The organism is Streptomyces sp. ID05-39B (assembly GCF_033794725.1).
Taxonomy (GTDB): Bacteria; Actinomycetota; Actinomycetes; order Streptomycetales; family Streptomycetaceae; genus Streptomyces; species Streptomyces bobili.
In genome coordinates this window covers 1-41546 of record NZ_JARGEF010000045.1, presented here as the reverse complement: position 1 = coordinate 41546, position 41546 = coordinate 1, and the positions used below count along the sequence as shown (strand labels likewise).

Here is a 41546-nt window from a genome sequence, read left to right as displayed (position 1 = left end):
GGGTTGATGTGGGGTGTGACCGTGTCGGGGGGATCGCGTGGTGCCCGAAACATAGAATTGACGCGCACATGACAATCGCGGCAACAAAGAAGCGCCCGTTTGCTGGCATGAGCAAGTCAAATCTGTTGCTGGATTATGAGAACGCCGCAAGCCTTCGCACAAGGGGTGCGATCCGGCCACGCCGACGCCCACGCCGACGGTCCGGGCCGGACGCGAGGGGCTCTAGGACGGAAACCGGCCTATACGGCTCCTACCCTGTCCCCATGACCGAGCCCGCCACCCCCCTCGCGTTCCCCGACGCCGGCGCTCTCGACGCCTGGCTCACCGCGCATCCGGCGCCTCACCCGGGCCTGTGGGTCCAGGTCGCCAAGAAGGGTTCCGGGGTCGGGTCCGTCACCGCCGCCGAGGTCAACGACGTGGCTCTGTGCCACGGCTGGATCACCGGACAGCGCAAGGGCCTCGACCAGGCGTCGTTCCTTCAGCGGATCACCCCGCGCAGGCCCGGAAGCCTCTGGTCGGCCGTCAACGTGCGCAGGGTGGACGAGCTGACCGCGGCCGGCCGCATGCGGCCCGCCGGTCTTGCCGAGGTGGCGGCGGCGCGGGCCGACGGGCGGTGGGCGGCGGCGTACGCCTCGCAGCAGGACGCCACCGTCCCCGCGGAACTCGCGACCGCCCTGGAGCGCAGTCCGCGGGCCCGCGTGGCCTTCGGCCGTCTGGGCCGCACCGACCGCTACCTCGCCATGCTCGGCGTACTCCGCGCCCGGTCTGCGCAGCAGCGGTCGGCTCAAGTCGCCGCGGCGATCGCAAAGTTGGAGGATGCGGCCGGCACCGCCGACGAGGGGTGACGGATCAGCCCCGCACCGCCGCCTTCGCCAGGCGGATCAGCTCGTCGAAGTCGACGGCTCCCGGGTCCCCGTGGTCGTTCTCCGGCACGTGCATGTGCCCGCACACGCCCTTGAAGTCGTTCCACCGCGCCCCGCTCATCCGCTGCCCGGCCCCGTTCCCGTAGGACCTCGGGTACGCCGGCCACAGCGCCGGGCCGCGCAGCGGTACGTCGTGCTGCTCGTGCGCCCACGCCAGGAAGCGGGCGACGCCGAGGAGCGCCCAGGCCGGTGCCTTCGGCCAGTAGACGTGGGCCTTGCCGCTCGTCTGCCACTTGGTGTGCAGCTCGGGGTCGCAGGTGCCGACCAGCTCCACCTGGCAGACGTTCAGCGTGTTGGTCTGCACCCCGCCGGGCCTGTTGCGCAGGGCGCGGGAGGAGATGTCGATGTCGAAGTGCTGGTACCAGGTCAGTTTCCCGGCCGCGAGATCCGGCACCGCCGTGAGGTTGGGCGCGGAGGCGCCGCCCTGGTAGCCGGGCAGCGAGCGGCCCTCGGTGGTGTGCAGGACGACGACGTTGACCTCCATCCGGTCACCGCCGAAGTCGTCCTGGTACCAGTGGTCGCGGCGTGCGCCGGGGTAGTGCTGCGGTCCGGTCCTGGTCATGGCGCCTCTCCTCGGTCGGGGTCCCCGGCCACATAGGCGGGGCGCCCTGAAGAACGACCGAGCCCCCACGCCCGTCGCGCATCCGACGGCCCCGCACCTGTGTCCGGACCGGTCCCTACGCCCCACGCCGCACCGGCGGGCCGATCCCTGCCCGCGACGCCGGCCTGTGCCGGACCGGACCAGCGCACCGATCCCCGACCGTCGCGCTCCAGCCTCGATCCCTGCGGCGAACCGGGCCCTCGACCTCCGTGGCGATCCGGCCCCGCCCCCCACCCACCCCCGGACATGCCGAGCGCCCGCCCTCCCCTACGGGGGGAGTGGAGGGCGGGCGCGCTCAGGGGCGTGGCGTCGGTCGACGCGTCACGCGTTCTTGATGGCCGAGATGTCGAAGTTCAGCTTGATCTTGTCGGAGACCAGGACGCCGCCGGTCTCGAGCGCCGCGTTCCAGGTCAGGCCCCACTCGGAGCGCAGGATCTCCGCCTTGCCCTCGAAGCCGACGCGCTCGTTGCCGAACGGGTCCGTCGCGGCGCCGTTGAACTCCAGGTCGATGGTGAGCGGCTTGGTGACGCCGAGGATGCTGAGGTCGCCGGTGATGCGGTAGTCGTCGCCGCCCAGGGCCTCGGCGGTGGTGGAGCGGAAGGTCATCGCCGGGAACTCGTCGGTCCTGAAGAAGTCCGAACCCTTGAGGTGGCCGTCGCGGTCGGCGGACCCGGTGTCGATGCTGTCCATCGTCACGTCGATGGTGGCGGTGGACCTGGCCGGGTCGGCGCCGTCGAGGTGCAGCGAGCCGGTGAAGTCGTTGAAGTGGCCCTTGACGTTGGTGACCATGGCGTGGCGGGCGACGAAACCGATGGTCGAGTGCGCCGGGTCGATCGTGTAGTCGCCGGTCAGGGCGGCGAGGTCCGGGTTCACGGCGCCGGCCGTGGTCGCGGTGGCCTCGGTGGTGTTCTTGCGGCCGAAGATACCCATGACGTGCTCCTTGGGGACGGGATCGATGCACGCATCGCGGAAACGAAGCAATGATGTTGAATGTTCAACGAGCGGTTCAACAAGGCAGACCGTAGACCTATTCCGTTCAACTTTCAACTTCATCGGCCGCGTGTTCGCGACACTGCCACTCGCCCCGCGGAGCCGCCTACCCGCCGGTCCGGGCCCGATCTGTCACTCCACTGGGCGGCATGCGTCGGAGGGGAGTGTGAAGTTGCTCTCACTGGCCGGCTTTGTCCGACCCCGACAAGCGGAACGGGCTCTGAGCAGTCGGAACGCCTGCATCCCGGCACGGTTCTGTTCAGTGGTACCAGGAAAACGTGCCGGAGACTGTACGGAGTCGACGTCTCACTTTCCTAGGTCGGCTTCGTAAGGTCACTACATGACCGTTTTGGAAGAGACGACGGGTGAGCCGACCGCCGAGCCCACGGACGCGCGCGGGCGCGTCGCCGAGCTGCACGAGATCCGTGCGCAGGCGCTGGCCGGGCCGAGCGAGAAGGCGACCCAGGCGCAGCACGCGAAGGGCAAGCTGACCGCCCGTGAGCGCATCGAGCTGCTCCTGGACCCGGGTTCCTTCCAGGAGGTCGAACAGCTGCGCCGGCACCGGGCGACCGGATTCGGCCTGGAGGCCAAGAAGCCGTACACCGACGGTGTCATCACCGGCTGGGGCACGGTGGAGGGCCGCACGGTCTTCGTCTACGCCCATGACTTCCGCATCTTCGGCGGTGCGCTGGGCGAGGCTCACGCCACGAAGATCCACAAGATCATGGACATGGCCATCGCGGCCGGCGCTCCGCTGGTGTCGCTGAACGACGGCGCCGGCGCCCGCATCCAGGAGGGCGTCAGCGCGCTCGCCGGATACGGCGGCATCTTCCAGCGCAACACCAAGGCCTCCGGCGTCATCCCGCAGATCAGCGTGATGCTCGGCCCGTGCGCGGGCGGCGCGGCCTACAGCCCCGCCCTCACCGACTTCGTCTTCATGGTCCGCGAGACCTCGCAGATGTTCATCACCGGGCCGGACGTGGTCAAGGCCGTCACCGGCGAGGAGATCACCCAGAACGGTCTGGGCGGCGCCGACGTGCACGCCGAGACCTCCGGCGTCTGCCACTTCGCCTACGACGACGAAGAGACCTGCATCGCCGAGGTCCGCTACCTCGTCTCCCTCCTCCCGCAGAACAACCGGGAGAACCCGCCGCGCGTCGAGTGCAGCGACCCGGCCGACCGCCGCGGTGACGTCCTGCTCGACCTGGTGCCGGCCGACGGCAACCGGCCGTACGACATGACCAAGGTCATCGAGGAACTCGTCGACGACGGCGAGTACCTGGAGGTCCACGAGCGCTGGGCGCGCAACATCATCTGCGCGCTGGCCCGGCTGGACGGCCAGGTCGTCGGCATCGTCGCCAACCAGCCGCAGTCCCTCGCCGGTGTCCTCGACATCGAGGCCAGCGAGAAGGCCGCCCGCTTCGTGCAGATGTGCGACGCCTTCAACATCCCGATCATCACTCTTCTGGACGTACCCGGCTTCCTGCCCGGCGTGGATCAGGAGCACGGTGGGATCATCCGCCACGGCGCCAAGCTCCTCTACGCCTACTGCAACGCGACCGTGCCCCGGATCTCCCTCATCCTGCGCAAGGCGTACGGAGGTGCCTACATCGTCATGGACAGCCAGTCCATCGGTGCGGACCTCACCTTCGCCTGGCCGACCAACGAGATCGCCGTGATGGGTGCCGAAGGTGCCGCCAACGTCATCTTCCGTCGCCAGATCGCCGAGGCCGAGGACTCCGAGGCCATGCGGGCCCGCATGGTCAAGGAGTACAAGTCCGAGCTGATGCACCCGTACTACGCGGCCGAGCGCGGACTCGTCGACGACGTCATCGACCCCGCCGAGACCCGCGAGATCCTCATCAGGTCCCTGGCGATGCTGCACACCAAGCACGCCGACCTGCCCTCGCGCAAGCACGGCAACCCCCCGCAGTAACCCAGCGGACTTTCCGCGCCACCCCTGCGGAAACCTCATCCACGGAGACTGACTTCTATGAGCAACGCTGACATCCGCGTCGAGAAGGGCCACGCAGGGCCCGAGGAAGTCGCCGCCATCACGGCGATCCTGCTGGCCCGCGCCGCCCGTTCCTCCGAGCCCACCCCGGCCCACCGCGGCCGCCTCAAGGCCGGCTGGCGCCGCCTGGAGCGCGAGGGCGGCTTCCGCGCCCCGCACAGCTGGCGCTGACCGCACGACGCACCACGAGCACCGCGAAGGCCCCGACCGCCCCCAGGGCGGCCGGGGCCTTCGCCCGTACGGGAGCGCACAACCGGGCCCGCGCGAGGCGCCGGTGACGTGAAACGGCCCCTGTGCCTCCCCGAGGAGGGGCACAGGGGCCGTTTCACGTCAGCCGGAAGTCCGGAGGCCGTGCGTACGGTCGGTGCGTACCGAGGGCGCTAGCGCAGACGCGCCATCAGCGCGTGCTCCACGAGCGTGATCAGTGCCGACTTGGCGTCCGCGCGGTGGCGGGCGTCCGTCGTGATGATCGGGGTGTCGGGGCCGATCTGAAGGGCCTCGCGCACCTCGTCCGGCTGGTACGGCTGGCTGCCGTCGAAGCCGTTGAGGGCGATCACGAAGGGGAGACCCGAGTTCTCGAAGTAATCGACCGCGGGGAAGCAGTCGGCGAGCCGGCGGGTGTCCACCAGGACGATCGCGCCGATGGCGCCGCGCACCAGGTCGTCCCACATGAACCAGAAGCGGTCCTGGCCGGGCGTACCGAAGAGGTACAGGATCAGGTCCTGGTCCAGCGTGATACGGCCGAAGTCCATGGCGACCGTGGTGGTCGTCTTGTCTCCGGTGTGGGTGAGGTCGTCGATGCCCGCCGAAGCAGACGTCATGACGGCCTCGGTACGCAGCGGGTTGATCTCCGAGACGGCCCCGACGAACGTGGTCTTACCCACGCCGAAGCCACCCGCCACCACGATCTTCGCTGAGGTGGTGGAGCGGGAAGGACCGCCGCTAGAGCTTGCGAAGTCCACTGAGCACCCTTTCGAGCAGTGTCACGGCTGGCTGGCCGCCGGCGGACTCGTCGCCGCCGGGCTGATGGATCGCGACCAGTCCCGCCTCCGCCAAGTCGGCGACGAGGATCCTGGCCACGCCGAGAGGGATCGTCAGGAGGGCCGAGACCTCGGCCACCGACTTGATCTCCCGGCAGAGGTTGCAGATCCGCTGATGCTCGGGCAGCTGCCCCTGCATCTGGTGCGGAGCCGCGGTGGTGTGCACCAGCGCCTCGATGGCGAGCTGGTACCGCGGGCGGGTCCGGCCGCCGGTCATGGCGTACGGACGCACCAAGGGGTTGTTCGACGCCCCGGCGGGCGCCGGCTCGGGGGCGCGGCGATGCGGCTGCACGGGCTGGATGCGCGGCGCGTGCGGCTGGTCGTACGGCGACGGTCCAGGACCCTGCGGTCCCTGGGGCGCGTACGGCTGACGCTGGCTCGGCGCGGAGGGGAAGTTGTAGCGGTTCGGGTTCTGAGAACCGTCGCCCTGGCCCTGGGCAGGGCCGTACGACCAGTTACCCGAATTCGAACCGCCTGGGGGTGTTGCCACTTTCTCTCCTCCTCCGACTGTGCCTGGCACCCATCACGTGGAAGCCGCGTCCCGAAACCCTACGGCCTCGAGAGGCCAAAACGCACCGTCCGTCTGTTAGTTGAGAAGGCTCCCTTGGAGCTCCGCACGAAGGTCGGGCGTCAGGACCGTACCCGCACGGTCCACCAGAAGGGCCATCTCGTACCCAATGAGACCGATGTCCGCCTCCGGGTGAGCGAGGACCGCGAGCGAGGAACCGTCGGAAACGGACATGATGAACAGGAATCCCCGCTCCATCTCCACAACCGTCTGGTTCACCGCACCTCCTTCGAAGATCCGGGAGGCGCCTGCCGTCAGCGACGTCAGACCGGAGGCGACGGCCGCGAGCTGGTCGGCACGGTCGCGGGGGAAGCCTTCGGACATCGCCAGAAGGAGTCCGTCGGCGGAGACCACCACCGTGTGGGACACCCCCGGGGTGTTGTCCACGAAGTTGGTGATCAACCAGTTCAGGTTCTGTGCCGCCTGGCTCATCGGGCTCACACTAACGCTCCTGGTTGTAGGTGCTGTCAGGACCACTGTGCTGATTCCTGGCCTGACTGTTCGGTTCACTTCCTGCGTTGCGTCCGCGCTGAACGCCTTGACGCAGGTTGCTCAACCTGCCTCGGACGTCCTCCGGGGCGCGGGAGACCTGGGGGCCTCCCTGGGGGGTGCTCTCGGCGGCGCCCTCGACCAGATTGGCCTTGGGCACCCGTCGCGGCAGACCGGAGGAGGTGACTCCGCCGGCCTTCGGCTTCTTCAGCGAGGAGGCCTGCTGCCAGCGGTCGTCGTTCGCCGAACGCCAGTCGGTCGGGCCGTCCGCGGCGGGAGCCGGCGCCTCCTGGTCCGCGGGCCGCGAACCGTTCGAACCGCTCGCCCCCTGGGATCCGCGGCGAGGCAGTCCGGCATCGGTGAGCGCGTGGGCGGCCGAGGCGGCCGAGGCTGCCGGTCCGGGACGCTCAAAGCCTACGCTGTCCTGCTTACCGGCGTCAGCGGCCCGTACGGATTCCGCTTGCGGAGCGTACTGGTCCGGGTAGCCGTTCTGGTAGCTGTTCTGCTGCGGCCAGTCGTCCTGGTAGGGCTGCTCCTCGTACGGCGGGAAGCTCTCCGCAGCGGCCTGCCGTTCCGGCGCCCGTTCCTCCTGCGGAGCTTCCGCATACGCGGGGTCGGGGTAGCCGCCACCCTGCCCGAAGGCACCGTTCTGCGGCACCGAACCGTTCGCCGGGAAGGCATCGCCGCGCGGCGCCCCGCCGTTGGACGCGCCGTAGGGGTCCTCGTACGCCGTGTGCTGCTGCTCCTCGTACGACGTCTGCTGGTCGTACGCCGCCGGCTGCTCGGCATAACCGGTCGCACCGGCGTCGTAGCCGTTCTGCGGCGCGGCGAAGCCGTTGGGGGAGGCGTCGTACGCGGGCTGCTGCTGCGTCTGGTCGAAGCCGTCGCCGTACGCGGGCGCCGTGCCGGCCTGCTGCTGACCCCCGGGCTGACCGGGCTGACCCGGCTGGCCGGGTGCCGGGGACTCCAGGGCCGCCCGGCGCTCGTCGCGCAGCAGGGAGCGGCCGACCGGGTCCAGGTCACGCAGGTCGTCGGGGACCTCCGCGTACTGGCTGTCGTCGAAGCCCAGCTCGGCCGCCGTGCGCATCGGCTGGTGGTTGAAGTCCTCACCCTGGAAGCGCTGGTCCGGGATGATCTGCGAGACGGTGAAGTCGTCGCGCTCGGGCTGGTGCTCACCACCGCCACCGTGGGTGATCGCGTCGGGCAGCATGACCAGCGAGGTGGTGCCGGCCTGCTCGCCCGAGGGGCGCAGCTGGACCCGGATGCCGTGCCGGTCGGACAGCCGGCCGACCACGAACAGGCCCATGCGCTGCGAGATCGCGGCGTCCACGGTCGGCGGGTTGGCCAGCTTGTGGTTGATGTCCGCGAAGTCCTCGGCGGTGAGGCCGATGCCCTTGTCGTGGATCTCGATCATCACGCGGCCGTCGGGGAGACGGGTCGCGGTGACGCGGACCTTGGTCTGCGGGGAGGAGAACGTGGTGGCGTTCTCCAGCAGCTCGGCCAGCAGGTGCACGAGGTCGGTCACGGCGCGGCCGTGGATCTCGGCCTCCGGTACGCCCGACAGCTCGATGCGCTCGTACTGCTCCACCTCGGAGGAGGCGGCGCGCAGCACGTCGACCATCGGGACCGGCTGGTCCCAGCGGCGGCCCGGCTCCTCGCCGGCGAGGACCAGGAGGTTCTCGCCGTTGCGGCGCATACGGGTCGCGAGGTGGTCCAGGCGGAAGAGGCTCTCCAACTGGTCCGGGTCGGCCTCGTTGTTCTCCAGCTCGGTGATGAGGGTCAGCTGGCCCTCGATCAGGGACTGGTTGCGGCGCGACAGGTTGGTGAAGATCGCGTTGATGTTGCCCCGCAGCAGGGCCTGCTCGGCGGCGAGCCGGACGGCCTCACGGTGGACCTGGTCGAAGGCGCGGGCGACCTCGCCGATCTCGTCCGTGGTGTTGATCGGGATCGGCGTGACCCGGGTGTCGACCCGGCCGGGGTCGGTCCGCGAGAGCTGGTCGACCAGCATCGGCAGCCGCTGCTCGGCGATGCCGAAGGCGGCGTTGCGCAGCTGGCGCATGGACTGGCTCATCTGGCGGGCCATGAGACTGGCGATGATGAACGCGGTCAGCAGGGCGATGATGACGATCGCGCCGTTGACGATGGCGTCCCGCTGGGCGTCGGAGGCGATCTGCCCGGCCTCGGTCACCGCCCTGTTGATGAGTTCGTTCTCGACCTCGCTGTAGCCCTCGAACTTCAGGGTCGCGGCCGCCATCCAGGCCTGGGCGGTGACGCCCTGCTCGGCGAGGTCGGCGGTGCTCCGCCCGCTGGCGATCGCCTGGATCATCTTGTCCATGGCGGGCGGGGCGACGAAGTCCTGGTCCGCGGCCTCGGCCTTCTCCTGCGCCTCGGCGGACCGCTTCTTGCCCTCCGCTGTCTTCTCGCCCATGACCTGCTGGAGGCGCGCCGCGTCCTGCGTGGTGCCACCGGAGACGAACTCCTGCAGAGCCACCCGCTCCAGGTAGGCGTACGAGGTGAAGGAGACGAGCTGCTGGCGCTTGACCGCCTCGTCGGGGCTGGGCCGGACGAGGAGGTGCATGCCGATCGAACGCTGCAGGGACTCGGCGCCCTTGGCGAGGGCGATCGCGTAGACCGTGCGGCCGTACGCCGTGATGTTGCCGGTGCCGAGGCCGAGTTCGTTGGAGAACTCCATCAGCAGGTGCTCGACCTCGACGTAACCCTCTTCGGTCTTCACCGGGTCCAGCGCCTTGGTGTAGGCGGCCGCGCGGAGCTTGGTGAGAGCCGGCTCCGCATCGGTCACCAGGCCGAGGCGGCGTTTGAGGCCTGCCTTGTCCGGCATGCCGACCGTCTCGCTGTGGAAGGCGGCGGCCTTCTGGTCGGTCAGGGCGCGGGCGTCCTTGACGACCTCGCTGTCCTTCTTGTTCTGCAGCAGGGGTTCGGCGGAGACGTCACGCTCGTTCAGCAGGGCCTCGGCGTACTCGCCGGCGGCGGCCACGACCTTCGCGACCTTCTCGGCGTCGCGGGCCTCCTGCCAGGTGTCGATCGAGCCCTTCACCTGGAAGCCGCCCATGACGAGGCCGACCAGCACGGGTATGAGCAGGATCGCGTTCAGCCTGGTCGGCACCCGCCAGTTGCGCGGGGAGAGACGACCGCCGCTTTTCGTGGGCGCGGCCATCGGCTCCGAACGGGGCACAGGGACGGGCGCCGCTCCGCGCGGCGGCGGGGTGAAGTTGCCCCGGGCCGCCGGCTCGGGACTTTTCTTGCTTCGCCTCACTCGACCAACAACCTCTCGGCGGTCGGCACCTTCGTCGTGCCGCAGTGTCTCAGAGCCCGGTCAGCCATCGACCATCAGTACGTCATTGACTATTGGGCAGTTCAGGCATTCCAGCACGACGAACAGCGCAGTTCCAAACATGGAGAAGTGCCGGTTCGAAGTGATGTAAGCCCCAGATAAAACGGTCAAACAGAACGAGCCCCGTCAAATGACGGGGCCTTCGTGCGCGCAGCGACACCAAGCGACCGCGACGCGTGGCGGCACCACCCGATTCCTCTGCCGAAACGTTATGAACACCGGAGCCGGCCGTGTCAAAGGCCACAGCCGGCTCCGGGACGCCTACGACACCTGATGTACAGCAGTGCAGGTGTCGGTCCCGCCTACCGCAGACGAGCCATGAGCGCGTGCTCCACCAGCGTGATCAGCGCACTCTTGGCGTCCGAGCGGTGCCGGGCGTCCGTCGTGATGATCGGGGTGTCCGGCCCGATCTGGAGAGCCTCGCGGACCTCCTCCGGCTGGTACGGCTGCTGGCCGTCGAACCCGTTGAGGGCGACGACGAACGGCAGACCCGAGTTCTCGAAGTAGTCCACCGCGGGGAAGCAGTCCGCCAGCCGGCGGGTGTCCACCAGCACCACGGCGCCGATGGCACCGCGCACCAGGTCGTCCCACATGAACCAGAAGCGGTCCTGACCCGGCGTACCGAACAGGTAGAGGATCAGGTCCTGGTCGAGCGTGATACGGCCGAAGTCCATGGCCACCGTGGTGGTGGTCTTGTCCCCGGTGTGGGTGAGGTCGTCGATGCCCGCGCTCGCGGACGTCATCACGGCCTCCGTGCGCAGCGGGTTGATCTCGGAGACGGCGCCCACGAACGTGGTCTTGCCCACGCCGAAGCCACCCGCCACCACGATCTTCGCGGAGGTGGTGGCCCGCCCCCCGTCAGAGCTTGCGAAGTCCACTGAGCACCCTTTCGAGCAGCGTCACGTCAGGTGCGCCACCGTTGTTCTCGTCGCCGCCCGGCTGGTGAATGGCCACCAGTCCGGCTTCGGCGAGGTCCGCCACGAGGATCCTCGCCACACCCAGGGGCATGGCGAGGAGGGCCGAGACCTCCGCGACCGACTTCACCTCACGGCAGAGGTGGCAGATGCGCTGGTGCTCGGGGAGCAGCCCCATGAGCGCTGCCGGGTCGGCCGTGGTGCTGATCAGCGCCTCGATGGCGAGCTGGTAGCGCGGCCGGGTCCGGCCGCCGGTCATCGCATACGGACGGACCAGCGGCTGGTCGCCCTCGTCCTCGTACGGCTCCGCGTACGGATCATGAGAGGCGGTGGGCGGGGTCATGAATCCTCCGGGCGGGACAGCAAGTCTCGGTCAGTCGTGCCGTCCGTCGAGCCGGTGGGGGGATTGTGTCGGCCGGACGGTGATTTCGTGAGGCGGGTGGTACCTGGGCGGGTCAGTGGAGCAGACTGCCCTGTAGTTCGGCGCGCAGGTCGGGCGTGAGCACCGCGCCCGCGCGGTCGACCAGGAGTGCCATCTCGTAGCCGACAAGGCCGATGTCACATTCGGGGTGGGCGAGAACGGCGAGGGACGAGCCGTCAGAGACGGACATGAGGAAGAGGAAACCTCGCTCCATCTCGACGACCGTCTGGGCCACGCTGCCGCCCTCGAAGATCCGGGAAGCCCCGGCCGTCAGCGAGGTGAGACCCGACGCGACGGCCGCGAGCTGGTCGGCACGGTCGCGCGGGAAGCCCTCGGACATGGCGAGCAGGAGCCCGTCGGCGGACACGACAACGGTGTGGGACACCCCGGGGGTGTTGTCCACGAAGTTGGTGATCAACCAGTTCAGATTCTGTGCCGCCTGGCTCATCTGGCTCAACTAACGCTCCTGCTGGTGAGTGGGGCTCGGGAAACTGCCGGTCGAGCCGTTGCCGGCCTGACGACCCTGCGCGATGCCCCGACGGAGATTGGTCAGCCGGCCGCGTACGTCGTCAGGCGCACGCGAGACCTGCGGACCGGTTTGGTGCTCTTGCTGCTGAGCCGTGCCCGGGACGAGGTTCGCCCTGGGCACCCGGCGCGGCAGGCCGGAAGTGGTGACGCCGCCCGCGGCGGGCTGCCGGACTCGCTCGGCCTGACGGACGAGTTCGTCGTTCGGCGAGGTGCGCCAGGAGGCGCCCGTCGCCGCGGGACGCTGGGGAGCAGCCGGAGCCTGCGGCTGCTGTTGCTGCGGCGTGGGGGCCGAGCCGTTGCCGTTTCCGTCGGCCTGCTGTCCGTGGAACCAGTTGGTCTCCAGGTTGTCGAACAGCGGGGTACGGCCGTCACCCGGACCGGCCGGCGGCAGGGCCTCCGGCTCGGGACGGGGGGCGGGGCGGGGCGGTACGGGCTGCTGCTGCGGTGAGCCGTAGCCGTAGCCGTTGCCGCCGTTGACGTTCTGGGGCCGGTCGAACTGGCCCGTGGACGAGGGGTCCTGGCGGCCGGGCAGCGCGTGCTGGCCGGTGCTGGAGCCGTTGTGGCCGGGGCTGTTCTGTCCGGGGTTGGGAAACTGACCGGTGGAACCGTTGTCGTAGGACTGCGGAGCGGCGTACCGGTTGGGGGCCGCCGGGGGGTTCTGGGCGCCCGGGGTGCCGAAGACGTCGTTGCGGACGTAGCCGTCCTGCCGTCCGTTGGCACCCGGAGCCGGGAACTGGCCCGTGTCCTGGGCGCCGTTCAGGCCGGAGAACTGGCCCATGTCCTGGAACTGACCGGTGTGCTGCGGGCCGCCCGCGCCGGGGCGCGCGAAGTCCGCGGGGCCGGCCGGGCCCTGGCGCTCGTCGATCCTCGGTATCTCGGCGGTGCCGCCGGGACCCTGGCGGTCGTCGATGCGCGGCATCCGCGAGGTCTGCGCGGCATCCGGCTCGTCGTGGCCGCGCGGGGCGTCCAGCGGCGGGCGCGCAACCGGCGGCTGGGCGTTCTCGTCGGCCCAGCTGGTGCCGAGGGGCTGCGGGTTGCCGCCCGGCAGCTCGGCACGCGGGCCACCGCCGCGCGGCGGCAGCTGCGGCTGACGGCCACGGCCGCGACCGCCCTGCTCGCCACGGTTGTCGTTCTGGCGCGGCGCGGGCGGACGCCCGGCGCCGAACATGTCCTGGCTCTGGCCCGGCGTACCGGTGCCGGCCGACTGGAGGCCCTGCGAGGCACCCTGGGCCTGACCGCCGAAGCCGGAACCGGCCGGAGCCGGACGGCCCTGCGGGGGTGAGGCCGGACCCTGCGGCCCGCGCGGCGTACCGGGACGGCCACCGCCGTCACGGCCGGGCAGCGCGGCCCGGGGACCCTGGCCGGCGCCGAGCAGGCCACCCGTGCCGGAACCGGCGCCGAGGGCACCGCCCTGACCGCCCTGACGGCGGGCGGCGGCGACACCGGCGGCGGCCTGCGCGGCGGCGGGACCGCCGGACACGCTGCCCTGACCGGGCTTGGGCTGGGGCTTCTTGCCACCCTGGGCGACGTCCACGGGAAGCATGACCAGCGCGGTCGTACCACCGGAGTCGGACGGGCGGAGCTGGATGCGGATGCCGTGACGCTGCGACAGTCGGCCGACCACGAACAGACCCATGCGGCGGGAGACCGACACGTCCACGGTGGGCGGCGACGCGAGCCGCTCGTTGATCGCGGCGAGGTCCTCGGGGGAGAGGCCGATGCCGGTGTCGTGGATCTCGATCAGGACGCGGCCGTCGGGCAGCGCGTGACCGGTGACCTTGACCTTGGTCTGCGGGGAGGAGAACGAGGTCGCGTTCTCGAGCAGCTCGGCGAGGAGGTGCACGAGGTCGTTGACGACCCGGCCGGCCACTTCGGTGGTGGGCACGGAGGACAGCTCGATGCGCTCGTACTGCTCCACCTCGGAGGCGGCGGCGCGGAGCACGTCGACCAGCGGGACCGGACGGGTCCAGCGGCGGCCGGGCTCCTCACCGGCGAGGACGAGGAGGTTCTCGCCGTTACGGCGCATGCGGGTCGCGAGGTGGTCGAGCTTGAACAGCGAGGACAGCTGGTCCGGGTCGGCCTCGCGCGACTCCAGTTCGGAGATGAGCGACAGCTGGCGCTGGATGAGGCCCTGGGAGCGGCGCGAGAGGTTGGTGAACATCGCGTTGACGTTGCCCCGCAGAAGGGCCTGCTCGGCGGCGAGGCGGACGGCCTCGCGGTGCACGTCGTCGAAGGCCGCGGCCACCTGGCCGATCTCGTCCCGGGAGTGCACACCGACCGACTCCACGGACGTGTCGACGTCCTGCGGGTCGGACTCGGACAGCTGCTTGACCAGCTCGGGCAGCCGGTCCTGGGCGACCTTGGTGGCCGTCTCCTGGAGCCGGCGCAGCGAGCGGATCATGGACCGGGCGACGACGAACGCGCCGACCAGCGACACACCGAGGACGAGCAGGATCAGCGCACCGGAGATGATCGCCTCGCGCTCGGACTCGGCGCGCAGCTCACGGGCCTTCTGCTCCATGTCCTCGAGCAGCGTGGTCTCGATGTTCTTCATCTGGCGGATCTTGGTGGTACTGGCGTCGAGCCAGTCCTTGTACGACCGCTTGTCCAGCGACCTCAGACCGTTGGGGGAGCTGAGCGCACGGTTGGCGTACGTGTCGGCGTCCTCAATGGTCGGGCTGCCCTTCTCGACGGGCGTGAGCAGCTCCTCCGCACCCTGGTCGCCGTAGATGCTGCGGAAGCTGGCGAGTTCGGAGTCCTCGTTCTCCAGGGCGGCCTCGGCGTACTGCCGGTCGTTCTCCGATATCTCGCCGTAGACGTCGTCGTTGACGGGCAGCGCGGCGGCGAGGGCGGCGCGCTGGACGGAGGCGTACTCCTTGGAGGCGGAGAAGGCGGCCAGCGCGCGGGTGCGCTGGATCATCTCCGGGTTGCTCGTGGCCTGCGCCATGTCCTGCGAGAGGTCGAGCAGGTGGGTGATGAGGCGGTGATAGGCCTCCACCGTCTGGGTGGAGTTCTTCGGCTCCGCGTAGGCCGACTTGCGGACCTTCGCGAGGTTGCCGAGGTCGCTGAGGAGACCCACGAGGCTGTCGCGGACACCCTGGAGGTTGCCGTCCGTGCTGGAGGCGTCGATCTCCTCGGAGGCGTCCTTGAAGGACTCCAGTGCCGCGTCGGTCTTCTCGCGGGTGCCCTTGACCGTGAAGTCGGCCGCGGACCTGCCGTGGGCGAGCGGACCGGCGGACTGGTCGCGCTCCTCCTGGAGGCGGGTGGCCAGGTCGGTCGCCTGCGAGGTCATGTCCGTCAGCAGCTTCATGTTGTCGAGCTGCTGGATGTCGTCCATGGACTCGTTGATGCGCAGCGTGCCCAGCGTCGTGGCCGCGACCACGGGAAGCGTCAGCAGCGCGACCAGACGCGTGGAGATGCGCCAGTTGCGCAGCGCCACACGCGATCCCGTGCCGGGGGTACCGGTCGGGGGCTTGACCGTCGGAGTCGGTTGAAGGGGGCTCGACGACGCGGACGCGCCGGGGCGCCCAGGGCGCTCACCGCCGTCGCCGGCCGGGCCCGGGTTCTGGGCGTGCTGGGGCGAGGAGCCGCCGGCCATAGGGCCGGTCCCGCCGCGCGGCTCCGGCTCGGCCGAAGCGCTGCCATCCCTCTTGAAACGTCCCTGCACTAGCGTCGCAACCTCTGGACCAGGCGTCCCTCCGGGTGAACGGAAAGGACGGTGTCGGCGTCTTGAGGGGCGTCCTGAATTACGCCCCCCGATGGTCGTGAGTACCGGCGCTTCCCCCTCTCGCCGCCGCTCGGCGCTGCTGTGCGCCATGCGCGCCGGCTCGATCCCGCGGCGGTCCGAGGAATTCCAGCACAGTGCCGGATCTCCAACAAGGCTTGTTGGCCGGGCTGTGACATCCGTGACAGCGGGTGAGGGGTGGATTACCGGACGTAGAAAATGATCCGGGGTAATCCGGGCATAAAGGGGCGAAGAGGCACGGGGGGAGGGGTGTCCCAGTCGCCATGATCAGGAGCGGAATGACAGGTTCAGGTGTGCAATGTCCGTTTCGTAGCGGTCGATCGAGGGCCTGGATTGACCGGTTTGAGCGCGGATTCGTGAGCAAACTCACACATCGATCATGAGACCCGCACGCGTTCTGTGGGAATCGCGTGTTTAGCCTGACGCTTTACAGGGATGGCAAATCCGACAAGACGCGCTTACGGGAGACCCGGCTCCCGGCGCCCGGACAGGACAGGGTTCACTACAACGGTGAAGACGACGACGATGTTCCACAAGATCGCCAACCCGCGGCGCACGACGCTGGCGCACCTCAAGGACGCTGACGAACTGGGGCTCCCGGAGCAGCAGGAGCACTCCGTCGACCTCCCGGCCCAGACCGCCAACCCCAGGCGCACCATCCTCATGGAGATCCCGGTGACCTCCTCCGTCGAGTAGATACGCACACCGGCCGCCGCCTGCTCAGGCGGCCGGCCACGGATGTCGAGGGCGTCCCCGGCCGGGGACGCCCTTCCGCGTTAGCCTGGAGCGTCAGACTCCAGCCGCTTAAGTCAAGGGGCCAACCAACCCGTGCGCATCGCCAGGTTCTCCATCGACGGGAACGTCGCCTTCGGCGCGGTCGAGGGCGACAAGCCGGACGAGCTCGTCCTCGACATCATCAAGGGCATCCCCTTCACGGAACACGAGCTCTCCGGCACGAAGGTGCCGCTGAGCAAGGTCCGGCTCCTGCCGCCCGTGCTCCCCAGCAAGGTCGTGGCCTTCGGCCGCAACTACGCCGAGCACGCACGCGAACTCGGCCACGAGGTGCCCGACGCCCCGTTCGCCTTCATCAAGCCCTCCACCTCCGTGGTCGGACCCGGGGACGGCATCCAGTACCCGCCCTTCTCCGAGGACCTCCACCACGAGGCCGAACTGGCCGTGGTCATCGGCCGCATGTGCCGCGAGGTCCCCCGCGAACGCGTCAAGGACGTGATCTTCGGCTACACCTGCGCCAACGACATCACCGCGAGGGACGTCCAGAAGCGCGAGAAGCAGTGGGCCAGGGCCAAGGGCTTCGACTCCGCCTGCCCCCTCGGCCCCTGGGTGGAGACCGACCTCGACCCCGCCGACCTCACCATCCAGCTCACGGTCAACGGGCAGCAGCGGCAGCTCGGCCGCACCAGCGAGATGATCCACACCATCGAGGATCTGATCGTCAACATCACCGAGGCCATGACGCTGCTCCCCGGCGACGTGATCCTCACGGGCACCCCGGCAGGGGTCGGCCCGCTCGCTGTCGGCGACGAGGTCTCCGTCAGCATCGAAGGCATCGGCACTCTCACCAACAAGGTTGTCAAGCGTGGCTAGCGCACCCGGCTCCCCCGTACGCGTCCGTTTCTGTCCGTCGCCCACCGGTAACCCCCACGTGGGCCTGGTCCGCACGGCGCTGTTCAACTGGGCGTTCGCGCGCCACCACCAGGGCACCCTGGTCTTCCGCATCGAGGACACCGACGCGGCCCGCGACTCCGAGGAGTCGTACGGGCAGCTCCTCGACGCGATGCGCTGGCTGGGCTTCGACTGGGACGAGGGCCCCGAGATCGGCGGCCCGCACGCGCCGTACCGCCAGTCGCAGCGGATGGACCTCTACAAGGACGTCGCCGAGAAGCTCCTCGCCGCCGGCCACGCCTACCGCTGCTACTGCTCCCAGGAGGAGCTGGACACCCGCCGTGAGGCCGCCCGCGCCGCCGGCAAGCCGTCCGGCTACGACGGCCACTGCCGCGACCTGAGCGCCGCGCGGGTCGAGGAGTACCAGGCCCAGGGCCGCACCCCGATCGTCCGCTTCCGGATGCCCGACGAGACGATCACCTTCACGGACCTGGTCCGCGGCGAGCTGACCTTCACCCCGGAGAACGTCCCGGACTACGGCATCGTCCGCGCCAACGGCGCCCCGCTGTACACGCTCGTCAATCCGGTCGACGACGCCCTGATGGAGATCACCCACGTCCTGCGCGGCGAGGACCTGCTCTCCTCCACCCCCCGCCAGATCGCCCTCTACAAGGCGCTGATCGAGCTGGGCATCGCCAAGGAGATCCCCTCCTTCGGCCACCTGCCGTACGTGATGGGCGAGGGCAACAAGAAGCTCTCCAAGCGCGACCCTGAGTCCTCGCTCAACCTCTACCGCGAGCGCGGCTTCCTGCCCGAGGGCCTGCTCAACTACCTCTCGCTCCTCGGCTGGTCCCTCTCGGCCGACCAGGACATCTTCACGATGGACGAGATGGTCGCGGCCTTCGACATCGCGGACGTGAACCCCAACCCGGCGCGCTTCGACCTCAAGAAGTGCGAGGCGATCAACGCCGACCACATCCGTCTGCTCGACGTGAAGGAGTTCACCGAGCGCTGCCGTCCGTGGCTGCGGGCCCCGTTCGCCCCCTGGGCGCCGGAGGACTTCGACGAGGCGAAGTGGCAGCGGATCGCCCCGCACGCCCAGACCCGCCTCAAGGTCCTCTCCGAGATCACCGACAACGTCGACTTCCTCTTCCTCGCCGAGCCGGCCGTCGACGAGGCGAGCTGGGCGAAGGCGATGAAGGAGGGCTCGGACGCCCTGCTCGCCACGGCCCGCGAGAAGCTGGAAGCGGCCGACTGGACCAGCCCGGAGGCACTCAAGGAGGCCGTCCTGGCCGCCGGTGAGGCCCACGGCCTCAAGCTCGGCAAGGCCCAGGCCCCGGTCCGTGTCGCCGTCACCGGCCGCACGGTCGGCCTGCCCCTCTTCGAGTCCCTGGAGATCCTCGGCAAGGACGAGGCGCTGACGCGGATCGACGCCGCGCTGGCGCGGCTGACGGCATAGGCCGTGCCTGTGCGAAGGGGCGGCACCCGCAACTCCGGGTGCCGCCCCTTCGCGCGGCGCTCACCGGACGTCGGCCTCGTCGATCAGACAGGCGCTCTCGTCGAAGATCTCCAGTACGACGACGACCATGATCGCGCCGGCCACCATGTACTCCAGCACCACCCCGGGGGCGACGTGCGCCTTGCGGAAGTGCTCGTCGGGGCCCAGTTGCGCGGTCGAGTGCCTCCGGAACGGGTCCTGCGCCAGTATCCGCACGGCCCTGTCCAGGTGGGTCTGGCGCGAGGGCGGGGCAGGGCGTACGCCGCACGAGCCTCAACGGTGAACTGGATTCGGCACTCGCCCATGGCCCAAGTGCGCCAGCCTGTGACGGTGATCAAAGCTGTCGCCGGGACGTCGACGACATCCTCTTCGCGGTTGCCGATATCGGGGGATGACCCCCGTACCCCCGGCCGGTGCGGGTACCGTCGGTGACATGCCGATCACCGCTGTCGTCTGGGACGTCGACGACACCCTCTTCGACTACACCACCGCCGACCGTGAGGGCATGCGCAGCTACCTCCTGGCCGAAGGGCTCCTCGACCGGTACGGCACCGCCGAGCGGGCGCTGGAGCGGTGGCGGGAGGCCACCGAACAGCAGTGGGCGCGCTTCTCCGCCGGCGGCCTGACCTTCGAGGAGCAGCGCCGCGACCGGGTCCGGGCCTTCCTGGAGCGGGAGATGACCGACGCCGAGGCCGAGGCCTGGTTCCAGCGCTACCTCGTGCACTACGAGACCGCCTGGGCTCTCTTCCCCGACGTCCTGCCCGTCCTGGACGCCCTCGCGGCCAGCCACCGGCACTCCGTGCTCTCCAACTCCAGCATCCACGTCCAGGACCACAAGCTGCGCGTCCTCGGCGTGCACGACCGTTTCGAGTCGATCCTGTGCGCGGCCGAGCTGGGCGTCTCCAAGCCCGAGGCCGGGGCCTTCCTCGCGGCCTGCGAGGCCCTCGGTCTTCCCCCGCACGAGGTGGCGTACGTCGGCGACCATCCGGAGATCGACGGCCGGGGCGCGGCGGACGCCGGACTGCTCTCGGTGTGGATCGACCGCCACGGCGGCACGGCCACCGTCGACCTGCCGTCCGGACGGCATCGGATCGTCACCCTGGCCGAACTGCCCGCGCTCCTCGGCGCCGATACCCGTTTTGGAGCGCAGTCCACCTTCGGGTAATGTTCTTCCTGCGCCGCCGGGGAGCGGGCCGAAAGGCCGGGACCCGGGGGAGCGAACTAGAACGAGGTCCCCGCAGGGGCTTGAGTTCCAGTGGCCTATGGTGTAATTGGCAGCACGACTGATTCTGGTTCAGTTAGTCTTGGTTCGAGTCCAGGTAGGCCAGCTCGCAGAGCTTATCTGCGCCGCGGATCTTGTCCGCAAAGCCCCCGTTGTGTAGCGGCCTAGCACGCTGCCCTCTCACGGCAGTAGCGCCGGTTCGAATCCGGTCGGGGGTACAGATCCTTCCCGCGGGAACAGTCCGGGTCGCACCCGTTGTTGTCGATGCAGGATCGCTAGGGCCCCCGTTGTGTAGCGGCCTAGCACGCCGCCCTCTCAAGGCGGTAGCGCCGGTTCGAATCCGGTCGGGGGTACGCAAAACTATCAACCATATTGGTCTATGGTGTAATTGGCAACACTACGGTTTCTGGTACCGTCATTCTTGGTTCGAGTCCAGGTAGACCAGCTCTGATCTGCGGAAACGCAGTGTTCAGGCCCCCGTTGTGTAGCGGCCTAGCACGCCGCCCTCTCAAGGCGGTAGCGCCGGTTCGAATCCGGTCGGGGGTACGCATCAGGGAAGGCCCTCCACTTCGGTGGAGGGCCTTCGCCGTTCCCGGGAACCGGCGCACGCGTACGGGCCCGCTCCGGGCCCGCTCCGGGGGCCGCGGCTCACTCGAAGCCGTACCGCCGTGCCGACTCCTCCTCCTGGGCCAGCCGGTGCAGGGCCTGGAGCATCGGCTCGACCAGGATCGTGCCCAGCACCGCCGTCTCGACCCGCTCCGCCTCCGTCTCCCGCGTCTCCACGAAGTCCAGGTCGAGGACGGCCGCACGGTGCATCAACCGGCCGTAGGACATGAGGAGTTCGGCGTCCCAGTCGAAGTCGAGCCGGCGCATCGCGGCCACCGCCACCACCAGCGAGCGGAAGGCGGGGGAGATGCTGGTGAGCAGCCCGGCGTTCCGCCAGCCCAGAGCCCGCAGGAGTTCGCTCGCCTCGTGCTGGGCGGCCTGGAGGTGTTCGTCGTCCGTGTCCGGCTCGGGAACGTGCGGCAGTGCCCAGAGGGCGGCGCCGAGGCGGACCGTACGGCCCAGGGAGTCGTCGTCGACGTGCCCCAGGACTTCTCGCACCGTGGCCACCGGCAACCGGCCGACCTGGATCATCGCCCGTACCAGCCGCAGTCGGCGCAGATGCTCCTCGTCGTACTCGGCGGTCGTGGCGTTGACCTGGCGGCCGGGCTGCAGGAGTCCCTCGCGCAGGTAGTACTTGATCGTCGCGGTGGACACTCCGCTGTGCTTGCTCAGTTCGGCCAGTCGCATCCCTTGCGGCCCTCCTTGGTCAGCGGGACTATCCAAGCATGCGCGGCCTCGAGAGCGCCGCTGACCGACCGATGACCGACGAGGGGAAGCACATGTCCGGGAAGTCCGCCGCCAGCCGCACCACCGCCGACGCCCACGGTGACGTGGTCGTCCTGCTCATCGGGATGCGCGTCAACCACTTCTGGGCGGTGCACCAGTGGCTGCCGGTCATGCTCGCGATGCTCCGCATGCTCGCCGAACTGAAGAAGGACCCGGGCCGCGGGCTGCTCAGCCGCGTGCTGCTGACGGCCTCGCCGAGGACGTACTACGTCGTCCAGTACTGGGAGTCCGCGGAGAAGCTGTACGCCTACGCGAGCGCGCCGGACGCCTTCCATCACGCGGTGTGGGCCCGTCTCAACCGCATGGAGCGGGACGGCAAGGTACGCGGCCACGTGGGCATCTGGCACGAGACGTACGTCGTGCCGGAGGGGCGGTACGAGGCGATCTACGGCGACATGCCGGCGTTCGGGCTCGCGGCGGCGCACGGCTCGGTGCCGTTGGGGGAGCGGGGGCGGTCCGCGAAGGACCGGCTGGCCTGGCGCGCCCCGGCGTCGTAGGGAACCGGATCCGGGGGACAGAGCGTGCCGCGGCGTTGAGGCCCGCCCTGTTCCCTGGCTTGTGTCCCTTGTTCTCTGTCTTCGGCTTGCGTCAGCCGGTGCGGCGCAACGCCTCCGACAGGCGGCCCGCGGCGTCGATGACCGCCTGCGCGTGCATGCGTCCGGGGTGCCGGCTGAGGCGCTCGATGGGCCCCGAGACCGAGACGGCGGCCACCACGCGGTTCGACGGACCGCGCACCGGCGCGGAGACGGACGCGACGCCCGGCTCGCGCTCGCCGATCGACTGGGCCCAGCCTCGGCGCCGTACGCCCGACAGGGCAGTCGCCGTGAAGCGGGCGCCCTGGAGGCCGCGGTGGAGGCGCTCGGGCTCCTCCCAGGCCATCAGGATCTGCGCCGAGGAGCCCGCCTTCATCGTGAGCGTCGAGCCGACCGGGACCGTGTCCCGCAGGCCCGACAGGCGCTCCGCCGCGGCGACGCAGATGCGCATGTCGCCCTGGCGGCGGTAGAGCTGGGCGCTCTCGCCCGTGATGTCACGGAGGTGGGTGAGCACCGGACCGGCCGTCGCGAGGAGGCGGTCCTCGCCCGCGGCCGCGGCCAGTTCGGCGAGGCGGGGGCCGAGAATGAAACGGCCCTGCATGTCTCGCGCCACCATACGGTGGTGTTCCAGAGCCACGGCCAGCCGGTGGGCCGTGGGTCGTGCGAGTCCGGTGGCAGCGACCAAGCCTGCGAGGGTGGCCGGACCGGACTCCAGGGCGCTCAGGACAAGGGCTGCCTTGTCCAGAACGCCTACGCCGCTACTGTTGTCCATGAAACGATATTCTCGTCTCACTCTGTGAAACGCAAGTTCAATTTTCCGTGAGACGCGCAACCCTTGGATACACAGCGGCCCGAGGACCAACGGGCCTGGCGGCGGGTGCCCGGCAAGCAGGGGCGCCCGGTGAGCCGGAGGGGCGCGTTGCCGCCCCCACAAGATCTCTAGTTGGGCCGGCGCGGTTTGCCGGTCGGAGGGAAAGCGATGGGTAGGACACTCGCGGAGAAGGTCTGGGACGACCACGTCGTCCGGCGCGCCGAGGGCGAGCCCGACCTCCTCTTCATCGATCTGCACCTGCTGCACGAGGTGACCAGCCCGCAGGCCTTCGACGGCCTCCGCAAGGGCGGCCGACAGGTGCGCCGCCGCGACCTCACCATCGCCACCGAGGACCACAACACCCCGACCCTCGACATCGACAAGCCGATCGCCGACCCGGTCTCGCGCATCCAGCTGGAGACGCTGCGCAGGAACTGCGCCGAGTTCGGCGTCCGGCTGCACCCGCTGGGCGACGTCGAGCAGGGCGTCGTGCACGTCGTCGGTCCGCAGCTCGGACTGACCCAGCCCGGCATGACCGTCGTCTGCGGCGACTCCCACACCTCCACGCACGGCGCCTTCGGCGGCCTGGCCTTCGGCATCGGCACCTCGCAGGTCGAGCATGTGCTGGCCACCCAGACGCTGCCGATGGCCCGCCCGAAGACCATGGCGATCACCGTCGACGGCGAACTGCCCGACGGCGTCACCGCCAAGGACCTGATCCTGGCGATCATCGCGCGGATCGGCACCGGCGGCGGCCAGGGCTACGTCCTGGAGTACCGCGGCTCCGCCATCGAGAAGCTCTCGATGGAGGCCCGGATGACCATCTGCAACATGTCGATCGAGGCCGGCGCCCGCGCGGGCATGATCGCCCCCGACGAGACCACCTTCGAGTACCTCAAGGGCCGCCCGCACGCGCCCGAGGGCGAGGACTGGGACGCCGCCGTCGCGTACTGGAAGACGCTGAAGACGGACGAGGACGCCGAGTTCGACGCCGAGGTCGTCATCAAGGCCGGTGAGCTGTCGCCGTTCGTCACCTGGGGCACCAACCCGGGGCAGGGCGCACCGCTTTCGGCAACCGTCCCCGACCCGGCTTCGTACGAAGACGCTTCGGAGCGCCACGCCGCCGAAAAGGCCCTGGAATACATGGGGTTGGAGGCCGGACAGCCGCTGCGCTCCATCAAGGTGGACACCGTCTTCGTAGGTTCCTGCACCAACGGGCGGATCGAGGACCTGCGCGCCGCCGCCGAACTCGTGAAGGGCCGCAAAGTCGCCGACGGCGTACGGATGCTGGTCGTCCCCGGCTCCGCGCGGGTGGGTCTGCAGGCCGTCTCCGAGGGTCTGGACGTCGTCTTCAAGGAGGCCGGCGCCGAATGGCGGCACGCGGGCTGCTCGATGTGTCTGGGCATGAACCCCGACCAGCTGGCGCCGGGTGAGCGCTCCGCGTCCACCTCCAACCGCAACTTCGAGGGCCGGCAGGGCAAGGGCGGTCGTACGCACCTGGTGTCCCCGCAGGTCGCGGCCTCCACGGCCGTCCTGGGCCACCTGGCCTCCCCGGCCGATCTGTCCGACGCCGAGACCCGTACGCCCGCTGGAGTCTGATCAGTCATGGAAGCATTCACCACGCACACCGGCCGGGCCGTCCCGCTGCGCCGATCCAACGTCGACACCGACCAGATCATCCCTGCTCACTGGCTCAAGAAGGTCACGCGGGACGGGTTCGAGGACGGGCTGTTCGAGGCCTGGCGCAAGGACGGGTCGTTCATCCTCAACCAGCCCGAGCGGAGGGGCGCGACCGTCCTGGTGGCCGGCCCCGACTTCGGCACCGGCTCCTCCCGCGAGCACGCCGTCTGGGCACTGCAGAACTTCGGCTTCAAGACCGTGATCTCCTCCCGGTTCGCCGACATCTTCCGCGGCAACTCGCTGAAGAACGGCCTGCTCACGGTCCTGCTGGAGCAGAAGATCGTGGACGCGCTGTGGGAGCTGACCGAGCAGGACCCCACCGCCGAGATCACGGTCGACCTCGAGCGGCGCGAGGTGCGCGCCGAGGGCATCACCGCCGCCTTCGAACTCGACGAGAACGCCCGCTGGCGGCTGCTGAACGGGCTGGACGACATCTCCATCACGCTCCAGAACGAGCCCGACATCGCCGCGTACGAGGCCAAGCGGCCGTCGTACAAGCCGAGGACGCTCCAGACCTGATCCGGATCTGGTCGGACCCGGCCCGGCCTGGCCGGGACCCGGACCCTGGCCCGGATCCTGCCTCGCGGCCGGCCGAAGTCGACCGGCTCTGGTCGAATTCCAGCCACCGATAGCCCCCTCCGTACCCCCGATCGGCCCGATCGGGGGTACGGCCATGTCTGCACCCGTTCGGCCCCGCCGATCTTCGCCGTATCTCCCAACTTCCCACGTTACGGCGGTGGTTGCCGGGGTACGCGCCTATCGAGGCCAGGACGTCCCGAGGTGCCAGGAACCCCCTGTGAGGCGCCAGTTGCCCCCTGGGCGGGCGACAACTCGCCCCAGATGGCACAATCTGTGCATGGAACACGACGGCCAACTCGAGCTCTATACGGCGGTCGCGAACCAGCTCAAGGAAGCGCACGCAAGAGTGCGCGCACTGCAAGTCCCGGAGGGCGTACGGATGGCGCTGACCCGGAAGCTGCTGGTCATTACGGCCGCGGCCAAGCACGATCTCGCCGACGCGACAAGGCGGCTGGAGCGGTTCATGGCGGACCTCGACGCGGGACGCGTCCCCGAAGAGGAGCGTTGATCGCTTCCGGAGCAGCCGAGTTCGTTGCGGCACAAGGGTGATTAGCCCGTTTCGTGTTTGATTTGCGGTATATATCTGCCTAACGTGCGAAAACGCTTGAACACTTTCGTTCTGGCAATGTCTCCGAAGGGGAAGACGTGAACAAGGCGCAGCTCGTAGAAGCGATTGCCGACAAGGTGGGCGGCAGGCAGCAGGCCGCCGACGCGGTCGACGCGGTCCTGGACGCCATCGTCCGCGCGACCGTCGCCGGGGACAGGGTCTCGGTCACCGGCTTCGGTTCGTTCGAGAAGGTCGACCGTCCGGCCCGCTACGCCCGCAACCCCCAGACGGGCGAGCGGGTTCGGGTCAAGAAGACGTCCGTGCCGCGCTTCCGCGCGGGCCAGGGCTTCAAGGACCTGGTGAGCGGCTCGAAGAAGCTCCCGCGCGGCGGCGAGGTCGCCGTCAAGAAGGCGCCCAAGGGCAGCCTGACCGGCGGCGCCTCCGCCACGGTCAAGAAGGCCGCGGCGAAGAAGGCCGCCCCGGCCAAGCGCGCGACGGCCGCCGCGAAGAAGACGACGGCCGCGGCGAAGAAGACGACGGCCGCGGCGAAGAAGACCACGGGCGCCGCGAAGAAGACCACGGGCGCCGCGAAGAAGTCGACCGCCAAGACGGCGACGCCGGCCGCCAAGAAGACCACGGCCAAGACGGCCACGGCCCAGAAGACGGCCGCCAAGAAGGCCCCGGCGAAGAAGGCGACGGCCAAGAAGGCCCCCGCCAAGAAGTCGAGCGCCCGCAAGACCACCGCGAAGAAGACCACCGCTCGCTGAGGCGCAAGCGTTCAACGGCACTCACGCGCCGGGCCGGACTCCCTCTCGGAGTCCGGCCCGCGGCGTTCTGCCGCACTCCGGCCAGCTCGGAAGCCTCAAACGGTCCGGAGTCAGAAGGTCTGGAGGGTGACGAGAGTGACGCGCCGGGAGTCACCCTCGCCCTCGGTCTCGATCCGCACCCGCTGTCCCGGGCGCAGCAGCCTCAGCCCGCCCGCGTCGAACGCCGAGGCGTCGAAGGGCACCGGGGTGCCGTCGTCCAGCAGCACCTGTCCGCTGCGGGTGCCGGCGTCGTACGTGTATGCGGTGGCCTGCATGACCGGCAGCCTACTGCCCCGGAATGAGCAGGCGCGCGGCCGCGGCGGCCGTTCGTGGCCCCACCCCGAGCGCCAGGGCCACCCGCAGGTCCTCACCGGTGTCCACGTCCTGCCGTACGGAAGTCACGGCCGCCGGCCGGAGTTCCATGGCGCCGGAGGCTCGGTGCCGGGCGCGGGAATCGGTGCCGAATGCGGGAAGCAATTCACGGCCGGGGGCCACCGCGAGCAGAGTTGTACCGATTGCGGCCGCATCGGGGAGAAAAGCCCGCGGGAATTCCGCGGCGGCATCCAGGACGCGGGCCAATTCCGGCGGACGCAGTGCGGGCAGATCCGCGTTGAGTGCGGCCACCGCACTGTCGGGAAGCGTGGCGCGTACCGCGGCCGCCGCGTGTGCCAGGGCGGCGTTCAGACCCGCGCGCGGGTCGTCGGGGACGATGCGCGCGCCGAGCGCCGCGAGTTCGCGCCCGGCCAGTTCGTCATTGGTGACCACGGCCACATCACGCACCGCGGCACAGGCCAGCGCGGCCGCCACGGTGTCCACGGCGAAGGCCAGGGCGAGGCCAGGACGCAGCGCGTCGGCGGCGGTGTCCGCGAGTCTGCTCTTGGCCAGTGCCAAGGGCTTCAGGGGGATGACCAAGCTCCACTGCACCGGCGTACCGTCTCTCTCTCGTCGCGGACATTGTCCCCCGGTCCCTCCGGCGCCACCTCGGTCGGGGCGTACGGTGTTCTCGACAGACCGGCGGCCCGGGGCGACACTTGTCCGGCCCCCGGCCCAAAGGAAGTCAGGGAACTGAGGGAAGTCCTAGAGGAAGGTGTTCGCGTGCCCCGCCGCAGAATCGGCTTCTGGTACCGCTTCGCAGCGGTGCTCTGCAAACCGCCGCTGGTGATTCTGATCAAGCGGGACTGGCGTGGGACGGAGCACATTCCTGACGAGGGCGGGTTTATCACCGCGGTGAACCACAATTCGCACCTCGATCCCTTCGCATACGCGCACTACCAGTACAACACCGGGCGGGTTCCGCGATTCCTGGCGAAGAGCGGGCTCTTCGGGAAGGGGTTCGTCGGAGCCGCGATGCGCGGCACCGGACAGATCCCCGTCTACCGCGAGTCCACGGACGCGCTCAGCGCCTTCCGGGCCGCGATCGAGGCGGTGGAGCGCGGCGAATGCGTCGCCTTCTACCCCGAGGGCACCCTGACCCGTGACCCCGACGGCTGGCCGATGACCGCCAAGACCGGGGCCGCGCGCGTCGCCCTGCAGACCAAGTGCCCGGTGATCCCGGTCGCGCAGTGGGGCGTCAACGAACTACTGCCGCCCTACGCCAGGAAGCCCGACCTGCTTCCGCGCAAGACCCACCACGTCCTGGCGGGCCCGCCCGTGGACCTCTCCCCGTTCTACGACCGGGAGATGACTCCCGAGCTGCTCAAGGAGGCGACGGACGTCATCATGGCCGCCGTCACCCGGCAGCTGGAGGAGATCCGCGGCGAGCGGGCGCCCGACAGGCCCTACGACCCGCGCCGTGAGCGCAATGAGCAGCGGCGCCGGACGCAGGCGCAGACCAGTCACGGCAGGTCCCAGGCGCGGACCGGCCACAAGGGGGAGAACAGCAAGTGAGCAAGCCCGTCAAGGCCGCCGTCTTCGGCACCGGTTCCTGGGGTACGGCCTTCGGCACGGTGCTCGCCGACGCGGGCTGCGAGGTGACGCTGTGGGCACGCCGCGCCCAGCTCGCCGACACCGTCAACTCCACGCGGAGCAACCCGGACTATCTCCCCGGCGTCGAACTCCCGGAGAACCTCCGGGCCACCGCGGACCCCGCCGAAGCCGCCCGCGACGCCGACTTCACCGTCCTCGCCATCCCCTCGCAGACCCTGCGCGACAACCTCGCCGCCTGGCGCCCGCTGCTCGCCCCGGGCACCGTCCTCGTCTCGCTGATGAAGGGCGTCGAACTCGGTACGACCATGCGCATGAGCGAGGTGATCGAGGACGTCGCCGAGGTGGGCCGGGACCGCATCGCCGTGGTCACCGGGCCCAACCTCGCCAAGGAGATCGCCTCTCGCAGGCCGGCCGCGGCCGTGGTCGCCTGCACCGACGACAGCGTCGCCCAGCGGCTCCAGGCGGCCTGTCACACGCCGTACTTCCGCCCGTACACCAACACCGACGTCGTCGGCTGCGAACTCGGCGGCGCGGTCAAGAACGTCATCGGGCTCGCCGTCGGCATCGCGGACGGCATGGGCCTCGGCGACAACGCCAAGGGCTCGCTCATCACGCGCGGACTCGCCGAGACGACCCGGCTGGGCCTCGCGATGGGCGCCGACCCGCTGACCTTCTCCGGACTCGCGGGCCTCGGCGACCTGGTGGCGACCTGCTCCTCGCCGCTCTCCCGCAACCACACCTTCGGCACCAACCTCGGCAAGGGCATGACCCTCCAGGAGACCATCGCGGTCACCAGGCAGACCGCCGAGGGCGTCAAGTCCTGTGAGTCCGTGCTGGATCTGGCCCGTCGGCACGGCGTCGACATGCCCATCACGGAAACCGTCGTCGGGATCGTCCACGAGGGCAAGCCGCCGATGGTCGCCCTCAAGGAGCTGATGTCGCGCAGCGCGAAGCCGGAACGACGCTGAGCGACCCCCTGAGTCGACGCTGTATCCACGCCCTACCACCGGGTACCCTCATGCCGATATGAGCACCGAGAACCTTCCCCAGAGCCCTGAGCAGCCGTCTCGTAAGCCGCGCGTGGCCGTCGTGTTCGGCGGACGCAGCTCCGAGCACGGGATCTCCATGGTCACCGCCGGCGCCGTCCTCACGGCGATCGACCGGACGAAGTACGAGGTCCTGCCGATCGGTATCACGCGGGAAGGCCGTTGGGTGCTCACCGCCGACGAGCCGGAGCGGATGGCGATCACCGAGCGCCGTACGCCCAGCGTCGAGGAACTCGCCGACTCGCAGGAGGGTGCCGTGGTGCTCTCCGTCGACCCCGCGAACCGCGAAGTCGTCTACAGCGAGCCCGGATCGGTGCCCAAGGCCCTCGGTGACGTCGACGTCGTCTTCCCGGTCCTGCACGGCCCCTACGGCGAGGACGGCACCCTTCAAGGACTGCTGGAGCTGTCCGGTGTGCCCTACGTGGGCTCGGGCGTGCTCGCCTCGGCCGTGGGCCAGGACAAGGAGTACATGAAGCGGGTGTTCACCTCCTTCGGGCTCAGGGTCGGCCCGTACGTGGTGATCCGGCCGCGCGAGTGGGAGCGGGAGGAGTCCGCCGCCCGCAAGAAGATCGTCGACTTCGCCGGTGAGCACGGCTGGCCGCTGTTCGTGAAGCCCGCGCGCGCGGGTTCCTCGATCGGCATCACCAAGGTCGACGACCCGTCCGGGCTGGACGAGGCCATCGCCGAGGCCCAGCGCCATGACCCGAAGATCCTCGTCGAGGCGGCGCTGCGCGGCCGCGAGATCGAGTGCGGCGTCCTGGAGTTCGAGGACGGCCCGCGCGCCTCCGTACCGGCCGAGATCCCGCCGCCGGACGCGCACGCGTACTACGACTTCGAGGCCAAGTACATCGACTCGACCCCCGGCCTGGTCCCGGCGCCGCTGACGCCGGAGGAGACCGCGGACGTCCAGCGGCTCGCGGTGGACGCCTTCGAGGCCGCCTCCTGCGAGGGACTGGTCCGGGCGGACTTCTTCCTCACCGAGGACGGCGAGTTCGTCATCAACGAGATCAACACGATGCCGGGCTTCACGCCGATCTCGATGTACCCGGCGATGTGGCAGGCGAGCGGCGTCGGCTACGCGGAGCTGGTGGACAGGCTGATCCAGGCGGCTCTGAGCAGGTCCACGGGACTGCGCTAGGGCGTGTTTCGAAAGTAGCGTCGTCTGCCCGAAGGGCAGGCCGGGCGGCGTCTGGTGCGTGCGATCGCAAGGCGGAGGGTCGTCCCGATACTGGTTGTATCGGGATGATCCCGACAACGCGGCGAGCGTGCGTGCCAGGCGTCGCCCGGCAGGCGGGACTTTCGAAACACGCCCTAGGGGCCTGAACTGTCAGACGGGCCCTGGGCCCTCAGTCGGCGATCCCCTCGGGGATCGCCTTCTTGACGGCGGCGGCCAGGTCGATCAGCGCACCCGAGGTGTCCCGACCCTTGGGCACCGTGACCTCGACATAGGCGAGGCGACTCGCGGTCGTGAACCGGTACGCCCCGTCGTCCTCCTTCTCCATCAGCCAGTCGACCCCGTTCACCCCACCGGCCACCGCGTCCGGGTCCCCGCCCTCGGCCACCTTGGGATCGATCATCTTCGGCGGTCGCTCGACCCCGCAGCGCAGTATGATCGCCGGGTTCCCCCAGCCCGCTGTCAGCGCGGACGCGGGCGAGGGATCCCGGCGGTGCTGGTCGTCCACCGCGGACGGCAGCGTTCTGTCCAGGTTCCGGCACAGCTCGGTGACGGTCGCCGAGGGGCTGGGAACCGCCGCCGACACGTCACCGTCTGCTGAGGAACAGCCCACCGCAGCCAGCAGGAGGGCGAGCGGGGGCAGGACGACCGGCCGGGGACGGAAAGCGTTCACCGGCCAAGGGTAGACGGGGGCTACAGATGCACCACCGGGCAGGTCAGGGTGCGGGTGATCCCGTCCACCTGCTGGACCTTGGCGACCACCATGCGACCGAGGTCGTCGACCGTGTCGGCCTGGGCCCGCACGATCACGTCGTAGGGACCTGTGACGTCCTCGGCCTGGACGATCCCAGGGATCTTGCTGATCGTCTCGGCGACGGTCGACGCCTTGCCGACCTCCGTCTGGATCAGGATGTACGCCTGTACCACGGAACCTCCAGGGCGGCCACGAGGATCATGTGGGGAAAAGGAACGCCACGGTATCGCGTCGCCGCTCGCCGCGGGGAGACCTGCGCGGACCGCGGCTCGCGCGCCGGGGTGCGGGCACGACCGAAGTTGACGGATGTCTCGACCGTATCGAGGACACTGGTGACGCGCGACCGGGCACGGACAGGGACAGAAGGGGAGCTGGGGCGATGAAGGGCACTGTTGGTGAGCTCGGGGAGTTCGGGCTCATCAGGGAGCTCACCTCCCGTCTCACCACCACATCGGCGGTCCGGGTCGGACCCGGTGACGACGCCGCGGTGGTGGCCGCGCCCGACCGCCGGGTCGTGGCGAGCACCGACATCCTGCTGGAGGGCCGGCACTTCCGCCGGGACTGGTCCACCGCCTACGACGTCGGCCGCAAGGCCGCCGCCCAGAACCTCGCCGACATCGCCGCGATGGGAGCCGTGCCGACCGCACTGCTCCTCGGCCTCGTGGTGCCCGGCGAACTGCCGGTCACCTGGCCCACCGAGCTGATGGACGGCCTGCGCGACGAGTGCCAGGTCGCCGGTGCCTCGGTGGTCGGCGGCGATGTCGTACGCGGCGACACGATCATGGTGTCGATCACCGCGCTCGGCGATCTGCGCAACCAGGAGCCGGTCACCCGGTCCGGCGCCCAGCCCGGCGACCTCGTGGCGGTCACCGGCTGGCTGGGCTGGTCCGCCGCCGGGTACGCGGTCCTCTCCCGCGGATTCCGCTCCCCCCGCGCCTTCGTCGAGGCCCACCGCCGTCCCGAACCGCCCTACCACGCGGGTCCCGCCGCGGCCGCCCTGGGCGCGACCTCGATGTGCGACGTGAGCGACGGACTGATCGCCGACCTGGGTCACATCGCGGAGGCCAGCAAGGTCCGCATCGACATCCGCTCCGGCGCCATCGACGTGCCCTCCCAGATGAACGACATCGGGCAGGCCGTCGGCGTCGACCCCATCCAGTGGGTGCTGACCGGCGGCGAGGACCACGCGATCGTGGCGACCTTCCCGCCGGACGTGAAGCTCCCGGCCCGCTGGAAGGTGATCGGCGAGGTCCTCAACCCCTCCGCGCTGCCCCAGGTGACGGTCGACGGGGCTCCCTGGACCAGCAAGGGCGGCTGGGACCACTTCGGGGACATGGAGTCGTGATACCCCCGAGGGTCCTGACGGTGGCCGGCTCCGACTCCGGCGGCGGCGCCGGCATCCAGGCCGACCTCAAGACGATGCTCGCGCTCGGCACCCACGGCATGAGCGTGGTCACCGCCGTCACCGCGCAGAACTCCCTCGGCGTCCAAGGCGTCTGGGAGCTGCCCGTGGAGGCGGTGCGCGCCCAGTACCGCAGCGTCGTCGACGACATCGGCGTCCGGGCCGTGAAGACCGGGATGCTGTCCTGCGCCGAACTCGTCGAAGCGGTGGCCGAGTTGATCGCCGACACCGACGCGCCGGTGGTGGTCGACCCGGTCGGCGTCTCCAAGCACGGCGACCCGCTGCTGGCCGCCTCGGCCCTCGACTCCGTCCGCACCAGGCTGCTGCCCGCCGCCACCGTCGCCACGCCCAACCTCGACGAGGTGGCCCAGCTGACCGGCGTACGCGTCGAGTCGGAGCGTGATCTCAGGCAGGCCGCGGCGGCTGTCCTGGCGTACGGGCCGCGCTGGGTGCTGATCAAGGGCGGGCATCTGCCCGGCGACGCCGTCGACCTGCTCACCGACGGCTCGCAGGAGCACTGGCTGCGCGCGCCCCGGCACGACAACCGGCACACCCACGGCACGGGCTGCACCCTCGCCTCGGCGATCGCGGCGCAGCTCGCGAAGGGGCAGACCGTGCCGGAGGCGGTGGCGGCGGCCAAGGAGTACGTCACCGGGGCGATCGCGGCGGGCTTCGCCCTCGGCGGCGGGATCGGGCCGGTGGATCACGGCTGGCGGCTCGGACGGGCGAGGGGCCTCACGCCACCGGATGCTCCGGGAGCGTGATGTCCGTCGCGGGGCCCGCTCGGTGGCCCGCAGAGGCCGTCAGACGGTCGGCGGGCATGGCAGAAAGCCGGCCCACCAATGGTGGACCGGCTTTGTGCAGCAACCAGCAGTGGCCGCGCGCGATGGAGGTCCCCCCGTCTCGAGCGAAGCCGAGAGGTGGGGGATATGCGTCAGCGCGAGACCTTGCCGGCCTTGATGCACGAGGTGCAAGCGTTCACGCGCTTCGGCGTCCCACCGACTACGGTACGCACGCGCTGGATGTTCGGGTTCCAGCGACGGGGCGTACGACGGTGGGAGTGCGAGATGCTATTGCCGAAGCCCGGCCCCTTGCCGCAGACGTCGCAGTTGGCAGCCACCGGTCACTCCAAAGACTTCAGATGCACTTACGGTTGATCCCGGCATGCCGGGATCAAGATCGTGGGATCGAAGACCTGAGTGGCGCTGCCAGGGGGATGGCCCGATGGGATCGGGCAACCGGAGCAGCATACAACGGCTGCGCCAGTACAACGAAACTACCATGGCTGGTCAGGGCCCGGCCCCGGCCCTTCCACCGGCAAAACCCCGCCCACCGTCTACGCTGCGTCCCAGTCCAGCAGCTCAGGGAGGCGCAGGTGCCGCAGGTACCGCAGACATTCTTCGATGCTCTCGCGGTGCGCACCTGGTGTGGTCTCGCGCTCCGGGCGCTGGGACGCGCGCGTGAGGAGATCGACGCGATCAACGTGTACCCGGTCGCCGACGGGGACACCGGAACCAACCTCTACCTGACCATGGAGTCCGCGGTGACCGCCGTCGAGGCGGTGTTCACCGGCCACGCGGCCGGCTCCGGGCCGGACGGCACCCCCTCTCTCGCCGATGCCGCGCGCGCGATGGCGCACGGCGCGCTCATCGGCGCGCGCGGGAACTCCGGGACGATCCTGGCGCAGCTGCTGCGCGGCATGGCCCAGGTGCTCGCCGAGGGCGAGGGCCCTCGTACCGACGCGGAGGGGCTGCGCCTGGCGCTGCGGCACGCGGCCGACTCCGCCCGCCGGGCCGTGGCCCACCCGGTCGAGGGCACGGTCCTGTCGGTCGCCTCGGCCGCCGCCGACGCGGCTGAGGGGGCCGAGGGGAACTGCGGGACGGTCGCCAGGGCGGCCTACCGGGGCGCGTGCACGGCACTCGCCGCGACGCCGGACCAGCTTGCCGTCCTGGCGCGTGCCGGGGTGGTGGACGCGGGCGGGCGGGGTCTGGTGGCGGTGCTCGCGGCGCTGGTGGAGACGTTCACGGGAGAGATACCGGTTGCCGAGGGGGGCGGCCGTGCTTTCGTGGGCGGCTCCTCGCCCGCGGGCGGGCCCGCCGCGAGCGAGGAGCCGTGTGCCGATGACGGCCACGGGAGCGGCGGGCCCGCCTTCGAGGTGATCTACCTGCTGGAGGCCGAGGACGCCGCCGTCGACCGGCTGCGCCGGCGGCTCGACGGGCTGGGCGACTCCCTCGTCGTGGTCGGCGGGGACGGGCTGTGGAACGTGCATGTGCACGTGGACGACGCCGGCGCCGCCGTGGAGGCGGGCGTCGAGGCCGGCCGGCCGTACCGCATCCGCATCACGCACTTCGGCGCCGACGACGTGCACGCGCGCGGAGGCGAGCGCGCACCGCGCGAACGTGTCCAGCGGGCGGTCGTCGCCGTCGTACCCGGCGAGGGGCTGGCCGGTCTGTACACCGAGGCCGGCGCGACCGCCGTGCTCGCCCGCCCCGGGGAGCCGCCCGCCAGCGGGGAACTGGTCCAGGCCGTACGGCGGGCCCACGCGCGTGAGGTCGTCCTGCTGCCCAACGACGCCGACCTGCGGCACACCGCTGCCGCGGCGGCCGAGCAGGCCCGCGCGGAGGGCATCCGGGTGGCCCTGATCCCGACGCGTTCCGCGGTCCAGGGGATCGCCGCGCTCGCCGTGCACGAACCGGACCGCCGTTTCGACGAGGACGTCGTCTCGATGACCTCGGCGGCCGGCGCCACCCGCTACGCCGAGGTCGCCGTCGCCGAACGCCAGTCGTGGACGATGGCCGGCATCTGCCAGGCCGGTGACATCCTCGGCCTCATCGAGGGTGACGTGGCCGTCATCGGCGCCGACGTCACCGCCACCGCCGAGACCGTCCTGGACCGCATGCTGGCTGCCGGCGGCGAACTCGTCACCCTCGTCCTCGGCGACGAGGCTCCCGAAGGCGTCGCCGAGCGCCTGGAGGCGCGGGTGCGGGAGGCGTACCTCGCCGTCGACACGGTGGTCTACCACGGGGGACGACAGGGCGCGCTGCTGCTGATCGGGGTGGAGTGACGGCCGGCTCCGGACACGGTGACGGCCGGCCCCGGACCGGGTGACGGCCGGCCCCGGACGCGGTGATCGCCGACTGCCGCGCCACCCCGGCACCGCTACCGCTGCTCCGTCGCCGCTTCCTCCGCCGCCTGAAGCAGCTGCTCCGCCTCCGCCCGGCGCGCCCGTACGGTCGTCTCCTCGTCCCCGCCCTCGAAGTCCGGGTCGCTCCCCGCGTCCGCGTACGCCCTGAGCACCGCACGCGCGCGTGCCGCTGCCCGCGAGGGACGCCCCAGGTCGGCCTCCAGCCAGCCCGCGGCCAGCTCGGCGCCGGTGCGCGGCGCCAGGGCGGCGTCCCCGAGGGAGACGAACACCGCGACCGCCTGCGACATCTGGGACAGCGCCTCTTCCATGGCGGCACGGATCGAGTCGTCGTCGGCGTCCTCGGCGGCCGAGCGGGCCAGGAGGTCACCGAACTGGCGGTGCGTGTGGCCGAGTTCGAGGACCAGCCGCAGCCGGGTCTCCTCGTCGTCCGCCGTCTCCAGCGCGTCGGCGCACTCCCCGACGGCGCCCGCCATCAGCTCCCGCGCCGCGTCGATGCCCTGCTCCGTGCCGTCGTGCCCGCCGTTCTCCGGGCCGTCCTTCGTGCGCAACGCCAGCCACGCGCGCGCCCGCAAGGACCGCACCAGCCCGTGCACGTTGCCCAGGGAGCGCCACAGATCGCCCGCGCGCGCGTACGCCCGGTCCGCCTCGGCGTGCAGCCCCGCCTGGCCGAGGGACTCGGCGGCCAGGTGCGCCAGCGTCGCGTGGTCGTGCTGCTCGGGCCAGTGCCGGGCGGTCTCGGCGGCCTGCAACCGGCGTTCTGCGGCGTCCCGGTGCTCGCCCAGCTCGCTCAGACAGTCGCCGAGCCACCACTGCGTCTGGACGAGAGCCCCGTCGCCGTGCGTCTCGGCGGACAGGTCCGTGAGCGCCGACTCCAGCACCTCCGCGGCCTCGGCCCACCGGCCCTGACGCACCAGGAACCCGCCCAGCTGGTGCCGCGCCCACGCGCCGAACGCAGGGCCCTCGCCCGCCTCGTCGGCCCAGTGCGCCGCCTCCAGGGCGTGCTCGGCGGCCTCGCCCGCCTCCCCCCGGCCCCCGACGACCTCGGCGAGCTGGAGGTGGAGCTGGGCCCGCCCGACCGGCTCGAGGAACCGGCCACCGTGCTCCAGGGCCGCCCGCAGAGCCCGCTCCGCCTCCGCCATGTCGCCCAGGTGGTGCGCCAGTCCGGCCAGCTTGGCCTCGTACTCCACGGCGAACCAGGGCAGCCCCGCCCCGACGAACTCCGCCGCGGCCAGCGCGAACAGCTCCGCACCGGCCTGCGCGTCACCCGCGCGCGTGGTCAGCTCCGCCAGCATCGCGTGCCCCTCGGCGACCCGCGCGACGAGCCGTACGTCGTCCCCGGCCCGCCCCTCGACGAGCGCGAGCAGCTCCCGTACGGCCCGCTCGGCCTCCGTCAGTGCCCGCTCGGCGACCGGGCCCTCGGCCTCGTGGACGCGCCGCATCAGGATCCGTGCCCGGCCCATGAGGACCCCGGCCGCCTGCCGCACCTCGGTGCCGCCCTCGGCGTACAGCGCGAGAACCCGGTCGTACGGCTCGGCCACCGCGGCGAGCGCCTCGTCGATGTCCCCGTCCAGCGCGCGGACGTACGCCCCACGCGCGCGTGCCGCCAGAGCCTCACCGGGGTCGCCCGCCTCCGCGTACAGCCCGGCCGCCTGCTCGAACGTTTCGGCACCCTCCGGGCCCAGCCCCATCGCCCGGTGGTCGGCGATCTCCGCCCGGTCACGCGCCGCCAGTTCGGCCCCCTCGGCGGCCACCGCGACCGCCGCCCACGCCTCCACGGCATGCGGCTGCAACGTGTCCGACAGCCGCCGCGCCTCGGCGAGCAGCGCGGCCAGATCCGGCGCATCCGACCCCTGTGCGGCCGTCGGGGGAGCCGGGGGAGCGACCGCGGGGGCCGGCGGCCGTACCGCGCGCACGCCCAGCGGCAGCCGCTCCACCAGCGGCTCCTGCGCCATACGCGCGCGTGCCCGCTCACTGATGTGCGAGGTGCCGTTGCGCTCGTCGAACCGCGCGGCCAGCGCCAGCGCCTCCCCGCGCGCGTGGACGGCCAGCTCGGCCGCCGTCCACTCCCGCCCGGCCGGACCGGGCACCTGCTGCCCGCCCAGGCCCAGCGCGGACAGCCGCTCCATGAGCAGCACGACCACACTCAGGAAGTCCAGCCTGCTGCGCGGCTGGCCCTTGTCCGTGAAGTACGCCGGGCGCTCCGCGAGCAGTTCGAGGCCCCGCGCCTCGTTGCCGGTCAGCGCGCAGAACTCCACATGGTCGGCGTACGCGCCCCGCATGCTCTCCATCGCCCGCACCAGCCGGAAGCCGCGCAGGTGATGCGCGCGCGCCTCCTCCGGGCGGCCCAGCCGCAGCAGCGGCACCAGGGACGAGGCGAGCGCGGCGTGCGGCTCGTGCGCGCACGTGTACGCGCCCTCCAGGACGGGCGCCCACAACTCCAGGGCCTCGGCGTCCCGGCCCTGCTCCGCACGCCACCAGCCCTGCCCCTGCAACTCGCACGCGTGGCAGTCGGCCATGCTGTCGCGGTCCGCGGCCAGCCAGGCGGCGAACGCCCGCTCGGCGCGCTCCTCGTCCCCGACATGCGCGGCCACACTGAACTCGGCGCCGCGCACCGCCCGCTCGGAGTGCCCGGCCAGCCGGTAGCGGTGCTCCATCTCGCCGAGCCACTTCTCCACCGACGCCAGCGGCACGTGCGGCTGGTCGAGCATGCCGGCCGACATCCACTTGAAGACCCAGTGCAGCGAGTGCGTCTCGTGCGCGTCGAAGTCCTCCGGCCGCTCGTCCCACATGCGCAGCAGACGCGCGAACGGGACGAACATCCGGTCCTTCTCGGAGCTGTAGTTGTAGACCTTCAGCTGATGCCCGAGCGCCTCGATCACGGCGAGCGGGATGTTCAGCTTCTCGGCCTGCGCCAGCAGCAGTTCCGCGCGCGCGTTGCGGGCCGGCCCCTCCGGCTGCTCGCCGTTCTCCGCCATCGCCCGGCGCAGGGAGTCGAAGTCCGTGATCGCGGTCATCGCCGGCCGTCCTCCTCAGGTGTGGCTTCCCCGTGCGTGGCCCACTCCAGCAGGCCGATGAACGCCCGGTTCAGGAGCGCGGAGTCCGCCGGCCGCAGGGGGCGCTGCGCCATCAGCAGCGCCTGCCCGTACAGGGACTCCGTGGCGGTGCCGATCAGCTCGGCGTCCCGCAGGGAACTGATCCGTCGGATCAGCGGGTTGAGATGGTTGAGCACCAGACGCGCGCGCGGGGCGCTGCCGCGCAGCGATCCCAGGATGCCCGCCCACAGTTCGTCGGCCTGCGACTCGACGTCGGCCCGCGCCTGCTCGTGCCGGGCCGCTCGGTCGTCCAGATGCAGCGCGGGCACCGACAGCGGGTGGAAGGCGCGCAGGACGACGTCACAGCCCAGCGGGTCGAGCTTCGCCCGAGCCGCCGCCAGGAAACCCGAAAGGGCCAGCTCCTCCGCCGCGTCAACGGCGTCCAGGTGCGCGGTCACGGTGTCCGCGTCCAACTCGGCGACCACCGTCCCCGGCCGCACCGACGGCAGGGCCTCGACCAACTCGCTGTCGTACGTGTAACCACCGTTGATCACGCCGACGCCCTGCGCGGACGCGATCGGCGCGACCTGCCGGTACTCCTCCACGGTCCGCGTGAAGTGCACCACCGGATGACGCTGCGCGAACTCCTCCAGCGACAGCCGCCCGTCGGTCGTCTCGAACGGCAGCCACGGCAGCATCGTCCGCAGCATCTCCTTGTCGTGCCGCGCCAGGGACTTCACGCCCAGGTGATGCACGGCCAGGAACGCCGCAAGCCGCTCCGGATCCCCGGCGGCCAGCCCCGTCAGCCATGCCCGGATCCGCTCACCCAGCGCCTCCCGCACGGCCGCCAGCGTCTCGTCCTCGTACAGCGACTCGCGCGAGGCCGTGGGCCGCAGGCTGTCGGTGTCCAGGACACAGCGCACGAAGAACGCCCAGTCGGGCAGCAGCTGTTCGGCCCGATCGGTGAGCAGCATGCCCTTCAGATGCACGCGGTGACCCGCCCGCTGCGCCGGACTCACCGCGGCCGGCAGCACGTACGCCACGCCACGGATCCCCGCCAGCGGAACGTTCAGCTCCACCGAGTCCAACGGCGTGAAGCCGAACAGCTCGTGACAGTGCCGGGCCAGCGCCACCCGCCGGTTCGCGGGAGAGGCGTACGGCCGGTCCCAGGGCGCCGGCAGATCGGTGACCGGCTCCTCGCCGACCTTGACGTCATAGGGCAGCAGCGAGCCGAAGTCGCGCGCCAGTTGCAGGACCCGCCGCTCGGTGAGCCACTCCCCGGCCCCCGCCCGCGCCACCAGATGCACGGTCGTGCCCGGCTCGGGACGCTCCTCGTGGGGCAGCGTCCGCACGGTGTACGAACCGTCGTCGCGGGCCGTCCACTCCACCGGCGGCGCGCCGGGCGTACGGGAACTGCGACTGACCACGCGGATGCGCTCGGCGACGACGAAGCAGGCCAGCAGCCCGATGCCGAACTGCCCGAGGAAGTCGGAGCGGGCCTCCTGGAGTCCGTCCGCCCGTTTGGAACTGCGTCCGATGGTGGCCAGCAGGGTGTGCAGGTCGGACTCGGTGAGCCCGACCCCGGAGTCCTCCACCCGCAGCTCCCCGCCGGAGGCGGACAGCCGCACCCGCGCGGGTGCGCCGGGCTCCTCCGCCCGCCGGGCGGTGATGGCGTCCACGGCGTTCTGGAGCAGCTCGCGCAGATAGACCCGGGGACTGGAGTAGAGGTGATGGGACAGGAGGTCCACCAGGCCACGCAGGTCGACCTGGAACGTGTGAGGTGACGATGAGGCCTGGGATGACGGTGAGGTCTGGGAGTCCATCGCTGCTGCGCCGCGGCTTGGGGGAGGGTCGACGGCGCGGGGTCGGGCGGTCCCGGTGGGGCGGTGACCGCGGGGGATGGCCGGAGCGCGTCATCCTAGAGCCGGAACGAGCCGCCTGACCAGGGGTTTCGGGACACGTATACGGCAATGTCAGTGCGGTGGTGTGCAATGGATCTCGTGCCCGCGCTCGAAGAACCGCTCAAAAAGGTGCTCGGCCCACCGACCGCGAAGGTGATGGCCGAGCATCTCGGCCTGCACACCGTCGGCGACCTGCTGCACCACTACCCGCGCAGATACGAGGAGCGCGGCCAGCTCACGCACCTCGCCGACCTCCCGATGGACGAGCACGTCACCGTGGTCGCCCAGGTCGCCGACGCCCGCCTGCACACCTTCGCCTCGTCCAAAGCCCCCCGCGGCAAGGGCCAGCGCCTGGAGGTCACCATCACGGACGGCAGCGGCCGCCTCCAGCTGGTCTTCTTCGGCAACGGCGTGCACAAGCCCCACAAGGAACTCCTGCCGGGCACCCGCGCGATGTTCTCCGGCAAGGTGTCCCTCTTCAACCGCCGCCTCCAACTGGCCCATCCGGCGTACGAACTGCTGCGCAGCGACACCGACGAGACCGTCGAGACCTGGGCCGGCGCCCTCATCCCGATCTACCCTGCGACCGCCAAACTCGAGTCCTGGAAGATCGGCAAGGCGATCCAGACGGTCCTGCCCAGCGCCCAGGAAGCCGTCGACCCGCTCCCGGACTCCCTGCGCGAGGGCCGCGGCCTGGTCCCGCTGCCCGAGGCCCTCCTCAAGATCCACCGCCCGCACACCAAGGCCGACATCGAGGACGCCCGCGCACGCCTGAAGTGGGACGAGGCGTTCGTCCTCCAGGGGCGAGGCCGCGTACCCCACCTTCTGCATCGCCCGTTTGGTGAACTCGTCGGTGTTGACGATGATCTCCGCGCCACGCGGCACATCAC

Annotated in this window: 39 protein-coding genes and 5 tRNA genes; 24 read left to right on the top strand and 20 right to left on the bottom strand. The window is 70.8% G+C overall.

Annotated features, from left to right (window positions below; translation table 11 throughout):
• Nucleotides 1-263 precede the first annotated feature (263 nt).
• Nucleotides 264-845: a YdeI/OmpD-associated family protein gene (locus P1P75_RS13135; protein ID WP_319254810.1), complete on the top strand. Its 582-nt coding sequence runs from the start codon at nt 264-266 to the stop codon at nt 843-845.
• A gap of 4 nt (nt 846-849) precedes the next feature.
• Here the strand turns inward: P1P75_RS13135 and P1P75_RS13130 are convergent, their stop codons facing one another.
• Nucleotides 850-1485: a hypothetical protein gene (locus P1P75_RS13130; protein ID WP_319254808.1), complete on the bottom strand. Its 636-nt coding sequence runs from the start codon at nt 1483-1485 to the stop codon at nt 850-852.
• Nucleotides 1486-1845: 360 nt separating this feature from the next.
• Nucleotides 1846-2454: a YceI family protein gene (locus P1P75_RS13125; protein ID WP_319254806.1), complete on the bottom strand. Its 609-nt coding sequence runs from the start codon at nt 2452-2454 to the stop codon at nt 1846-1848.
• A gap of 400 nt (nt 2455-2854) precedes the next feature.
• Between P1P75_RS13125 and P1P75_RS13120 the strand changes: the two genes are divergently transcribed.
• Nucleotides 2855-4450 (top strand): acyl-CoA carboxylase subunit beta, encoded by a 1596-nt coding sequence (locus P1P75_RS13120; RefSeq protein WP_086767388.1) that lies wholly within the window; start codon nt 2855-2857, stop codon nt 4448-4450.
• Nucleotides 4451-4507: 57 nt separating this feature from the next.
• A complete protein-coding gene (locus tag P1P75_RS13115) occupies nt 4508-4699 on the top strand; it encodes an acyl-CoA carboxylase subunit epsilon (protein WP_319254804.1) in 192 nt (63 codons plus the stop codon).
• 209 nt (nt 4700-4908) lie between these two features.
• On the opposite strand, the gene P1P75_RS13110 is transcribed toward P1P75_RS13115, so the two are convergent.
• From P1P75_RS13110 to P1P75_RS13075, 8 genes are all read right to left on the bottom strand, one after another.
• Nucleotides 4909-5490 (bottom strand): ATP/GTP-binding protein, encoded by a 582-nt coding sequence (locus tag P1P75_RS13110; RefSeq protein WP_073491198.1) that lies wholly within the window; start codon nt 5488-5490, stop codon nt 4909-4911.
• Nucleotides 5471-6058, bottom strand: a complete 588-nt coding sequence (locus P1P75_RS13105) for a DUF742 domain-containing protein (RefSeq protein ID WP_319254802.1) — start codon at nt 6056-6058, stop codon at nt 5471-5473. The genes P1P75_RS13110 and P1P75_RS13105 overlap by 20 nt, the downstream gene beginning before the upstream one ends.
• Before the next feature lie 96 nt (nt 6059-6154).
• Complete coding sequence (locus P1P75_RS13100; protein ID WP_003993185.1) at nt 6155-6568, bottom strand: roadblock/LC7 domain-containing protein; 414 nt, start codon at nt 6566-6568, stop codon at nt 6155-6157.
• Nucleotides 6569-6578: 10 nt separating this feature from the next.
• Nucleotides 6579-9899, bottom strand: a complete 3321-nt coding sequence (locus P1P75_RS13095; RefSeq protein ID WP_319254800.1) for a nitrate- and nitrite sensing domain-containing protein — start codon at nt 9897-9899, stop codon at nt 6579-6581.
• 380 nt (nt 9900-10279) lie between these two features.
• Nucleotides 10280-10855: an ATP/GTP-binding protein gene (locus P1P75_RS13090; RefSeq protein ID WP_030793795.1), complete on the bottom strand. Its 576-nt coding sequence runs from the start codon at nt 10853-10855 to the stop codon at nt 10280-10282.
• Nucleotides 10836-11234, bottom strand: a complete 399-nt coding sequence (locus P1P75_RS13085; protein ID WP_003973454.1) for a DUF742 domain-containing protein — start codon at nt 11232-11234, stop codon at nt 10836-10838. The genes P1P75_RS13090 and P1P75_RS13085 overlap by 20 nt, the downstream gene beginning before the upstream one ends.
• Before the next feature lie 112 nt (nt 11235-11346).
• Complete coding sequence (locus P1P75_RS13080) at nt 11347-11760, bottom strand: roadblock/LC7 domain-containing protein (protein WP_003993189.1); 414 nt, start codon at nt 11758-11760, stop codon at nt 11347-11349.
• 9 nt (nt 11761-11769) lie between these two features.
• Nucleotides 11770-15507 carry a nitrate- and nitrite sensing domain-containing protein gene (locus P1P75_RS13075; protein WP_319254798.1) on the bottom strand — a complete coding sequence of 1246 codons (3738 nt, stop codon included), beginning with the start codon at nt 15505-15507 and terminating at the stop codon, nt 11770-11772.
• Between the two features lie 588 nt (nt 15508-16095).
• On the opposite strand from P1P75_RS13075, the gene P1P75_RS13070 reads away from it, so the two are divergent.
• The 3 genes from P1P75_RS13070 to gltX all read left to right on the top strand — a co-directional run bounded on the left by P1P75_RS13070 (nt 16096) and on the right by gltX (nt 18667).
• The gene (locus tag P1P75_RS13070; protein WP_319254796.1) at nt 16096-16281 is read left to right on the top strand and encodes a hypothetical protein; all 186 of its coding nucleotides are present in this window, start codon (nt 16096-16098) and stop codon (nt 16279-16281) included.
• A 132-nt stretch (nt 16282-16413) separates the two neighbouring features.
• Nucleotides 16414-17190 carry a fumarylacetoacetate hydrolase family protein gene (locus P1P75_RS13065; protein WP_319254794.1) on the top strand — a complete coding sequence of 259 codons (777 nt, stop codon included), beginning with the start codon at nt 16414-16416 and terminating at the stop codon, nt 17188-17190.
• Entirely contained in the window at nt 17183-18667 is a 1485-nt protein-coding gene (gene gltX / locus P1P75_RS13060) for a glutamate--tRNA ligase (RefSeq protein ID WP_319254792.1), read from the top strand. Before P1P75_RS13065 ends, gltX begins: the two co-directional genes overlap by 8 nt.
• 60 nt (nt 18668-18727) lie before the next feature.
• Here gltX and P1P75_RS13055 read toward each other — a convergent pair whose 3' ends face one another.
• Nucleotides 18728-18922: a hypothetical protein gene (locus P1P75_RS13055; protein ID WP_319254790.1), complete on the bottom strand. Its 195-nt coding sequence runs from the start codon at nt 18920-18922 to the stop codon at nt 18728-18730.
• A gap of 217 nt (nt 18923-19139) precedes the next feature.
• On the opposite strand from P1P75_RS13055, the gene P1P75_RS13050 reads away from it, so the two are divergent.
• The 6 genes from P1P75_RS13050 (at nt 19140) to P1P75_RS13025 (ending at nt 20474) form a co-directional block, all read left to right on the top strand.
• On the top strand, nt 19140-19871 hold the full coding sequence (locus P1P75_RS13050) for an HAD family hydrolase (protein ID WP_319254788.1): 732 nt from the start codon (nt 19140-19142) through the stop codon (nt 19869-19871).
• A gap of 91 nt (nt 19872-19962) precedes the next feature.
• Nucleotides 19963-20034: transfer RNA gene (locus P1P75_RS13045), tRNA-Gln, on the top strand.
• A 39-nt stretch (nt 20035-20073) separates the two neighbouring features.
• Nucleotides 20074-20146 (top strand) — tRNA-Glu (locus tag P1P75_RS13040).
• 62 nt (nt 20147-20208) lie between these two features.
• Nucleotides 20209-20281 (top strand) — tRNA-Glu (locus P1P75_RS13035).
• 20 nt (nt 20282-20301) lie between these two features.
• Nucleotides 20302-20373: transfer RNA gene (locus P1P75_RS13030), tRNA-Gln, on the top strand.
• Nucleotides 20374-20401: 28 nt separating this feature from the next.
• Nucleotides 20402-20474, top strand: a tRNA-Glu gene (locus P1P75_RS13025).
• A gap of 102 nt (nt 20475-20576) precedes the next feature.
• Here P1P75_RS13025 and P1P75_RS13020 read toward each other — a convergent pair.
• On the bottom strand, nt 20577-21221 hold the full coding sequence (locus P1P75_RS13020) for a MerR family transcriptional regulator (RefSeq protein WP_319254786.1): 645 nt from the start codon (nt 21219-21221) through the stop codon (nt 20577-20579).
• A gap of 92 nt (nt 21222-21313) precedes the next feature.
• On the opposite strand from P1P75_RS13020, the gene P1P75_RS13015 reads away from it, so the two are divergent.
• Entirely contained in the window at nt 21314-21817 is a 504-nt protein-coding gene (locus P1P75_RS13015; protein WP_319254784.1) for a DUF4188 domain-containing protein, read from the top strand.
• A 91-nt stretch (nt 21818-21908) separates the two neighbouring features.
• Here P1P75_RS13015 and ndgR read toward each other — a convergent pair whose 3' ends face one another.
• On the bottom strand, nt 21909-22625 hold the full coding sequence (gene ndgR, locus P1P75_RS13010) for an IclR family transcriptional regulator NdgR (RefSeq protein WP_081219617.1): 717 nt from the start codon (nt 22623-22625) through the stop codon (nt 21909-21911).
• 207 nt (nt 22626-22832) lie between these two features.
• On the opposite strand from ndgR, the gene leuC reads away from it, so the two are divergent.
• From leuC to P1P75_RS12990, 4 genes are all read left to right on the top strand, one after another.
• A complete protein-coding gene (leuC, locus tag P1P75_RS13005; protein WP_319254782.1) occupies nt 22833-24263 on the top strand; it encodes a 3-isopropylmalate dehydratase large subunit in 1431 nt (476 codons plus the stop codon).
• A 6-nt stretch (nt 24264-24269) separates the two neighbouring features.
• Nucleotides 24270-24863 carry a 3-isopropylmalate dehydratase small subunit gene (leuD, locus tag P1P75_RS13000; protein WP_319254780.1) on the top strand — a complete coding sequence of 198 codons (594 nt, stop codon included), beginning with the start codon at nt 24270-24272 and terminating at the stop codon, nt 24861-24863.
• A 337-nt stretch (nt 24864-25200) separates the two neighbouring features.
• Nucleotides 25201-25431, top strand: a complete 231-nt coding sequence (locus P1P75_RS12995; protein ID WP_086767364.1) for a hypothetical protein — start codon at nt 25201-25203, stop codon at nt 25429-25431.
• A 137-nt stretch (nt 25432-25568) separates the two neighbouring features.
• Nucleotides 25569-26237, top strand: coding sequence for an HU family DNA-binding protein (locus P1P75_RS12990; RefSeq protein ID WP_319254778.1), 669 nt, complete (start codon nt 25569-25571; stop codon nt 26235-26237).
• Nucleotides 26238-26347: 110 nt separating this feature from the next.
• Here the strand turns inward: P1P75_RS12990 and P1P75_RS12985 are convergent, their stop codons facing one another.
• Complete coding sequence (locus tag P1P75_RS12985) at nt 26348-26551, bottom strand: hypothetical protein (protein ID WP_319254776.1); 204 nt, start codon at nt 26549-26551, stop codon at nt 26348-26350.
• A 10-nt stretch (nt 26552-26561) separates the two neighbouring features.
• Complete coding sequence (gene cofC, locus P1P75_RS12980) at nt 26562-27200, bottom strand: 2-phospho-L-lactate guanylyltransferase (RefSeq protein ID WP_319254774.1); 639 nt, start codon at nt 27198-27200, stop codon at nt 26562-26564.
• A 171-nt stretch (nt 27201-27371) separates the two neighbouring features.
• Between cofC and P1P75_RS12975 the strand changes: the two genes are divergently transcribed.
• From P1P75_RS12975 to P1P75_RS12965, 3 genes are read left to right on the top strand one after another with little or no spacing between them, the layout of a single operon-like run.
• A complete protein-coding gene (locus P1P75_RS12975) occupies nt 27372-28163 on the top strand; it encodes a lysophospholipid acyltransferase family protein (protein ID WP_319254772.1) in 792 nt (263 codons plus the stop codon).
• On the top strand, nt 28160-29170 hold the full coding sequence (locus tag P1P75_RS12970) for an NAD(P)H-dependent glycerol-3-phosphate dehydrogenase (RefSeq protein WP_319254770.1): 1011 nt from the start codon (nt 28160-28162) through the stop codon (nt 29168-29170). The genes P1P75_RS12975 and P1P75_RS12970 overlap by 4 nt, the downstream gene beginning before the upstream one ends.
• Nucleotides 29171-29228: 58 nt before the next feature.
• Nucleotides 29229-30386: a D-alanine--D-alanine ligase family protein gene (locus P1P75_RS12965; protein ID WP_319254768.1), complete on the top strand. Its 1158-nt coding sequence runs from the start codon at nt 29229-29231 to the stop codon at nt 30384-30386.
• A gap of 208 nt (nt 30387-30594) precedes the next feature.
• Here the strand turns inward: P1P75_RS12965 and P1P75_RS12960 are convergent, their stop codons facing one another.
• Both P1P75_RS12960 and P1P75_RS12955 read right to left on the bottom strand, forming a co-directional pair.
• Nucleotides 30595-31095 (bottom strand): DUF3515 domain-containing protein, encoded by a 501-nt coding sequence (locus tag P1P75_RS12960; protein ID WP_319254766.1) that lies wholly within the window; start codon nt 31093-31095, stop codon nt 30595-30597.
• A 20-nt stretch (nt 31096-31115) separates the two neighbouring features.
• Complete coding sequence (locus P1P75_RS12955; RefSeq protein WP_073491184.1) at nt 31116-31349, bottom strand: Lrp/AsnC family transcriptional regulator; 234 nt, start codon at nt 31347-31349, stop codon at nt 31116-31118.
• A gap of 206 nt (nt 31350-31555) precedes the next feature.
• Between P1P75_RS12955 and P1P75_RS12950 the strand changes: the two genes are divergently transcribed.
• Both P1P75_RS12950 and thiD read left to right on the top strand, forming a co-directional pair.
• Nucleotides 31556-32521, top strand: a complete 966-nt coding sequence (locus P1P75_RS12950; protein WP_086767352.1) for a thiamine-phosphate kinase — start codon at nt 31556-31558, stop codon at nt 32519-32521.
• Complete coding sequence (thiD, locus tag P1P75_RS12945) at nt 32521-33342, top strand: bifunctional hydroxymethylpyrimidine kinase/phosphomethylpyrimidine kinase (RefSeq protein ID WP_319254812.1); 822 nt, start codon at nt 32521-32523, stop codon at nt 33340-33342. The genes P1P75_RS12950 and thiD overlap by 1 nt, the downstream gene beginning before the upstream one ends.
• 170 nt (nt 33343-33512) lie before the next feature.
• On the opposite strand, the gene rpmB is transcribed toward thiD, so the two are convergent.
• The gene (gene rpmB / locus P1P75_RS12940) at nt 33513-33698 is read right to left on the bottom strand and encodes a 50S ribosomal protein L28 (protein ID WP_073491182.1); all 186 of its coding nucleotides are present in this window, start codon (nt 33696-33698) and stop codon (nt 33513-33515) included.
• A 255-nt stretch (nt 33699-33953) separates the two neighbouring features.
• Between rpmB and P1P75_RS12935 the strand changes: the two genes are divergently transcribed.
• Complete coding sequence (locus P1P75_RS12935) at nt 33954-35642, top strand: DAK2 domain-containing protein (RefSeq protein ID WP_319254764.1); 1689 nt, start codon at nt 33954-33956, stop codon at nt 35640-35642.
• A gap of 95 nt (nt 35643-35737) precedes the next feature.
• Here the strand turns inward: P1P75_RS12935 and P1P75_RS12930 are convergent, their stop codons facing one another.
• Both P1P75_RS12930 and P1P75_RS12925 read right to left on the bottom strand, forming a co-directional pair.
• The gene (locus P1P75_RS12930; RefSeq protein ID WP_319254761.1) at nt 35738-38737 is read right to left on the bottom strand and encodes a tetratricopeptide repeat protein; all 3000 of its coding nucleotides are present in this window, start codon (nt 38735-38737) and stop codon (nt 35738-35740) included.
• A complete protein-coding gene (locus P1P75_RS12925; RefSeq protein WP_319254759.1) occupies nt 38734-40578 on the bottom strand; it encodes an HSP90 family protein in 1845 nt (614 codons plus the stop codon). The genes P1P75_RS12930 and P1P75_RS12925 overlap by 4 nt, the downstream gene beginning before the upstream one ends.
• 168 nt (nt 40579-40746) lie before the next feature.
• Between P1P75_RS12925 and P1P75_RS12920 the strand changes: the two genes are divergently transcribed.
• The coding region (locus P1P75_RS12920) for an OB-fold nucleic acid binding domain-containing protein (protein WP_319254757.1) at nt 40747-41546 on the top strand (800 nt) is incomplete at its 3' end.

Bases quoted from the DNA above. Each gene is read 5' to 3' on its own strand.
- P1P75_RS13015 (WP_319254784.1), top strand. From the start codon at position 21,314: ATGTCCGGGAAGTCCGCCGCCAGCCGCACCACCGCCGACGCCCACGGT.
- P1P75_RS13050 (WP_319254788.1), top strand. From the start codon at position 19,140: ATGCCGATCACCGCTGTCGTCTGGGACGTCGACGACACCCTCTTCGAC.
- P1P75_RS13135 (WP_319254810.1), top strand. From the start codon at position 264: ATGACCGAGCCCGCCACCCCCCTCGCGTTCCCCGACGCCGGCGCTCTC.
- P1P75_RS12965 (WP_319254768.1), top strand. From the start codon at position 29,229: ATGAGCACCGAGAACCTTCCCCAGAGCCCTGAGCAGCCGTCTCGTAAG.
- P1P75_RS13080 (WP_003993189.1), bottom strand. From the start codon at position 11,760: ATGAGCCAGGCGGCACAGAATCTGAACTGGTTGATCACCAACTTCGTG.
- P1P75_RS12950 (WP_086767352.1), top strand. From the start codon at position 31,556: ATGAAGGGCACTGTTGGTGAGCTCGGGGAGTTCGGGCTCATCAGGGAG.
- P1P75_RS12925 (WP_319254759.1), bottom strand. From the start codon at position 40,578: ATGGACTCCCAGACCTCACCGTCATCCCAGGCCTCATCGTCACCTCAC.
- ndgR (WP_081219617.1), bottom strand. From the start codon at position 22,625: ATGGACAACAGTAGCGGCGTAGGCGTTCTGGACAAGGCAGCCCTTGTC.
- P1P75_RS13085 (WP_003973454.1), bottom strand. From the start codon at position 11,234: ATGACCCCGCCCACCGCCTCTCATGATCCGTACGCGGAGCCGTACGAG.
- P1P75_RS12995 (WP_086767364.1), top strand. From the start codon at position 25,201: ATGGAACACGACGGCCAACTCGAGCTCTATACGGCGGTCGCGAACCAG.
- P1P75_RS12930 (WP_319254761.1), bottom strand. From the start codon at position 38,737: ATGACCGCGATCACGGACTTCGACTCCCTGCGCCGGGCGATGGCGGAG.
- P1P75_RS13020 (WP_319254786.1), bottom strand. From the start codon at position 21,221: ATGCGACTGGCCGAACTGAGCAAGCACAGCGGAGTGTCCACCGCGACG.
- P1P75_RS12985 (WP_319254776.1), bottom strand. From the start codon at position 26,551: ATGCAGGCCACCGCATACACGTACGACGCCGGCACCCGCAGCGGACAG.
- P1P75_RS13115 (WP_319254804.1), top strand. From the start codon at position 4,508: ATGAGCAACGCTGACATCCGCGTCGAGAAGGGCCACGCAGGGCCCGAG.
- P1P75_RS13125 (WP_319254806.1), bottom strand. From the start codon at position 2,454: ATGGGTATCTTCGGCCGCAAGAACACCACCGAGGCCACCGCGACCACG.
- P1P75_RS13130 (WP_319254808.1), bottom strand. From the start codon at position 1,485: ATGACCAGGACCGGACCGCAGCACTACCCCGGCGCACGCCGCGACCAC.
- P1P75_RS13100 (WP_003993185.1), bottom strand. From the start codon at position 6,568: ATGAGCCAGGCGGCACAGAACCTGAACTGGTTGATCACCAACTTCGTG.
- leuD (WP_319254780.1), top strand. From the start codon at position 24,270: ATGGAAGCATTCACCACGCACACCGGCCGGGCCGTCCCGCTGCGCCGA.
- leuC (WP_319254782.1), top strand. From the start codon at position 22,833: ATGGGTAGGACACTCGCGGAGAAGGTCTGGGACGACCACGTCGTCCGG.
- P1P75_RS13120 (WP_086767388.1), top strand. From the start codon at position 2,855: ATGACCGTTTTGGAAGAGACGACGGGTGAGCCGACCGCCGAGCCCACG.